General features: G+C 53.0%; 50 protein-coding genes (1 of these 50 running past the window's edge). 42 read left to right on the top strand and 8 right to left on the bottom strand.

Annotation, left to right across the window (positions count from 1 at the left end; translation table 11 throughout):
- The first annotated feature begins 466 nt into the window (after positions 1-466).
- From mobQ to MUB23_RS19800, 7 genes are all read left to right on the top strand, one after another.
- Complete coding sequence (gene mobQ, locus MUB23_RS07085; protein WP_244799696.1) at positions 467-2,173, top strand: MobQ family relaxase; 1,707 nt, start codon at positions 467-469, stop codon at positions 2,171-2,173.
- Between the two features lie 58 nt (positions 2,174-2,231).
- Entirely contained in the window at positions 2,232-2,849 is a 618-nt protein-coding gene (locus MUB23_RS07090; RefSeq protein WP_244799697.1) for a recombinase family protein, read from the top strand.
- Between the two features lie 260 nt (positions 2,850-3,109).
- Positions 3,110-4,483 (top strand): O-antigen ligase family protein, encoded by a 1,374-nt coding sequence (locus MUB23_RS07095; RefSeq protein WP_244799698.1) that lies wholly within the window; start codon positions 3,110-3,112, stop codon positions 4,481-4,483.
- Between the two features lie 16 nt (positions 4,484-4,499).
- Positions 4,500-5,192, top strand: coding sequence for a peptidoglycan recognition protein family protein (locus MUB23_RS07100; RefSeq protein WP_244799699.1), 693 nt, complete (start codon positions 4,500-4,502; stop codon positions 5,190-5,192).
- A 44-nt stretch (positions 5,193-5,236) separates the two neighbouring features.
- Positions 5,237-6,898, top strand: coding sequence for a DUF7601 domain-containing protein (locus MUB23_RS07105; RefSeq protein ID WP_244799700.1), 1,662 nt, complete (start codon positions 5,237-5,239; stop codon positions 6,896-6,898).
- Between the two features lie 69 nt (positions 6,899-6,967).
- Entirely contained in the window at positions 6,968-7,759 is a 792-nt protein-coding gene (locus MUB23_RS07110) for a class B sortase (protein ID WP_244799701.1), read from the top strand.
- Positions 7,760-7,774: 15 nt separating this feature from the next.
- A complete protein-coding gene (locus MUB23_RS19800; RefSeq protein WP_330641822.1) occupies positions 7,775-9,331 on the top strand; it encodes a recombinase family protein in 1,557 nt (518 codons plus the stop codon).
- 117 nt (positions 9,332-9,448) lie between these two features.
- On the opposite strand, the gene MUB23_RS07120 is transcribed toward MUB23_RS19800, so the two are convergent.
- Positions 9,449-10,159: a TetR/AcrR family transcriptional regulator gene (locus MUB23_RS07120; RefSeq protein ID WP_244799702.1), complete on the bottom strand. Its 711-nt coding sequence runs from the start codon at positions 10,157-10,159 to the stop codon at positions 9,449-9,451.
- A 282-nt stretch (positions 10,160-10,441) separates the two neighbouring features.
- Here MUB23_RS07120 and MUB23_RS07125 point away from each other — a divergent pair, with 282 nt between their 5' ends.
- From MUB23_RS07125 to MUB23_RS07155, 7 genes are all read left to right on the top strand, one after another.
- Positions 10,442-12,388: an oxidoreductase gene (locus tag MUB23_RS07125; protein WP_244799703.1), complete on the top strand. Its 1,947-nt coding sequence runs from the start codon at positions 10,442-10,444 to the stop codon at positions 12,386-12,388.
- A 326-nt stretch (positions 12,389-12,714) separates the two neighbouring features.
- Entirely contained in the window at positions 12,715-13,236 is a 522-nt protein-coding gene (locus tag MUB23_RS07130) for a TRAP transporter small permease (protein ID WP_244799704.1), read from the top strand.
- Positions 13,233-14,522, top strand: a complete 1,290-nt coding sequence (locus MUB23_RS07135; protein WP_244799705.1) for a TRAP transporter large permease — start codon at positions 13,233-13,235, stop codon at positions 14,520-14,522. Before MUB23_RS07130 ends, MUB23_RS07135 begins: the two co-directional genes overlap by 4 nt.
- Positions 14,523-14,584: 62 nt before the next feature.
- Positions 14,585-15,739 carry a TRAP transporter substrate-binding protein gene (locus MUB23_RS07140; protein WP_244799706.1) on the top strand — a complete coding sequence of 385 codons (1,155 nt, stop codon included), beginning with the start codon at positions 14,585-14,587 and terminating at the stop codon, positions 15,737-15,739.
- 131 nt (positions 15,740-15,870) lie between these two features.
- Positions 15,871-16,812, top strand: a complete 942-nt coding sequence (locus tag MUB23_RS07145) for an alpha/beta hydrolase (RefSeq protein ID WP_244799707.1) — start codon at positions 15,871-15,873, stop codon at positions 16,810-16,812.
- Between the two features lie 92 nt (positions 16,813-16,904).
- Positions 16,905-20,186, top strand: coding sequence for a response regulator (locus MUB23_RS07150; RefSeq protein ID WP_244799746.1), 3,282 nt, complete (start codon positions 16,905-16,907; stop codon positions 20,184-20,186).
- 106 nt (positions 20,187-20,292) lie between these two features.
- Positions 20,293-21,738 (top strand): GntR family transcriptional regulator, encoded by a 1,446-nt coding sequence (locus tag MUB23_RS07155; protein WP_244799708.1) that lies wholly within the window; start codon positions 20,293-20,295, stop codon positions 21,736-21,738.
- Here the strand turns inward: MUB23_RS07155 and MUB23_RS07160 are convergent.
- The gene (locus MUB23_RS07160) at positions 21,665-23,491 is read right to left on the bottom strand and encodes a glycerophosphoryl diester phosphodiesterase membrane domain-containing protein (RefSeq protein WP_244799709.1); all 1,827 of its coding nucleotides are present in this window, start codon (positions 23,489-23,491) and stop codon (positions 21,665-21,667) included. The two genes, MUB23_RS07155 and MUB23_RS07160, sit on opposite strands and share 74 nt — an antisense overlap.
- A gap of 531 nt (positions 23,492-24,022) precedes the next feature.
- On the opposite strand from MUB23_RS07160, the gene MUB23_RS07165 reads away from it, so the two are divergent.
- Genes MUB23_RS07165 through MUB23_RS07175 form a run of 3 tightly spaced genes read left to right on the top strand, consistent with a single transcriptional unit; the run spans position 24,023 to position 28,688 of the window.
- On the top strand, positions 24,023-26,317 hold the full coding sequence (locus MUB23_RS07165) for a helix-turn-helix transcriptional regulator (protein ID WP_244799710.1): 2,295 nt from the start codon (positions 24,023-24,025) through the stop codon (positions 26,315-26,317).
- On the top strand, positions 26,314-27,372 hold the full coding sequence (locus MUB23_RS07170; protein ID WP_244799711.1) for a TRAP transporter substrate-binding protein: 1,059 nt from the start codon (positions 26,314-26,316) through the stop codon (positions 27,370-27,372). The genes MUB23_RS07165 and MUB23_RS07170 overlap by 4 nt, the downstream gene beginning before the upstream one ends.
- 41 nt (positions 27,373-27,413) lie before the next feature.
- On the top strand, positions 27,414-28,688 hold the full coding sequence (locus MUB23_RS07175; protein ID WP_244799712.1) for an amidohydrolase: 1,275 nt from the start codon (positions 27,414-27,416) through the stop codon (positions 28,686-28,688).
- Here MUB23_RS07175 and MUB23_RS07180 read toward each other — a convergent pair.
- Positions 28,669-29,556 (bottom strand): LysR family transcriptional regulator, encoded by an 888-nt coding sequence (locus MUB23_RS07180; protein ID WP_244799713.1) that lies wholly within the window; start codon positions 29,554-29,556, stop codon positions 28,669-28,671. The genes MUB23_RS07175 and MUB23_RS07180 overlap by 20 nt on opposite strands.
- 199 nt (positions 29,557-29,755) lie before the next feature.
- On the opposite strand from MUB23_RS07180, the gene MUB23_RS07185 reads away from it, so the two are divergent.
- Positions 29,756-31,003: an adenosylhomocysteinase gene (locus tag MUB23_RS07185; RefSeq protein ID WP_244799714.1), complete on the top strand. Its 1,248-nt coding sequence runs from the start codon at positions 29,756-29,758 to the stop codon at positions 31,001-31,003.
- A gap of 150 nt (positions 31,004-31,153) precedes the next feature.
- Here MUB23_RS07185 and MUB23_RS07190 read toward each other — a convergent pair whose 3' ends face one another.
- From MUB23_RS07190 to MUB23_RS07205, 4 genes are all read right to left on the bottom strand, one after another.
- The gene (locus MUB23_RS07190) at positions 31,154-31,579 is read right to left on the bottom strand and encodes a hypothetical protein (protein WP_244799715.1); all 426 of its coding nucleotides are present in this window, start codon (positions 31,577-31,579) and stop codon (positions 31,154-31,156) included.
- Between the two features lie 66 nt (positions 31,580-31,645).
- Positions 31,646-32,035: a 4Fe-4S binding protein gene (locus MUB23_RS07195; protein WP_244799716.1), complete on the bottom strand. Its 390-nt coding sequence runs from the start codon at positions 32,033-32,035 to the stop codon at positions 31,646-31,648.
- A 64-nt stretch (positions 32,036-32,099) separates the two neighbouring features.
- Positions 32,100-33,011, bottom strand: a complete 912-nt coding sequence (locus MUB23_RS07200; protein WP_244799717.1) for a phosphatase PAP2 family protein — start codon at positions 33,009-33,011, stop codon at positions 32,100-32,102.
- Positions 33,008-34,336, bottom strand: coding sequence for an MATE family efflux transporter (locus MUB23_RS07205; RefSeq protein ID WP_244799718.1), 1,329 nt, complete (start codon positions 34,334-34,336; stop codon positions 33,008-33,010). Before MUB23_RS07205 ends, MUB23_RS07200 begins: the two co-directional genes overlap by 4 nt.
- A gap of 245 nt (positions 34,337-34,581) precedes the next feature.
- Between MUB23_RS07205 and MUB23_RS07210 the strand changes: the two genes are divergently transcribed.
- The 21 genes from MUB23_RS07210 (at position 34,582) to MUB23_RS07310 (ending at position 54,673) form a co-directional block, all read left to right on the top strand.
- A complete protein-coding gene (locus tag MUB23_RS07210) occupies positions 34,582-35,904 on the top strand; it encodes an MATE family efflux transporter (RefSeq protein ID WP_244799719.1) in 1,323 nt (440 codons plus the stop codon).
- Positions 35,905-35,928: 24 nt separating this feature from the next.
- The gene (locus MUB23_RS07215; RefSeq protein WP_244799720.1) at positions 35,929-37,029 is read left to right on the top strand and encodes a prephenate dehydrogenase; all 1,101 of its coding nucleotides are present in this window, start codon (positions 35,929-35,931) and stop codon (positions 37,027-37,029) included.
- A gap of 19 nt (positions 37,030-37,048) precedes the next feature.
- Entirely contained in the window at positions 37,049-37,912 is an 864-nt protein-coding gene (locus tag MUB23_RS07220) for a DegV family protein (protein WP_244799721.1), read from the top strand.
- Between the two features lie 14 nt (positions 37,913-37,926).
- Complete coding sequence (locus MUB23_RS07225; RefSeq protein ID WP_244799722.1) at positions 37,927-38,616, top strand: alpha/beta fold hydrolase; 690 nt, start codon at positions 37,927-37,929, stop codon at positions 38,614-38,616.
- Between the two features lie 81 nt (positions 38,617-38,697).
- Positions 38,698-39,591 (top strand): DegV family protein, encoded by an 894-nt coding sequence (locus tag MUB23_RS07230; protein ID WP_244799723.1) that lies wholly within the window; start codon positions 38,698-38,700, stop codon positions 39,589-39,591.
- Between the two features lie 69 nt (positions 39,592-39,660).
- The gene (locus tag MUB23_RS07235) at positions 39,661-40,299 is read left to right on the top strand and encodes a ferritin-like domain-containing protein (protein ID WP_244799724.1); all 639 of its coding nucleotides are present in this window, start codon (positions 39,661-39,663) and stop codon (positions 40,297-40,299) included.
- A gap of 373 nt (positions 40,300-40,672) precedes the next feature.
- Positions 40,673-40,888, top strand: coding sequence for a hypothetical protein (locus tag MUB23_RS07240; RefSeq protein WP_244799725.1), 216 nt, complete (start codon positions 40,673-40,675; stop codon positions 40,886-40,888).
- A gap of 372 nt (positions 40,889-41,260) precedes the next feature.
- Positions 41,261-41,959, top strand: a complete 699-nt coding sequence (locus tag MUB23_RS07245) for a flavodoxin (RefSeq protein ID WP_244799726.1) — start codon at positions 41,261-41,263, stop codon at positions 41,957-41,959.
- Between the two features lie 223 nt (positions 41,960-42,182).
- Positions 42,183-43,145 carry a beta-ketoacyl-ACP synthase III gene (locus tag MUB23_RS07250; RefSeq protein ID WP_244799727.1) on the top strand — a complete coding sequence of 321 codons (963 nt, stop codon included), beginning with the start codon at positions 42,183-42,185 and terminating at the stop codon, positions 43,143-43,145.
- Between the two features lie 125 nt (positions 43,146-43,270).
- On the top strand, positions 43,271-43,504 hold the full coding sequence (gene acpP, locus MUB23_RS07255; protein ID WP_244799728.1) for an acyl carrier protein: 234 nt from the start codon (positions 43,271-43,273) through the stop codon (positions 43,502-43,504).
- Between the two features lie 14 nt (positions 43,505-43,518).
- Positions 43,519-44,460 carry an enoyl-[acyl-carrier-protein] reductase FabK gene (gene fabK, locus MUB23_RS07260; protein WP_244799729.1) on the top strand — a complete coding sequence of 314 codons (942 nt, stop codon included), beginning with the start codon at positions 43,519-43,521 and terminating at the stop codon, positions 44,458-44,460.
- Positions 44,448-45,359 (top strand): ACP S-malonyltransferase, encoded by a 912-nt coding sequence (gene fabD / locus MUB23_RS07265; RefSeq protein WP_244799730.1) that lies wholly within the window; start codon positions 44,448-44,450, stop codon positions 45,357-45,359. The genes fabK and fabD overlap by 13 nt, the downstream gene beginning before the upstream one ends.
- Before the next feature lie 38 nt (positions 45,360-45,397).
- Positions 45,398-46,138: a 3-oxoacyl-[acyl-carrier-protein] reductase gene (gene fabG, locus MUB23_RS07270; RefSeq protein ID WP_244799731.1), complete on the top strand. Its 741-nt coding sequence runs from the start codon at positions 45,398-45,400 to the stop codon at positions 46,136-46,138.
- Positions 46,139-46,150: 12 nt separating this feature from the next.
- Positions 46,151-47,383: a beta-ketoacyl-ACP synthase II gene (gene fabF, locus MUB23_RS07275; RefSeq protein ID WP_330641821.1), complete on the top strand. Its 1,233-nt coding sequence runs from the start codon at positions 46,151-46,153 to the stop codon at positions 47,381-47,383.
- A 10-nt stretch (positions 47,384-47,393) separates the two neighbouring features.
- Entirely contained in the window at positions 47,394-47,843 is a 450-nt protein-coding gene (accB, locus tag MUB23_RS07280; RefSeq protein ID WP_244799733.1) for an acetyl-CoA carboxylase biotin carboxyl carrier protein, read from the top strand.
- A 9-nt stretch (positions 47,844-47,852) separates the two neighbouring features.
- Positions 47,853-48,278: a 3-hydroxyacyl-ACP dehydratase FabZ gene (fabZ, locus tag MUB23_RS07285; RefSeq protein WP_244799734.1), complete on the top strand. Its 426-nt coding sequence runs from the start codon at positions 47,853-47,855 to the stop codon at positions 48,276-48,278.
- A gap of 25 nt (positions 48,279-48,303) precedes the next feature.
- Positions 48,304-49,659 (top strand): acetyl-CoA carboxylase biotin carboxylase subunit, encoded by a 1,356-nt coding sequence (locus MUB23_RS07290; RefSeq protein ID WP_244799735.1) that lies wholly within the window; start codon positions 48,304-48,306, stop codon positions 49,657-49,659.
- Positions 49,653-51,344 (top strand): acetyl-CoA carboxylase, carboxyltransferase subunit beta, encoded by a 1,692-nt coding sequence (gene accD, locus MUB23_RS07295; RefSeq protein ID WP_244799736.1) that lies wholly within the window; start codon positions 49,653-49,655, stop codon positions 51,342-51,344. Before MUB23_RS07290 ends, accD begins: the two co-directional genes overlap by 7 nt.
- A 15-nt stretch (positions 51,345-51,359) precedes the next feature.
- On the top strand, positions 51,360-52,421 hold the full coding sequence (locus MUB23_RS07300; protein ID WP_244799737.1) for an NAD(P)H-dependent flavin oxidoreductase: 1,062 nt from the start codon (positions 51,360-51,362) through the stop codon (positions 52,419-52,421).
- A 79-nt stretch (positions 52,422-52,500) separates the two neighbouring features.
- Entirely contained in the window at positions 52,501-52,959 is a 459-nt protein-coding gene (locus MUB23_RS07305) for a MarR family winged helix-turn-helix transcriptional regulator (protein WP_244799738.1), read from the top strand.
- A gap of 196 nt (positions 52,960-53,155) precedes the next feature.
- Entirely contained in the window at positions 53,156-54,673 is a 1,518-nt protein-coding gene (locus MUB23_RS07310; RefSeq protein ID WP_244799739.1) for a carboxylesterase/lipase family protein, read from the top strand.
- A 67-nt stretch (positions 54,674-54,740) separates the two neighbouring features.
- On the opposite strand, the gene MUB23_RS07315 is transcribed toward MUB23_RS07310, so the two are convergent.
- Complete coding sequence (locus MUB23_RS07315; protein ID WP_244799740.1) at positions 54,741-55,073, bottom strand: hypothetical protein; 333 nt, start codon at positions 55,071-55,073, stop codon at positions 54,741-54,743.
- 328 nt (positions 55,074-55,401) lie between these two features.
- Here MUB23_RS07315 and larA point away from each other — a divergent pair, with 328 nt between their 5' ends.
- From larA to MUB23_RS07330, 3 genes are all read left to right on the top strand, one after another.
- Positions 55,402-56,673, top strand: a complete 1,272-nt coding sequence (gene larA, locus MUB23_RS07320) for a nickel-dependent lactate racemase (RefSeq protein ID WP_244799741.1) — start codon at positions 55,402-55,404, stop codon at positions 56,671-56,673.
- Between the two features lie 68 nt (positions 56,674-56,741).
- Complete coding sequence (locus MUB23_RS07325) at positions 56,742-57,050, top strand: UxaA family hydrolase (protein ID WP_244799742.1); 309 nt, start codon at positions 56,742-56,744, stop codon at positions 57,048-57,050.
- On the top strand, positions 57,037-57,671 hold the 5' portion of the coding sequence (locus MUB23_RS07330) for a UxaA family hydrolase (RefSeq protein WP_244799743.1). 577 nt of this gene lie beyond the right edge of the window; the window shows 635 of its 1,212 coding nt (coding positions 1-635); its start codon is at positions 57,037-57,039; the stop codon falls past the right edge of the window. Before MUB23_RS07325 ends, MUB23_RS07330 begins: the two co-directional genes overlap by 14 nt.

Below are 57,671 nucleotides of genomic sequence, written 5' to 3' on the forward strand. Positions count from 1 at the left end.
TGGCTTTAACTGTACCATGTAGGTAAAATATTATCCGAGGAAATCTTCTTGAAAGCCTTTACGGATGGTGCTTTTTAAGAATTTCCTCGGATAATTGAATATCTGGGATAATGCGCCCTATCCCAGAACTCGGATAGGGCGCACTTACTCACCACCTGCAAAGCAGGCGGTGGTATCCCTCCCGTTGGTCAGGCTCATGCGCTCCTCACGAACTGTCTTCCAGACAGTTCTCCAGAGGGGGCAGGCAATGCCGCAAGCGGACATCGCCTGTGCAGTCAGCTCTATATTTTGATCTGTCAGCAAAACGATGTGGCGGCATATTGCCGCCCCATCCCGCCGTCTGCCTGCGAAAACCTGCCACTGGCAGATTTATCTCAGTTATGTGTGTGCCGAATAACACGACACACCCATTTTCTCTTTAAAAAGAGAAACAGAAAAAATAAAAATGAAAGGACGATGAAAACGAATGGCTATTTATCACTTGGAAGCAAAGATTATCAGCCGAGGTGCAGGACGATCTGCTGTTGCGGCTTCTGCATATCTGAGTTGCTCCAATATTCTGAACGATTACGATGGAGTGCGGCACGACTACACCCGAAAGAAAGGACTTGTATGGAGAGAGGTATTTCTGCCTGAATATGCTCCTGCAGAGTGGCAAGACAGAGCCGCCCTGTGGAATGCCGTTGAAGAAAATGAAAAAACGAAAGACAGCCGCCTTGCCCGTGAGTTTGTTCCGGCACTTCCTGTTGAGCTAACCAAAGAACAATGGCAAGAGCTTCTCTCTGATTTCATCAACGAGCATTTTGTCACCGAGGGGATGTGCGCAGATGTGGCGATTCATGATCCAGACCCGCCCGGTCACAATCCCCATGCTCATATTATGCTGACTGTGCGCCCGTTAGACGAAAACGGCAAATGGCAGTATAAGACTGAGAAAGAATATCTCTGCATCAAGGATGGCCAGGAACGGGGCTTTACTGCCGCCGAGTTCAAAGCGGCACAGGCTGACGGATGGCAGAAACAATATCAGTATAAAATTGGCAAGAAAAAGGGTTATATGACACCCTCTGCCGCCGAAGCACAAGGCTATGAGCGTGTGAATAAATATCCCAAAAGCACTAAGTTCGGTAGGCAGAATCCCATCACCGAGCGCTGGAACAGTGAGGAACAGCTTGTACAATGGCGCAAGGCGTGGGCAGAAGTAACAAATCGCTATTTGCAGCAGTACGGTCACGATGCCCGCATTGACCACCGAGGCCATGCGGAGCGAGGTCTGGACGAGCAGCCAACCATTCACGAGGGTGCAGTTGCTCGTGCGCTGGAGAAAAAAGGTATTATATCCGACAGGTGTGAAATCAACCGTCAAATCAAGGTTGACAACGCCCTGCTTCGTGAATTGACGATAACGGTCAAAAAACTGATGCAGGCGGTCAAGAACACGCTGCCCGCTATCGCAGATGCAATGGAAAGGTTGCGGAGCAACATGATAATTTTCAAATACCAACTTTTGCATATTAGCAGTGGCAAACACCGCATTAAGCAATCTCTGAATCTGTATCGTGAAGATATGAATGAATATATTGTCCTTGCAGATAAGATTAAGGCGAAGTCCAAGGAGCGAAAAATAGCACTGACGGAGAAAAAGAAAACGCCGATTATTCATGTCCTGAAGCATCGTGACTTTGCCAGACGGATTGCCGAGCTGACAGAGGATTTGGAAGAACTGCGTTCTGAAAAAGCTGTTCTGCTTCAGCAGATGCAATTTCCAGAGGATGCTACTGCCGACAGTTTCCGTAAGGAAATCCGCACATTGGAGACTGGTTTGAAAAAGTTGGAAACAAGCGAAGCAAGGTATACCGTAGAACTGGACGATGCCCTCAAACAGTATGCCGGGTTTCAAGAGCAGGCGGCAGAGTTTGACCCTGCGAAGCTGTATGAAGCAAGGCTGGCGATACGCTCCGGCCATGAACGAAATTCCATACAGCGTGTGCAGGAAGCCTATGGCGATAAATATAATCTGCTGATGATGTTTGACAGCAGGCGGGAGGTAGGCGCATTGCTGAATGAAGAAGTAGAAGCCCGCTCTCTTCGTGAACGCCTGCGTCAGAAACAGCAGCGGCGACAAAAAACAGATCAACAAAGAAAGCCCAAACACCATGAGCAGGAACGGTAAATAGCTGTTCCTGCTCGCTTTTTTTATAATGATTTTGAAAAATGGAGGAAACAAAAATATGAATATATACGGATATGTAAGGGTATCCAGCACTGACCAGAATGAAGAACGGCAGATGATTGCCCTGCGGGAGGCAGCTGTACCTGCAAAAAACATTTTTATGGACAAGCAGTCCGGCAAGGATTTTGACCGTCCTAATTATAAGAAGCTGGTAAAAAAGTTAAAAGCCGGGGATTTGCTGTATATTTTAAGCATTGACCGACTGGGACGTAATTATGAGGAAATTCAGAAACAATGGCGTATTCTCACGAAAGAAATCGGCATTGATATTTGTGTGTTGGATATGCCGCTTTTGGATACTCGAAACGGTAAAGACCTAATGGGAACTTTTATCGCTGATCTTGTGCTGCAAATCCTATCCTTTGTAGCACAGAGCGAGCGTGAAAACATTAAGAAACGGCAGGCCGAGGGAATTGCCGAAGCGAAAGCAAGAGGGGTAAAGTTTGGCAGACCTGAAAAGAAAGTGCCTGAAAATTTTGCAAAAATCGTCCACGCATGGGAACAAAAAAGACTTCCTTTTGAAGAAGTCCTTAATCAATGCAATATGAGCGAAGCCACGTTTTACCGCAAATTGCGGGAATATGGGCTTCTCAAAGGCGAAAAACTGAAGCGATAACAGTAATAAAGCTGTCAAAAGGTGTACCTTTTGACAGTAGCCCTCCGACAGAATTCCTGCACTTCAGAGGCAAGAAAAACTCCTCTGATACACACTCAAAATCCTCAAATGCTCTTGAATTTCAGGCTGTTTTGTTGTATAACTTGAAATGAGAAAGGCTGTCAAAAAGTACACCTTTTGATTATAGTCCCAATGTAGAATATCGCTGTTAGACACTTTCTCACTGCGTACAATCAGAAGGGGGATAAAACAATAGAACAATGAAGAAAAATAAGTTTTTCCATAAAGGCATAAAAGCGCCGCCAGGCGATTTCAAGAATTTTCACATTGTTATGATGTTGTTTCTTGCGTTCTTCATATTCACTTTTGTTGGTGCGGGAAGCTTTATCATCGTATCGCTTGTGGGACTGCTCCTGTGTATCGTGGGGCTTTTACAGACCTCTGTAAAAGTGGATCTGTGGGTTCTTCTGCCGTTGATCTTCTATAATATAATCAGTTTTCTCTCCGGATACAGAGTTTTCGGAAACACACTGGAAGGATTGGCTTCTACCCAGTCGGTCTTTCCGATAGTCTATCTGCTGGCGGCATATCTTGATGGCAGGGAGCGGATGCTTCTGAAAAGACTGTGTGCAATATGGGTTGGCGTGATGGCCGCCATAGGGCTCGGTCAGTTTACACTGGCGGCATTTTCCGGAACCGCCTCAAGGCTTTCTGGCTTCATGGGAAATCCAAACGCCATGGGCATGATGCTGGTTCTTGGCTGGTTTGCGCTACAAAGCTGTCTTTTCGAACTGGAAGGAAAAAATCCCCTTCTAAAAAGACTTTTTCATGGGGTGGAATTTATTACACTGGCGGCGCTGGCGCTGACGCTGTCCATAGGAGCGTTTGGGGCGCTGGGCGTTGGGGTCATTGCAATGCATATTCATGGAAAAGAACGGGTTTCGGCTTTGATTTGCAGAGGGTCGGAGATTATTTTTGCCGGAGGCTGCGGCATTCTCCTTTATGTAGCCGGAGATTACACGGATTGGCCATGGCTCTGCCTTATTATTTGCGGTTATATTTTGATTAGCGCATGGTACGGGGAGATGTTCAAAGGGTATTTGGCGAAGCGCAAATGGCTCAGAGGATTGATTTGTCTGGCAGGGGTCTGCGGGGCGGGCATACTGGTTTTTCTAAGGCCAAACGCCGCTGCGACTTTCTTAGAGCGCCTGGCCATGATAAAAAATGGTTTGGGATATATTTGTGAAAGTCCCTTTTTGGGCGTGGGTCCTTATCAGTGGCGCTGGCTGAACATGCTGGATACAGACCCATACTTTAATACCTGGCACATTCACAATGTTTTTGTCCATGTGGGAGTGGAATTGGGGCTGCCGGCTTTAGCGATGCTGATCGTCGCTATGGTCCGTCATCTTTGCAAGAAAGAAGATAAGGCACAGCGGGGTGCGTTTTTCGCCGTTCTTGCCCACAACCTGATGGACACCAGCTTCTTTTACATCGCAACTGTACCGTTTATGATTATGATCTCGGCACAGGATGAAGGGAAGACCCGCCTGCTTGGCGGAGCCGTTGTGAAGTGCATTTTCAGCGTGTTTTCCGTATTGTTTGCATGGAACACACTGCAATGTCTGCAATGAGGAGGTGAGCATATTCTTGAATACGCAAAAGAACCACACAAAAGGAAATTCTCCTCCCAACATCGCAGCCGTACTTCTCGTGCTTTTTTTTGTCTTATCCGCTGTCACTCTGACGGGAGGCTATCAGACGTGGAGAAGGCTTCCGCTCTATGTGGGCAAACAGTTGACCGAAACTGAAATGGAGGAAGTTATCGCAAGAAACAGCCCTCTTACTGCCTATGTGCACCTTTCTCCCAATGCGAGCTTCCCCAGAGAAACGGAAATCAAAAAGATCACCATTCACCACATGGCGGCGAATCTTACCTTGGAAGAATTGGGAGACTCTTTCGGTAAAAGGGATCGGAACGCTTCTTCCAATTATGGGATCGACAGCCACGGCAATGTGGCTCTCTATGTGGAGGAAGAAAATCGGTCATGGGCCAGTTCCAGCGCTGAAAATGACAATATGGCAGTGACCATTGAGGTTGCCAATGAAGCTATAGGGGGCGACTGGCGGGTCAGCGATGAAGCTTATGAAACGCTCATTGAATTGTGTACAGATATATGCAGGCGCAATGGCATAGAGGAGTTGGTTTATACAGGCGACGCCGGCGGTAATTTGACCATTCACAGCATGTTCCGGAACGACACAGAGTGCCCCGGTCCCTGGCTGGAAAGCAGAATGTCCGAGATCGCCGATGCAGTCAACAAAAATTTAGATGATTTTTAGAAGTGATTTTTCTATGAAAAAACATCAGAAAGGATAGAATATTTATGGAAACAGCAAAAAAACATATTTCTTATTGCATCGTATTCCTGATGCTTTGCCTGGCGGGTATGGTTTTGTTTGGGCACAACGTAATTGCAGAAGCCGCCGGTGCGAATGACACTTATGTGGGGTGGAAGGGGTGTGACCTGATCTTTCAGAAAGTATGGGAGGATGACGGTGATGAAAGCAAGCGTCCAAATGAAATTACCTTCACAGTTGACTTGGCAGATACATTAGACAGTAAGCATGATAAGCCTAATGTACCTATTACGCTGAAAGCAAGTGAGAACTGGACTTATACCGTTCCATCACTTTATGGTAAAACCTCATACGGGTATTACGAGGGGACCTTGAAAGAGCTGAACGTTGACGGTTATAAGCTTGATGGAGTAACAGTAACGGAGAGTGTCGAGGATAACAAGGTCATAGTAACGCTGAAGAACAAACTAGAACAGGTAAAGGCAACTGGCAGTTTGACTGTATCAAAAACGGTGGCAGGAAACGCGGGAGATAAAGATAAGGCGTTCCATTTCACGGTAACACTGAGCGATCAGACGATCAGTGGAACGTATGGAGATATGGAATTTACGGATGGTGCGGCGACCTTCGCATTGAAACATGGTGAGAGTAAGACCGCAGCAGGACTTCCGGCGGGGGTTACATATGAAGTAACGGAGACGGAAGCGGATCAGGACGGCTATGCGACAGCCAAAACAGGAGATACCGGAACGATTGAGAAAGATGTGATATCGACCGCGGCGTTTACCAATACGAAAGATGAATTTGGCAGCCTGACTGTCTCCAAAACCGTAGCAGGCAACGCTGGCGATCAGCAGAAGGCCTTCAACTTCACCGTGCGCCTCAGCGACACGAGCATCAACGGCACCTTCGGGGATATGACCTTTACCGATGGTGTGGCAACCTTCACCCTGAAGCACGGCGAGAGCAAGACGGCGACTGGGCTTCCGGCTGGTATCACCTACACGGTGGCTGAGGATGATTATTCTGATGACGGCTATGTGACAACCAAGACTGGCGATATGGGAACGATTGCAAAAGATGGTACATCTACAGCAGTGTTTACAAACACCAAGGATGTAACGCCGATTGACCCGGATCCTGATGATTCCAGCCTCACAGTGAAAAAAGAGTGGATACTGGATGATGGGGGCAAGGCGACGGATTCTGTAACGGTTGTCCTGTTGAGAGATGGCAAAGAATATGAGAAAGTCGAACTAAGCGACCGAAATAACTGGACATTCACTTGGACTGGACTCAGCGATGGGTATACTTGGACAGTGGACGAAGTGAATGTGCCGGACGGTTTCACAGCGAAAGTAGATCAGAACGGGATGATATTTACTATAACAAACGATGATAAACCCACTGATCCGGGCGACCCCACCGATCCGGGCGACCCCACCGATCCGGATGACCGCACCGATCCGGATGACCGCACCGATCCGGGCGACCCCACCGATCCGGATGACCGCACCGATCCGGATGACCCCACCGATCCGGATAAGCCAACTGATGATGTTCCCAAGACAGGGGATGAAACAAATTTGACTCTGTGGTTGGTGCTTTTAGGAATTTCCGGCATGGGTACAATTATTACATTGCTGGGGAGCAAACGTAAATATAAAGGCAAACACTGTAAGAGATAATGAAACTGGCGGCGAGACGGGGTATGAAAGACACCTGTCTCGCCGCTTTTCTTGTGAAAGGGAAGCGCCATGAAAAGAAAAAACAAACTGCGTTCTATATTGCTCCTTGTGTTCAGTGTCTTGTTCTTCGTCTCCGCATATATGGTTTATGGGATCATATCGCAGGCTCACCGAGAGCAGGATAACTTTGAGCAACTGAAAGAAATCGTAAAACAGCCCTTTTTGGCTTTTGACCCATCACAGACGCAGGAGCCACCGGAAACCGACGATGCCTCCTCTCCTTATGCTGCGTTGAAAGAGATAAACCAAGATTTTTGGGGCTGGATTTGTATAGAGGGAACGGAGCTGGACTATCCGGTTATGCACACGCCGAAGAACGGGGAATACTATCTACGGCGGGACTTTGACGGAAAGGATTCCCAGAGCGGTGTTCCTTTCCTGTCGGCCTCCTGCTATGAGGGCTGTGGCAACTACCTCATATACGGGCACAACATGAAAAACGGCTCTATGTTTGCCACGCTTCTCTCCTATGCCGACCGGGCGTACTGGGAGGAACACCCCATCATTCGATTTGATACCCTTGCTGCCTCCGGAGAATACAAGGTACTGGCTGCCTTTTATTCAGAAACCTATCCGCAGGATGCCGAAGGCGTATTCCGCTACTATCAATATACGGATGTGAGCGATGCTTCCGTTTTTGAGGACTATGTGGATCAGGTACAGAAGGCCGCTCTGTACGACACGGGGGTCATTGCTGTATACGGAGATGAACTGCTGACCCTGTCTACTTGCAGCTACCACACAAAAAACGGGCGGTTTGTTGTAGTTGCACGAAAAGAAGAATCACCGCAACTTGGGTGAAAATACCCTTGACAAATCTCATCTCAGAAAAAAATCCTGGAAAAGTATGCCCGTGAGCATGGATATAGCAATTTCAAATTCTATGTTGATGACGGCATCTCAGGTACGACCTTCAACCGCCCAGGCTTTCAGCAGATGATTGCAGATATTGAGGCAGGTCTTGTCAAGCGTGTTATCATTAAGGATATGTCGCGTTTCGGACGTGATTATCTGCAAGTCGGCATGTATACGGAGATCATGTTTCCCGAACATGATATTCACTTTATTGCGGTGAATGATGGTGTAGACAGTACCCAGGGCGACAACGAGTTTACGCCCTTCCGCAATATCATCAATGAATGGTACGCCAAAGACACCAGCAAAAAAATCCGTGCCGTTATGAAAGTGAAAGGCAATGCAGGGGAACATTTGACTGTCTTGCCTCCGTATGGATACATAAAATCGTCTGATGACAAAAAGCAATGGGTGAAGGATGAAGAAGCCGCCCAGGTAGTTTATGAAATTGGTCTCTATATCATGGACGGTTTGGGACCCTCGCAGATCGCAAGAAAACTGACGGAAAGAAAAATCCTTACTCCGGCTGCTTACTATGCGAGTAAAGGCAGGACAACCAATGTCACAAAGAAAGGTTCTCCTTACGCTTGGGATTCTTCTACGATTGCCGACATCATGGATCGCTGGCGTGAATACCTGGGGCACACGGTTAATTTCAAAACCCGCAAAAAATCCTACAAGAGCAAAAAGACCCTTCTCAATCCAGAAACCGAGTGGAAGATTTTTGAGAATACCCATGAAGCCATCTGGACGGAGGCGATTGCCGATGCAGCAAGGCTTGCAAGGCAGACGCGGCGCCGACCCACAAAGATGGGAGAAATGGGGATGTTCTCCGGCATGATGTTCTGCGCCGACTGCGGCTCCATCATGTATCAATGCAGGGCAACCAATTTCCGGCGCGATCAGGAATATTACCTGTGTTCGGGCTATCGGAAAAGCCGTGACGTATGCGGGCAGACACATTCCATACGAACTGTTATCCTGGAGGAATTGGTTCTGCAAAATCTGCGTGAGATCGTTTCCTTTGCATCACAGCGCAAAGACGATTTTGTAAAGATGGTTATGGATGCGGATATGCGCCAACGTAACCGAGGTTTGTCAAAGCGGAAGAAAACATTAGCTGATGCTGAAAAGCGGATCGCAGAACTGGACACCATTTTCAAGCGGCTCTATGAAGATACCATTTCGGGAAAACTTTCTGACGAGCGTTTTCAAAAGCTCTCTACCGACTATGAGAAAGAGCAGCATCAGCTTCAAGATGTAGCGATTGCCCTTCGGGATGAAATCGAGGTAGACGAACGCAAAAGCGCCAATGTGGAAAGGTTTCTCTCCGTTGTAGAACGGTATACGGAAATCCCCGAATTGACCCCATGTATCTTGCATGAATTTATCGAGAAGATTGTTGTTCATGCAGCCAGCGATCCGAAGGGCAAGAACCGCACCCAGGAAATTGACATCTACTATAAGGGCATTGGAGCCCTGGAAGTATCCAAAGTCACTTCATCAAGGCAAGAATGAGAAAAACGGCATAGCCGAAGCTATACCGTTCTCTCTTGCCCCATGATGTTTTCTTATCGGGAGGCACCTTCGGCGGTTCCTTTTTTGTTCCTCTCATATGGATTGATCCAAGTCCTGCTAGTCGTAGGAGGCCAGCTCCGGTTTTTCTTCCAGCAGGCGGCGGACAATCTCTCGTCCGTGGGCGCAGGTGGCGTCTACCTCTTCGGTGGGAACGCAGATCAGTCCCATGAGAGCGCGGAAGGGGATGTCCAGTTTTTCATCGCCGGGTACTCCGGTATCCGCGGAGAGCCACAGGGCCATCTCCACACTGGGAATAATATAATGGGTGTAGAAGTTGGCAATGTCCGGAGGAAGTTTCACATTGCGCTTGGAAAGAATCAGCATGCTGGCATTAATCCCGTCGTTGCTGGAAAAGAAGAATTCCCGAAACAGCCCTTCCTCAATCATATCATGGTAAAAACGGCACAGCGCCGGGGAAGACATGATAGTCTGAAACAGGCGGACAAAGGTGCAGCAGAATAGTTCCGGTTCCGTACGGATGTCCACCAGTTGCAGCAGTTCGCTGCGGAGTTCCTGCATTTTGGCTTTTAGGAAGGCCTGGGCAATCGCCTGTTTGGAGCCAAAGTGATAGATAATTAAACTGGGGCTGGTATCCGTGGCCTGGGCAATCTGGCGTACCGTCGTGTTTGAGTAGCCCTGTTCCAGGAACAGATGAATGGAGGCGCGCATGATGGCGTCCCTGCGGCTGGCGGAAGTGTGGAGGAGCTGTTGGGAGGGTTTGTCAAATTCCTTCTCCAATATGGCTTCTTCGCGCGGTTGCTTTGTCATTAGAACCCTCCGTGATTGTATTTTGTCTATTAAATCCTAACATAAAAATAAAAAAAAGTAAATATGGCGGAAGCATTGACATGATTCTGCTCCCGCGGTAAAATAACAATAAGCGACTAAACATATTCAGTTCTAATAGAACGCGTTCAGTAAATCCTCTTTGCTAAGCCTTAGCCGACAGGTCTTTTTCCTGCGCATTTCCAAAAGCCGGATATCCGCCGGCCTTTGGATGTGGTTTGTATTCCCGGTAAACACATTGGAAAAGTAAGGAGGAATCTTTTTATGCACAGTCAATATCCCCATTTGTTCAGCCCGATCAAAATTGGAAATGTGGTCATCAAAAACCGCATCGAATCTTCCCCGATCGCTATCCCCAACGACTCCCCGGAGTTTGCTTCCATGGAGAATATGATATCCTATGAGCTGCGGGCGAAAAGCGGAGCCGGTCTGATCGTCCACGAGGAGACCGCGGTCACAAAACTCTCGGATGACAGCAGCGGACCGACCTTCAGCGACACGGCGCTGGCACTTCAGGATATTATGAAGGAGAGCGAGGCGGTTCACCGCTACGGAGCGATTTCTTCCGTGTCCATGGTTCATCACGGCGGATGGAACACCTTGGCGGTAGCTCCGGACGGTAAGCTGTACGCCCCCAGCGCGATGAAGAATCCCTACGGCATTATGACGACAGAGATGCCGGAGGATATTATGTTTCAGATTGTGGAAGCCTACGCGAGGGCTGCTGCTATGGCTCAGTATGGAGGGCACGATATGGTTCAGATCCACGGCGCCCACGGCTGGCTGCTGAGCCAGTTTATGTCTCCTTTGTATAATCACAGGAAAGATCAGTACGGCGGTAGCCTGGAAAACCGCGCCCGCTTTCCTTTGATGATTGTGGATGCCATCAAAAAGCGCTGCCCCCGCCTGCCGGTGGAATACCGCTTTTCCGCTGACGATCACATGGAAGGCGGCTTTGAACCGGAGGAGGCCGTAGAGTTTGCCCGGATGCTGGACGGGAAAGTGGATCTGATTCACATTACCTCCTCGTCGTTCTGGGATCCCAGCTGCGGCCTTTTATTCCCCAGCATGTTTGCGGAGCGGGGCTGTAACCTTCCCTTGGCGGCAAAAATCAAAGAAGCGGTCAAAACACCGGTGGTCACGGTTGGACGGATCAGCGATCTGAAGCAGGCGGACCAGGCGATTGCAGACGGCATGGTGGATATGGTGGCGGCCGGCCGGGCTTTCCTGGCGGATCCGGAGTGGGTCAGCAAGGTATATCATGGCCATGAGGAGGATGTGGCCCCTTGCCTTCGCTGCGGGACTTGCATTCCCGGCGCCTACGGCCCGGCGGAATATGTCCCGTTCCACGCCCATCTGCGCCGCTGCTCCGTGAATCCAGAAATCGGAAGGGAGTGGCAGAAGAACATCATTAAGCCCGGTTCCCGGAAGAAAGTTTTGATTATCGGCGGAGGCCCCGGCGGGATGCAGGCGGCGATCACGGCGGCGGACCGGGGGCACGAAGTGATTTTGTGCGAAAAATCGGACCGCCTGGGAGGCCTGGTGAATGTCATTGCGAAAGCGCCCTTTAAAGAAGAATACCGCCGGTATATTGACCGGCAGATCCGCTGGGTGAAACAGCGGGATATCGATCTGAGGATGAATACGAAAGTGACCCCTGAGATGGCGAAAGAGCTTCATCCCGACGTTATTATCGCAGCGGTGGGAGCCGGGCCGATCCGTCCGCCGTTCCCCGGTGTGGATCTGCCCCACGTGTATACGGTGGACCAGGCGGATCAAGTGAAAATCGGGGAACATGTGGTGATCATCGGAGGGGGGCCTTTGGGAGCAGAAGAAGGACTGCATTTAAGCTCCAAGGGCCACGCGGTGACCGTGGTGGAGATGCGGGATAAGCTATGCCTCGGCGCGCCGTATCTGCACTATATGGCCGTGAATAAAGAATATCAAAAACCGGGAGCGCCCAAGGTCATTCTGAACCACCGGTGTGTTTCCATTACAGAGGAGGGGGTATGGGTGGAAAACGCAGAGGGGGAGAAAACCCTTTGTCCGGCGGACACGGTACTTCTGGCGGTCGGGATGCGGGCCGACGAGGAGGCGGTGGAAGCCTTCCGGGAGTGTGCCATGGAGTTTCGGAAGATTGGGGACTGCAATAAGCCTGCCACGATGACGGAGGCGGTCCGTCTGGGGTATGATGTGGCGTTTGGACTGTAAATAGGGGAGAGCGGCAGGAAGGAAAAGCATTCCTGCCGTTCTTTTTACTGCGCTCCTACGTCGCGCCATAAAAAGGACGGACAAAAATATCTGCTTCGCAGCTATTTTTTACCCTTTCTTTAACAAAATTTAAAATCGTTAACCAAATCTTCACATATGTACAATCCCGGTTTGTCTGTCGAAATTTTCCCATCTATACGAGTTTTCCCCTTTATGCTATTCTGTGGCTATCATCTCATAGGGGGAAAATATGAATCGGATCCATTCAGATTCCCCCAGGAATGCACCTTGTTAACAATAATAAGGAAATGAGGAGGAGAATTGAAGTGAAAGTACCGAAGTTTCTCAAATGGCTGGATCGGTACCTGGAGGAGGCCATCCTGGTTATCTTCCTAATATTGATCGCCTGTATCATGATGTTCCAAGTCATCGTCCGGTATGCGTTTAAGAATCCGCTGCCCTGGCCGGAAGAGTTCTGCCGCTACTGCTTTGTATGGTCGGCAATGCTGGCAACCGGTTACTGTATCCGCAAAGGAAGTATGCTGCGGGTCGATGTTGTCATTAAACTGTTCCCTCGTCCGGTAACGGCTGTTCTGGACATCGTAGGAAAGATTTTGGCAGTGGCCTTCTGCTGTATTATGTTCCTTCCTTCCTGGGAAGTGATGCAGAACGCATTGAAGATTGGCCAGTTAAGCCCGGCAATGCAGATGCCGACCTGGCTCTTGTATCTTTCCGCTCCGCTGGGATTCTTTTCCGGAATCATCCGCGGAATCCAGAGCGTAATTTTAACCTTAATGGAACTGAAAAAAGGAGATAAGAAAACAATCGAAGGAGGAGAAAACGCATGATCGGAATAATTTTTGGTGTATTCTTCCTCTGCCTGGTGCTGGGTATCCCGATTGCCATGGCCATGGGCTTCGGCACGATCTTCCCGGCTCTGCTGGATCCGAACTTCCAGGGAGACTTGCAGTTTGTAGTCCGCAGTATGATCAAGGGCGTGGATACAACCTCGATTCTGGCAATTCCGCTGTTTATGCTGTCCGGCGCCATTATGGCCACCGGCGGACTGTCAAAAAAACTGTTTGATGTATTTGCCGTATTTATTGGAAAGCTTCGCGGCGGTATGCCTTGCGCGGTTATCGTTACCTGCCTGTTCTACGGTGCGATTTCCGGTTCCGGTCCCGCCACCTGTGCGGCGGTCGGCGCAATGTGTATTCCGTTCCTGACGGATCTCGGATATGAGAAGACCTTCTCGGCTGCTCTGGTAGCCACCGCAGGCGGTCTGGGCGTTATCATCCCGCCGAGTATCCCGTTTATCGCTTACGGCCTGGTTACCAACACTTCGGTGGGCGACCTGTTTACCGCCGGAATCCTTCCGGGCTGCCTGATCGCCCTGACCCTGATGATCTACACCGTGTTCTACTGTGCGAGAAAGGGCGAGGACCGGCAGAGAATCGAGTCGCATTACAATGAGCTTCGCTCCAAAGGAATTCTTCATGTAATTAAAGACGGTTTCTGGGCTCTGCTGACTCCGGTCATCATCCTGGGCGGTATTTATTCCGGTATCGTGACGCCCACCGAAGCTGCCTGCATATCCGTGTTCTACGCGATTATCGTTTGTTTGTTCATTTATAAAAGCGTTCGTTTCCGCGACCTTTTGACCTTCTTCCAGGAGGGCGTAAAAACTTATGCTCCTCTGGGCATGATGCTGGCTCTGGCCCAGGCGTTCATGAAGATCCTGGTTCTGGTGGATGCTCCCCAGTCCCTGGCCAACTTCCTGTCCGCCACCATCAGCAGTAAAGTCGTGTTCTTGCTGCTGCTGAACCTGATCCTGTTCCTGATGGGCATGGTATTGGATGTAGGCCCTGCCATCATGATCTTAGCTCCGATGCTGCTGCCGTTTGCCACGAAACTGGGTGTGGACCCGATTCATCTGGGAATCATCATGACCGTCAACCTGGCAGCCGGATTCGTTACCCCGCCTTTCGGCATGAACTTGTTTGTGGCCGCGCCAATGGTGCAGGCAGACGCGATGACAATAGGAAAGAGGGCCCTGCCCCTGATTGGAACTTACTGCATCGCGCTGCTGTTAATTACCTTTATCCCTGCGATCAGCCTGGTTCTGGTTGGTTAAAAAAACGATGGTATTTCCGGCCGAAGGCCGGCACCAATATATTCACAATTTAGGAGGAAAAAATGAAAGCAAAGAAAATTTTAGTAGGAGCGCTTTCGATGGCAATGGTCCTGTCCATGGCTGCCTGCGGCTCCGGAAATGATTCTACGACGGCGGCTGCCACCACGGCAGGCTCCACTACGGCTGCTGCGACGACGGCTGCGGAAGGAACCACGGCTGCGGAAGGCACCACTGCGGCAGAGGGAACCACGGCTGCCGGCAGCACAGGCTCCGGAATTGAGGCGATTGACGCCAGCAATCTGGATCCGGTAGAAATCGTAATCGCATCTTCCGCATCTTCCACCAACGAGATGTATGGAATTCAGCAGGCTCTGGCCGACGAAGTCAAGGAAAAGACCGGCGGCAAGCTGACGATCAAACTGTCCTGGGACGGCGTTCTGGGCGGCGACGGCGAGCTGGCGGAGAGCTGCATGGCCGGAAGCATCGGCATGATCTCCATGGCGACTTCCCCTCTGCTTTCCTATATGCCGGAAATTGCAGTGTTCGATATGCCCGCTGTATTTGACAGCGCCGAATCTGCCTATGAAGGAGTGAAGGCGTTCAAGGATACGTTCCAGTCGATTTTTAACGACAAGCAGATGCAGCTGCTGGGTCTTGGCTTTACCAACTTCCGCGGCCTGTCTACCAATGTAAAGATTGAAAAGCCGGAAGATTTCCAGGGCATGACCATCCGCGTCATGGAGAATAAGTATCACACTGCGTTCTGGGAGAACCTGGGCGCAAAGCCTACCCCTCTGGCATTCAGCGATCTGTACATGGCCCTGCAGCAGGGACTGGTTCAGGCGCAGGACAACCCGATTACGGCCGTCTACGCCAGCAAGTTCTATGAGGTACAGGATTATTACATGCCGGTTACCGCATTCCCGTTTATCAGCGTGATCGCGATCAACAAGGAAACCTATGACAGCCTGCCCGCTGAGTACCAGCAGATTCTAAACCAGTTCTCCGAAGAGTTTATGAAACAGGTTTATGAGGCGACTGCTCAGATCGATCAGAATGCTTATGACGCCATCGGCGACGGCATCACCACGCTGGAGTTTACCGACGATCTCTTTAAGGCTATGCAGGAAGCGGCTAAGCCCGTGTGGGAGACGATTAAGACCGATATCGGCGCTGATTTGGCCGAGGCCTATCTGAAGGCCGGCGGAGTTCAGTAACTTCATTCTATCCCATCAACATTCCGGGGGGCTCTGCATAGACAGAGCCTCCCATCCATTTACCTACCATATAGAGGGAACATCATGCCGAAAAGCCGGCATGGAGTGTAAAAAAGGAGGATATCCGTATCATGGAAAGAAAAGCGTATCCCGGTTTTGAATATCATCTGAATCTCTACGATATTCTGGCCCATGGAACCAAAGAGGAACAGGACAAAGCAAACGAAGCGCAGCAGAAGTATATCAAAGGATATACGCTTCCGGAAGGCATGACCATGGAAGACCGGATGATTCCCGGAACCGAAGAGGGTACGGAACTGCGCATCCGCGTGTACACGCCTGCCGGTCTTCCGGAGAAGGCTCCGGTTGTTCTGGAGATCCACGGCGGCGGCTGGGTGGCCGGAAATTTGGATATCGATAATTACCGCTGCATCTATTTGGCCGAGCACACACCCTGCATCGTAGTCGGCGTGGAGTACCGTCTGACCAACAAAGAGGTTCACTTCCCAGCGCCTTTGCTGGACTGCTATACCGCCCTCTGCTGGGTTCACGACCATGCCGCAGAGCTGGGCGCGGATCCGGAGAAAATCGGCTTGCACGGAACCAGTGCCGGAGGAAATCTGGTCGGCGGCCTGGCGCTTTATGTCCGCGACCACGGCGGCCCGGAGATTTCGCTTGCCGTCATGAACTGCCCGGCTGTAACCGGAAAGGTTTATACCTCCACCTTCCAGAATGAGAAGTTTGCCCTGCGCAAAGAGGGAGACAAGAAGGACTCCGTGGAGCACATGTACATGGGCGGCATGAACGGCGGGAATCCTTCCTACTACGCAATGCCCGGATACTGTGAGGACCTGGACGGCCTCTGCCCGATTTATCTGGTGATTGCGGAATACGATCCGCTCCGCGATGAGGGATTGGAGTTTGCCGCCCGCCTTCTGCAGGCAGGCGTTCCCTGCGAACTGAATCTGGCTCCCCGCGTCGGCCATGGATTCTGTGTGGTGGATCATCCGCTGACCCGCTGGGTTCATGACGGAGTATGCGCCTCCTTCCGCCGGGAATTTGGAATGCTGTAAAAATATCGGCAGGATCCGGTTTCTCGTTAACAATATTTAAACTGTTTAACCGCATCTTAACAACCGTATAGTTTTGGTTTGTCTGTTGGAATATTTCCATTATCCAGGACGTGCAGAAGCAACTGTGGGAGCAATCGGTCCAGACAATTCTGGAAAGCACGCAGCAGGGCTGTAATACCCTTCAAATCCAACTGCGGGATGATTTTGAGTCTCTGGGCGTTATGTCGAAGGATTTGAAAAAATTCACGGCTGGACAGAAAGAGGAGCTGGAGGCGTTTCTTTCCAGCTATGGGCAGTTGGAAGAGGAAACCAGCTTGTATTTGCCGGACGGGACCAGTATCCCGGAGGCTTCCCCGATGGATGAAAGGGTCCGGGAGGCGCTGGCAGGGAATGAGGATCAAAACGGGATGATTGATCCGCATATCAGCAGTGCGACCGGCGTAAATGTTTTTAATTTGTTTGTGAAGGCGACGATGCAGGACGGAACGTCCGGTTTTCTCGTGAAGGAATATGAAGTGGGCGATATTGTGGACACCTTCACCTTATCCTTCTATCAGGACGCCGGTTTTTCCTATGTGATCAATCAGACCGGGGATGTCCTGATCCGTTCCCCTCACCCTAAGAGCAATAAAACCGTACAGAACTTATTTGACATGCTGCCGGAATCACAGAATGATCCGGCCAGCCTGAACCAGTTCGCTCAATCTTTGGGGGAGTCGGACACCGGCTGGGCGGTTTTCAACTATCAGGGAGAACAGACGGTTTTTTGTTACACCCCTCTAAAGCTGCAGTCGGATTGGCTGCTGATTTCGATCATCCCACAGGATGTAGTGAACGCTCAGACCAATGAAATTTTGATGCGTTCGTTTGTTTTAATCGGGTGTATCATCCTGGGGATCGCCATCCTGGCGGCCTTCTACCTGCGGCATGCCTGGCAGACCAATAAAAAGCTGAGAAATCAGGCGGTGTATATCGAGCACTTGTACAATGCGGTACCGGAGGGAATTGCGTTAATATCCGTCGAAGTTCCGCATCGGATCCTTCAATTGAACCAGGAGGGGCTTCGGCTGCTGGATTACCCGAAAGGAACTTCCGATCAGTCGCCGGGCGGATTGGAACTGAGAGAGGTGATTCACCCGGATGATTACGGGGAGATTGAGGCGCTTTTTCAGGATACAGTGGAAAATGGACACAAAAATGTTTTTGAGTTCCGGTTTCAGCAGGCGAGCGGAAGCTTTTTCTGGGCGGACGGGATTGTAGAAAAGACCTTGGATCAAAACGGAAATCCGATCCTGATCTCCGCGATCCACGATGTCACCGAGGAGAAATTGGCGGAAGAAGCAGCGGAAAGGGAAAAACTGCAGGAACGGCTGACGCTGGTCGGGGCTATTTCCAACGCATATCCCGTCATTATCCGGCTGAATTTTACGCAGGATCTGCTTCATTTTGTTTATGTCAAGCCCGGATTAAAAATGAAATTGGGCGGGCAGCAGTCTTATGAGGAACTGTTTCAAGACATGCTTCCCACCGTGCACCCCGATAGTTTAGAAGAGTTCCGGCGCCGTCTGGCGCCAGATTCTGTGCGGAATGACCTGGGACAGAAAAAGGAAGAAATTTTCCTGGAGGCAAAGCAGAGATTCTCGGACGGAGAATACCACTGGGTTTCCACGCAGATCATCTCTGTGGATAATCCATATTCCAAAGACAGGCTGGCGATTCTGATTTCCCGGCCCATCGATGAACAGCGGCATGAGGAGGAGCAGCGGCGCGAGGCGCTTCAAAGCGCTCTGGACAATGCCAAGGCGGCTAGTGTTGCGAAGAGCCAATTCCTGTCCAATATGAGCCACGATATCCGAACGCCGATGAATGCGATCGTGGGGATGACGGCTATTGCGACGGCACACCTGGAGGAGCGAGACCGCGTGCTGGAATGTCTGAAAAAGATTCATCTCTCCAGCAATCATTTGCTCAGCCTGATCAACGATGTGCTGGATATGTCGAAAATAGAAAGCGGAAAGCTTTCCATCCGGGAAGAACCCTTTAACTTTGCCGAATTGCTGGCCGATTCGGTGGAGTTGGTGCGGCCGCAGGCGGAGGCAAACCAGATTCAGATGGATGTTCATCTGGAACGGCTGAAAAACGAGGCTGTCATCGGGGATCCCCTGCGCGTTCGCCAGGTGTGCATTAATATTTTCAGCAATGCCGTAAAATACACGCAGCCGGGAGGATGGGTCCGGATTGAGGCGAGCCAGGAAGAGAGCGCGCGGAGGGGCTACCAGCGTTATCTTTTCCGCTGCGTGGATACCGGCGTCGGAATGAGCAAAGAATTTTTGGAAAAACTGTTTCAGCCTTTTGAGCGGGCGCGGGATTCCACGAGCAGCAAGGTTGCCGGGACCGGCCTGGGAATGGCAATCACAAAAAATGTGGTGGATCTGATGAACGGCCAAATCCTGGTGGAGAGCAAACCAGGGGAAGGCTCGGCATTTACGGTGATTCTCCCGCTGAAACTTCAAGACAGCCCCCCGGACGAGGAGATCGAAGAGTGGAAGGATGTCCGCAGCCTGATTGTGGATGATGATCTTCAGACCTGTGAGAATGCCGGCGAACTTCTGGAAGAGATGGGGCTTCGCGCGCAGTTTGTCACGGAAGGGGCGAAGGCCGTGGAGTATGTAATCCGGGAAAAGGATACGGCTGATCCGTTCCGGCTGGTGATTGTGGACTGGAAGATGCCTGGAATGAACGGGGTGGAGGTAGCGCGAAAGATCCGCGCAGAGGTTGGGCCGGACCTCCCTGTGATTGTGCTGACGGCTTACGATTGGTCCGAGATTGAGAGCGAGGCCAGGAAAGCCGGTGTGACAGCGTTCTTATCCAAACCGTTCTATCGCTCCAAAGTCAGCTACCTGCTCCGCGAGCTGAGCGGTGAACGGGAACCGGAGGAACTGCCTTCGCTGGACCCGGCCCCGGATTACGCCGGAAGAAGAGTCCTGCTCGTGGAGGACAATGAGATGAACAGAGAGATTGCCCGGACCTTGATCGAGGAGATGGGGATCCAGGTGGAGGAAGCCTGCGACGGGGAAGAAGCGGTCCGCCGGGTTGACAGATCTGCGGAAGGCTATTATGATATTATACTCATGGACATCCAGATGCCAAAGCTGAATGGGTATGAAGCTACGAAAAAAATCCGGCGGTTAAAACGCAGGGATGCGGAGACGGTTCCGATCATTGCCATGACGGCGGATGCTTTTGAGGAGGATGTCCAGAACGCGATTCATGCCGGAATGACTGCCCATTTTGCTAAGCCGATTGAGGTGGACCTGCTGGAACAGATTTTGAGGAAATACATGAAGGGGGATTCTGCAGGCGGGAGTGACTAAGGCGGTGTTTGGGGAGAGCGAAGCCGAGCGCCGGATGGGAGGAACCGGCGGATGATAGCACTGTTATGGCACAAAATGAGGAAAGAGGAATGGCTGCAGGGAGAAGATGAAGACAGACAGTGGATTACACAGACTAGTGTATGAATATTATGAAGCCAGAATCCAGTACGGATTCTATTCTTACAGGGAACGGCTGCCGTCCATCCCGCAGATTTGCGGGATTTTCCAAATGGCTCCCGCCACGGTCCGGTCCGCCCTGGCCTTGCTGGAGAAGGAAGGGTATATTCAGGTGGACGCCCGCAGAGCGGCGCAGGTGATCTATCAGGCTTCGCCATCCCGGTTTCGGGAAAATGCGGCAAAGTATTTTGTTCCGCGGGAAGCCGGGATTTTAGATCTTGCCCAATCCGGCCTGCTTTTGTTTGAACCTCTCTGGGAGGAAGGACTTCGGAGATGGGGGGAGAAGGAATGGAAAATGCTTCGGGACGGCATCCAAAAACCATCCCAGGGGGCGGTCTCCATGCCGGTCTTGTTCTACCTTTTGGCCCTCGGTACCTTTCGTAACCGGCTGCTTCTGAATCTTTACTGGGAAACCATCCGCTATATCCGCTTTCCGTATTTGGCGGACGAAGAAAAGGAGAAGGCCGCCGGTCTCATCCTAAAAGAGGGTTCGAAGGACGAAATCATTTCCATGCTGAGGGAAAAGTTTGAGCTGTCTTATGGCGAGGCCGCCGGTTCCCTATTCCGCTTTATCCGGAAGGCTCGCTCGGAATTCTCTTTGGAGACGGAAAAGCCGGTCCCATTCCGCTGGAATATTTATCGCCGGAGACCTCAATTACGCGATAACCTGGCCGCCCGGATCGTTCGTGAGATCATCGACGGGAAATATTCTTTGATCGGTTATCTTCCCTCCCTGCCGAAGATGGCGGAGCAGTATGGGGTTGCCGTGAATACCGTACGGCGGACCATGAACGTTTTGGAGGGGCTGGGACTGGTGGAGGCCCGGCAGGGAAAAGGGTACCGAATCTGCGGCGGAACGCTTCGGATTGATTTCTCGAAAACGGAGATCAAAGAAGGGCTGCGCCTGTACCAGGAGGCTTTGCAGCTCTCGGCGCTGACCATCCGGCCGGTGATTCTGCATACATTGGAGCACAGCGGGGAGAAGGAAAGAGAAAAACTAACCCAAGATTTTATCCGGCTTCGGGAGGACGGAAAAAGCTATTTGGGGTTTGACGTGGTCCTTGCGTATATCGAGGAACATTGCCCCCTGGCGCTGGTCCGGGAATGCTATGGCAGAATCCGGGAACTGCTTTGCTGGGGATATCCTTTTGTCCGGATCCGCTTCCGCCAAAGCGATCTGCATGAGGCTTACCGGGAGAAAATGGCCCAGGCGGAACACCATCTGAAAGCCTGGGAAGCGGCCGCGTTCGCGGACGACTGGAAACTGCTGATGGAGCAGGAGGAACGGCAGATCCAACCTCTCATGGACGGTCTGAAGGAGGAAAAAAGAGATCGCACAGCCAATCCATCAGCGGGGTTTCATTGGCCTGACTGATGCAGTACTGCGCCAGCAGGGGATTATCGGTGATCAGGCCGTCCGCCTCACAGCGGAGAATTTTGTTTATCGTGTCCTCAGAATTTGCGGTCCAGGCGTAGACCTGTTTTCCCTGAAGATGGGCTTGGACCACCAGGCCGTAGGTGAGGGAGGTGGTTTCCACGCTGTAAGCGTCCAGATCCTTTAAGTCGTAATCCTCTGTAAAAAGAAGGAAAGAGATATAAACGGTCGGAATATCCGGATTCAGCCGTTTGGATTCTTTTAAAAGTTCCATGTCCATGGAGGCTACCATACATTGATCTTCCATCTCATATTTTTGGATGAGAGACAAGGTTTGCTCCACCAGGTGATCCTCATGGCCGGCGGCCTTTAATTCGATCATCAGAAAAATCCGGTCTTTGGCGGCGAGGAGCATGTCCTCCAGTCTGGGGACCGGCTCACCGGCAAAGGCTTCCGAAAAGGAAGCGCTGGCGTCCAGCTGCTTTACCGTCTCATAACCAGCGTCCCAGACATTTAGATCCACGCCGGTCGTACGCTTGAAATTGGTGTCGTGGAGAACCGCCAGGGTGCCGTCCGCCAGCTGCTGAACGTCGATTTCCGCCATATATGCCCCATCTTCGGCAGCCTGATGTAAGGCTGCCACTGTATTTTCCGGGGCAAAGGCAGCGCCGGCCCGGTGCGCGACAATTTGAGTCGGAATGTCCTCCAGGTATTCGGTGTCTCCGCCGATTTCGGATTCGCTGAAAAGAATCAGGAGGACCAGCGTGCCGGACACCGCCGCTGTCCGGATCACGGCATGGCGGAGCGTCCGTGGTTTTTTGCTCTCCGCCGGCCGGTCTTCGCCGCGCATCCGGTGGTAAAAGGTCACGATGACGGAGCAGAAAAATACCGAGGTCAGCGCGCCGGAGACGATCCCCCAAATGCTTTGGAGGGAGAGATAGTAGAATTCAAATTGCGCACGGGCGTCTTGCGGCGGAGTGAAGAGACGGATTCCTCCGGCCAGAATCAAGATTCCAGCCGCGGTTAAAAAGGCCATTGCCAGATAAAACCAGAGCACGTAAGCGGCCATTTTTCCTGCAGTTCTTAGTTTTCTCTTTTTTAAGAGCTCCCGGCTTTCCCGCCAGGAACCAAGAAAGGATTGATTCCGAAACAGGAGGGACGGAAAACCGAACATGTAGAGAAACAGAAGATAGTGGAAAAATAGAACCAGCACGATAAAAAGAGCGAAGAGCCAGAGATTGCTCTCCATAAACTCCATGACGAATTCCGGAATCTGTATGTTTTGCAGATATCCGCTGATCATGGAAAAGACGGATAGAATCATGACAGGCAAAAATAAAAAGGCGGGCAGGCATTTCGGACTCAGCAGCCGCACAGCTTTGCTCCCGGTTTCTTTCCAAAGCTTCCGTGTGGTGATCTGTTCCCGCCGCCAGCTTTTCTCGCTGTAGAGAAACAGCGCGGCTATTTCAAAATAGATGAAGAGTCCTGCGGTCAAAAGGATCCCGGTCAACAGCAAGACAGCGGCCGGGTGATGAAAAATCAAGAAAATGTTCCTTTGCCCTAGATAAGCTTCTCCGGTCAGGCGCGGAAGCAGACTGAGGAGATAGCGGAGGAAGGGAAACAGAAACAGGAAGCCGAACCCTCGGTAGAACATTTCAAAGCAGAGCAGGGCGCTCCAGTTTTTCCATATGGTGCTGAATATGGTTTTTACGCCTTGGTATTTTTGAGAGGAATCTTCCCTGTTCATCATCATTGATCCACCTTTTTCTGCGGGAGCCCGAACTCCGCGTCGCTCCGTTTGGGCAAAAATATCTGCTTCGCAGCTATTTTTTATTGCGCTCCTCCGTCGCTCCATAAAAAGGACGGGGAGCCCGAACTCCGCGTTGCTCCGTTTGGGCAAAAATATCTGCTTCGCAGCTATTTTTTATTATACTACTGTTTCTATGATTTTTACCCTTGAAATCATTTATATTTTTTCCTTTTCCGATTTCATATTTTTATGAGTTATTTTTGCGGATTTTTTTGCGGTTTTCCTGACGGATTTCTTATCTGTTTTTTTCTGCTTTTATTCATTAACCCAAAAGGATAAAAAGCGGCTGAGGAAGAGAAGCTAAAAGAAGAAAAGAAAATGGCCGGAGCAAAGAGGGAGAAAATCGTTGCCGGACGGCCGCAGAAACGATGAAGATAGGAGATACTGCACCGCTTTACTTAACTAAGCAGATGAATTGACGCTGGGCCAAAAATGGTTTAAGATAAGTCATGAAAAAGGGAAAAGGAGGTGCGTATGGAAAGAGGGGTACGAAAGAAATTAATCGGGCTTTTTCAGAAGAAAAGCATATTTTACCAAACTTTCTTTGTGCTGGTTTTATTGACGGGAGTTACGATCCTGTTTTTTGGATATACCATAAATTCGATTTTTGGAGAGCGGCAGAGGGAACAGATTGCGGATCTGAACCTGAGACAGATGCGCCGGATCAGCGACGAGGTGGATCTGGCCTGTAATCTGCTCGCCCATGATATGGTCCAGAGCCTTTGGACCGCAGATTTCCGTAAAGCCATGATTGATCCGGAAGGGACGGATACATCCTGCCAGTCGCGGATTGTCAGCACACTGAAAAGCCATCGGGACAACAATGGACTGATCAAGGACGCTTTTTTGTTTACCTCGTTCTCTGAGCTTGTTTATTCCTCATCGGGCACGTTTCTGCCGCTTGAGTATTCCAATTCGGCCAAAGTGATCCATGCTTATCTGGAGCGCTACACGCCGGGCGATACCTATTTGGAAGCTCCCTGGCGGGTGATGGTCCAGGGGGGAAGCGTCTATCTGTTTGAAGAAATGCACACGCCGGTGTTTGTCGGGCTGATGATTATGGAGCTGGACAACGACGGCCTTCTTTCGATTATCCAGTCCTCCCAGGAGGAACAGTTGGATTTTTCCGTGTTTTCCGAGGGCGGGGAACTGATCGTTGGGGATCCGGAGTCGGATTCCGGCCTCCTTTCTTGGTATCAGGGACACCCGGATCTGGTGGTCAGCGAAGAAAATCCAGGATACGACGGAGATCAGGAATATTATCTGGTTCAATCGGAGCAAACCGGATGGAGCTACCTCTGCCAGGTGGACAAGGAAGGAATGAGTGCCAGCTTCCGCTCTACAGCAAGGCTGATGGTGCCGGCGATTCTGATCTATGCTTTGTTTAGTATTTTCTTCTCTTTTTATCTGACGAAACGGGTTTACCAGCCGATCAGCCATCTGATGAAGCTGATGCTTCCCGAAGGATCCAAGGAACCCCACAAGGGAAATGAGGTCGATTTTTTGGAGCTGGCTTATTCGGATTCGATCAGCAGGAACGAGCAATATCAGGATCTGATGCGGAATATTTCGCAGGATGTGATAAGACAGCAGTTGAGAGAGATTTTGTTCGGGCAGAGCCAGGGGACGGAACATATCCGGGAGACATTTCAGGGAATCGGGGCACCGGAGCTTTTGACCGGACGCTACCAGGTGGTTGCGCTGCGGCTTCTGCCGCCGGAAGAGCGCAAGCCCAACTCCATTGAGATGACGCTCTACCAGAAAAGTATCATCAAACTGGCGAAGGAGACCGATGCCGGTGAGATTCGTGTTTTCCCGGTCCTTGTCGACCGCTTGACCGTGGCGCTGGTGCTCTGGGGATCCGAGGAAACAGCGGCGGTCCGCACAAAGCGATTTTTGACCCGGCTAAAGCAAGTGCTGGATTCTCAAATGAAGTCCCTGCCCTTTGACTTGATTCTGGGAAAAGGAAAAATGTACACAGGGATTGAAGGGGCGGCGGCGTCCTATCAGGAAGCGCTGGACGATATCCAGTATCAGCAGTACTATGCCGGCGGGCAGGAGGAGGAGGACGGTCCTGCGCAAGGGTATGACCGGTATTATCTGAAAGAAAAGGTTCAGGTTATGCTGAAATTGGCTTTTGACGGCAAGCGGGCCGAAGCCGAGGAGGCATCCGGGCTGATGCTGCAGGAATTTTTATGGCAGGACCGGGAGCCGGGACAGCTTTCCACTTACTGCGGCCTGGTTATGGACGAAGTGATGGAGTGGCTGATTGAGAGCGGTGTTTCAGAGGAGGACCTGAACCGGCTGAAAAGCTTTCAGGCAAAGCTGGGAGCGGGAACTGCGGTTTCGGTGGACAGCTGTAAGGAAGCGATGACGGCCTTTTGCCTGGATGCGATTCGTCTGGCCGGAAGCAGCAGCCGGAAAAACCGCTATAAATATGTGGAAGAAGCCAAGTCCTATATCTCGGCCCACTATATGGACAGCAACCTGTCGCTCAATGAGATCAGCGATTATATCGGGATTACGGCTTCCTATCTCAGTTCCCTGTTTGTGGAAGTGACCGGACAGTACTTCTCCAGTTATTTAAACGGCTTCCGGATTGAGCAGGCAAAACTACTTTTGCGGACCACCGGCCGGACTATCACGGAAATCGGTTATAAATGCGGCTTTAATTCCGTGCAGAGTTTTTGCCGTTCCTTTAAAAAGGTAGAGAACGTGACGCCGAACGGTTACCGGGAGAGCCAGAAAGAGCAGGGAGGCGCGCAATGAGAAGATATAGAAAAGGTATGATAGGAATTTTGACGGCTGCATTGGTTCTTTCGTCTTGCTCCGGACCGGCGGTACAAGATACAAAGGCGGAGACTCCGGTGGAATCTACCGAGGAGGTGGCGGACGGCGCCCTTCATCTGACGATTGCCACATCCGCTACCTGGGAGGATTCGATCAGCGGCCGGATCCTGGAAAAATACCAAAAGGAGCTGGCAGAATGGTCCGGCGGACAAATGACAATCACCATGTATGAGGGAAGCGCCCTGGGCGGCGACGACGAGCTGCTGCCCGGCGCGGTTCAAGGGACCCTGTCCATCGTCAATTCCGTCGGCGCGGTCCAGGCCGGCGTGGTGCCGGAGATGGCCCTTTTGGGGATTCCCGGTTTTTTCCAGGACTATGATACGTACAACAGACTGATGGAGAGCAGCTATTTCGATGTGCTCCATGGATATTATGAGGAGCGGGGATTGGAACTTATGACTTCTTTTGCCAACTCCTACCGGGATCTGACCAGCGACCGGCCGATCCACTCCGTCCAGGATATCGCGGGGATGAAGATTCGAACTTTGAATAATCCCTATCATATGCTTTTTTGGAAAGCCCTTGGATTTGATGCCGCTTACCTGCCTTTTGGGGACCTCTATATGGCGTTGAGGCGGGAGGAGTTCAACGCCCAGGAAAATCCTTTATCCGCCATCGAGAGAAACCATTTCAATGAGGTTCAGAAATATATCATTTTTACCCACCATGTGGTGGTGGACTATGTGTTTGTGATGAACAAGAAACAGTATGACGCTTTGACGGAAGAGCAAAAAGGATGGTTGGACCGGTTTTTTGCAGGGATCAAAAATGATTTATTGGCGGAGACTCCATCGGATGATGAGAAGTTAAAGCGCTTGCTGGAGGAGGCCAGCGGTATGGAGATGATTTATCCGGACGAGGCATTTTTAGCGGAGCTGAGAAAAGGCTCGGAGCTGGTGATTGAAGAACTCCGGAAAGATTTGGGGTCGGAAAAAGTAGATCTCTTTTTGCAGGCTGTGGACGCGATCTCTTAATGCAGGGATCGAGGATGCTGATCGCAAAAGAAAGGAATAACATGAATCTTCGTATTAAAAACTGTCAGGCACTGCTTCCCTTGGGGGATGGCTTTGCGGTGGAACAAAAGGATATCTTTATCTCCGGCAGCCGGATTTTGGCTCTCGGCAGCGCGCCGGGTGGCTTTTTGGCGGAGAAGACCATCGATGCCGCGGACCGGCTGGTGATTCCGGGCCTGATCAACTGCCATACCCATAATTATATGAGCCTATTCCGCAATTCCGCCGACGACGTGCCCTTTGACGAATGGCTGTTTCAGCGGGTCATGCCCAGGGAGGACCGGATGGTTCCGGAAGACGCTTACTGGGGCGCGATGCTCGGCATCATGGAGATGCTCCGCACCGGCACCACCTGCTTCAATGATATGCAGATGCACATCCATCAGACCGCCCAGGCGGCGGCTGACGCCGGGATCCGTGCCGTAATCGGACGCGGACTTTCCGGGACGGGGGACGATGAGGGCGGAGCGCGAAGGCTTAGGGAAGCGGAGGAGGAGATTGAGCGCTGGAAGGAGCATCCTCGCCTGACGTTTACGATTGCCCCCCATGCGCCTTACACCTGCGGCCGGGATTATCTGATCCAGGCGCTTCAGACGGCGAAAAAGCGGGATCTGCCCCTCCACATTCATCTCTCCGAGAGTGCCTTTGAAGTGGAGAACATGAAAAAGGAGACCGGCCTTTCTCCGATCGCCTATGCGGAATCCCTCGGCCTTTTGGACGTGCCCATTCTCATTGCCCACTGCGTGCACGTGGATGAAGAAGATATCCGGCTGCTCGCCCGGCCGAATGTCAGCGTGGTCACCAACCCGGCCAGCAACATGAAACTGGGGAATGGTTTTGCCCCGGTGCCGGAGATGCTTGCCTCCGGAGTCCGGGTCTGCCTTGGCACCGACGGAGCGGCCAGCAACAACAGCCTGAACCTGTTCCATGAGATGGGGCTTGTGACCTTGATCCACAAGGGCAATAAAAAAAATGCCGTCGCAGTCAGCGCCGCGGAGGCATTTCAGATGGCTACCCGAAAAGGCGCGGAGGCCTTGGGGCTTGCGCAGGAAATTGGAAGCATCGAGGTGGGGAAGAAGGCCGATCTGGCCATCTTAAATCTGAGGGAGCCGCAGATGATGCCGCAGCATGATCTGGTGGCCGCTCTCAGCTATTCCGCCAATGGATCGGAAGTCGAGACGGTTCTCGTGGACGGGGAGATTGTGATGGAAAACCGCCGTTTCCCGACCATTGACGAAGAGCGTGTGTATTATGAGGTTACTCGAAGAGCTGAGTAAACTGCTTGACAATATTGGCGATGTGTTTATCCGTGTTCCAGACTAAGAAGGATTTGGTGCTGATGGTCGGCTGAACGATCTTCTTGATGATCACCTTGTCGTTCATGGTCTGGACCGCGCTTTTATAGGAGACGATGGCCACGCCGATCCCCGCTTCCGCCCAGCTGATCGAGGAGGATATCTCCGTGTTCTGACAGATGATATTCGGTGAGAAGCCGCGCTGGCGGCAGGCGTTCATGATCACGTCGTTGTAACGGCGGTGAATGATCAGCGGTTTGCCCTTCAGGGCTTCTAAGGAAATCGCATCGCTCGGCACATCCTCAAAGAAGGACGGTGTGCCCACAGCGGCAAAGTAGTCGGACTCATCGTCATCGGTCGCTTCGTCGCGGATTAGAAGAGCATGGTACAGGCTGGTGTTAAAGGGTTCGCGGATGATACCGATATCCACGGTGCCGTCTTCCAGCAGGTCCATAACGTGGTTGCTGTTGCCTTCGAAGATCTGGAAATCCACATGGGGATGGGTCTCATTGAAGGATTTGATTTTTTCCGGGAGTAATGTGTTGCAGACCGAAGGGATGGTTCCGATGTGAATGGTTCCTCTGGCCTCGGCTCCCAGATTTTGCAGATCGCGGACGGTTTCGTTGACCAGGTTGATAATGGCCTTGGCCCGTTCCTGTAAAATCAGCCCTTCATGGGTGATGGTCAGATTGCGCTTGTCGCGTTCAAAGAGCTGGACGCCGAATTCATCCTCCAGAGCCTTGAGCTGCAGGCTGAGAGGCGGTTGGGAAATGTTCAGATTCTTGGCCGCGGCCGTGATATGGCCCGCTTCTGCGATCGCTAAGAAATATTCCAGTTGTTTCAGGGTCATAATTTCAGTCCTTTCTGCTTGACTTATCGATAACCATATGTAAAATAAAAGATGCAGTGATAAAAACAAAAGAAAGAGGAAGTTGTCATACAAAACTGATATGACTAACCGTAAACTTTTGCTATTATTATAATCATATTTTTTTGAAATTACAAGATGTAAATACGGATTTTAACAAAGAAATAATAAGGAGAACACTATGAAGAGTGAGATTCGGGATTTGAGCCTGGCGCCGTCGGGCCATCGGAAAATTGAATGGGTCAGGAGAAATATGCCGCTGCTGCGGATGTTAGAGGAAGAATTCCGCCGGGATCAGCCCTTTGCCGGGATCCGGGTGGCCCTGTCCATCCATCTGGAGGCAAAAACCGCTTATCTGTGCAAGGTTTTGGCCGCCGGAGGAGCGGAAATGCACATCACCGGGAGCAATCCTTTGTCCACTCAGGATGATGTGGCCGCGGCCCTGGTGGAGGACGGCCTTAACGTGCACGCCTGGCACGGTGTGACGCAAAAGGAGTACGAGACCCATATCGCCCATGTTCTGGAGAACAACTGCCAGATTATCATCGACGACGGCGGCGACCTGGTAAATATGCTTCACAGCCGGTTCCCGGAAAAGATTCCCTATGTGATCGGCGGCTGCGAGGAGACCACCACAGGCATCATCCGCCTGAGAGCCATGGCAAAAGCCGGGGATCTGAAATTCCCGATGGTTCTGGTCAACGACGCCGACTGCAAGCATCTCTTTGACAACCGGTACGGCACCGGCCAGTCGGTGATGGACGGGATCAACCGGACGACGAACCTGATCGTGGCCGGGAAAAATGTGGTGGTGGCCGGTTACGGCTGGTGCGGAAAAGGCGTATCCATGCGGGCCAAAGGGATGGGAGCCCGCGTGATCGTCACCGAGATCGATCCGGTCCGGGCCATCGAAGCGGTGATGGACGGCTTTGACGTGATGCCGATGAAGGAAGCGGCCAAGGTGGGAGATTTGTTTATCACGGTGACCGGGTGCAGCGGTGTGATCGACAAGGAGGATTTCGCCGTGATGAAAGACGGGGCGATCCTGTGCAACGCGGGTCATTTCGATGTGGAGGTCGACGTCGCCTACTTGGAGCGGACGGCTTTGGAGAAGGCAGAGCAGCGCCAGAATATCATGGGTTACCGCCTGGACGGCGACCGCTGGGTCTACGTGCTGGCCGAGGGACGCCTGGTCAACCTGGCGGCCGGGGACGGACATCCGGCGGAAATTATGGATATGAGCTTTGCGATTCAGGCTCTGTCCGCCAAGTACCTGGTAGAGAATGCGAAAACCCTGGGAAGCGTGCTGATTGCGGTGCCGCGGGAGGTGGATCAGGATGTGGCCGCCCGGAAACTGAAATTCCTGGGCAAGGAAATCGACGTGCTGACCGAGGAACAAGACCGGTATTTGAACAGTTATTCTCTGTAATGGCGAGAGGCCGGGGGAGCGCCGCCGTTGTAATTGCGAAATAATAAGGGGCTGCCGTCTTTAGGCGGCAGCCCTTTTCAGCAGGGATATTTGGTTCCTGGTATCTATGTTCCCGTTCTTTTACCGGATGTCCGGCGCTTTTCGGGGAGATTACAGGAACTTTTGCAGCTCTTTCACGTTGGTTTCCGTGGTCTTCAGCAGTTGATGAGCCAGAGCCTTAACTTCCGCATCGGGAGCTTTGGTCTCGTGCAGCGCACGGGTAATCTGAGTAACGCCCATGGTATTGCCCTGGATCACCATCTCCGCCAGATGAGAGGTGGAGCGGTCCATCAGGGTCTTCATGTTGGTCATGACCGTGGCGGACATCTTCGCCATGGAAGGAACATCCTTCGGGGTGATATGCTTCTTCTTCATCAGATTTTGAGCCCTTTGATTCAACTGCTTATACTCGCGGTACTGATGATCAATCGCACGCTGAAAAGTGTTGTCCTGGGATTTGGATTTGAGGAGCGGCAGGCTTTCGATGCCCATCTGGGTGTTCTGGTAAACGTGGTTTAATAAACTTAATTTTTTCATAAAAAGAGCGCCTCCTTTTTTGTATTAGGATGCGCTCTTCGTTCGGTTTTATGTAAAGGTTTTGGCTCATTCGGATTCCTGAATTTCCAAAATCTGCATCGGACATGCCTTCACGCAGATGCCGCAGGCAATGCACTTGGACGGCGCCAACGCGCCTTCCTGCATGACCATCACATGGAACGGACATGCTTCCACGCACTGACCGCAGCCGGTGCAGAGCTTTTTGTTGATCATATAGACTCCGTTCGGTTTCTGGGTGATGGCGCCGGCTTCGCAGACCTTTGCACATTTTCCGCACTGACTGCAAACCGTGGCCTTCGGCGCTCCCTTTTTCTCTACGATCTGGATACAGGAAAGATCCGGATCAAATTTTTTGTAGAAAGCGTTGGAGCAGGCGATCACGCATTGCAGACAGGCTTTACAGTTTTGGGGAATCGCTACATGCAGTTTTTTCATAGGACGGCCTCCTGATTGTTATTCCAAATTTGTTCTTCTATTATACTGTTTTTCGACGGAAATCTCAAGAAGATCTTCGTCTTGCAGCTGCTTTTATCAGAATTGGATACAGAATCATCACCCAGATCACCAGGAGAAAATAGCGGAGCATGTCGGAGGGGATGCTTTCGCCCAGCAGGCTTTTGAGTCCGCTCTTGATCAAAAGCGCTCCGGCTGCGCCGAGGAGAAGTTTACCCGCCTGGAACAGGAGCGTTCCCTCCGTTGGAAAACGGATATAATTTTTTTCGATCAGCCAGCCGATTGAAAATCCCATCCCGGCCGCGCCTGCCTTACAGCAGTCGGAGGCCAGAACGGCTTCGGTCACGCCAAGATGAATCAAGACGACGGCTGTGAGGGAGACCGCAGCGGAGATCAAAAACAGCGCGGCTGCCAGGATCGGGGAGGCTTTTTCTTTTTCCGGATGCCCGGCAAAATACCAGGTCACGGGCAGAGCCACGGCAAGGGAGATCAGGTAGCCGGTCAGGACGTCCTTCGGCGTGTGTACGCCGAGGTAGATGCGGGACAGGCCGACCAGAGCCGGAAGCAGCAGGCCCGCGGCAAGAACCAGGCCGCGGCGCGGCCCTTTTTGCCGCCAGTAAACCAGGCCAAGCGTTCCGTAGAGAGCCGTGGAGCCCTGGGTGTGTCCGCTGGGAAAGGAGTAGCCGGTCGCAGTGGGCACGGCCGTATCCACCGGGTGGAAATTCGAATCCAGCACCCAGGGGCGCGGGATCCGGCAGACCACTTTTAAAAATTGAGCGCCGAGCCCGGCCAAAAAATAGGTAAAGCAAAGCTGATAGGCAAGCCTTTTGTTCAGGCACCAGTACAGCATACAGATGATGGCAAGGATCAGGATTTCTTCCCCGAAAAAGGTCAGAGCCGAGAAAAGGCGGTCCAAAAAACCATTGCGGATGGATTCAAAAAAGTATAAGACGCTCATGAAGAAGCCTCCTGTCGAATGATAGTGGATTTGGTCCAGCGGCCGGAGAAAAAGTATCCGAAGCCGACGAGGGAAGCGGCGAGGGACGCGCAGGGCGCGCCGAGACCATAGCCTCCGAGCCCCAAACCGCAGATAGCGCCAAAGAAATAGCAGGCCGGGATCCGGACCAGGATGGCGGCCATGGAGCCGTTGATCAATGAGAAGGTCGTATGGCCGGAACCGTTGAACAGGCCGTTTAGGTTAAAGAAAAACGGCACCACGAGATAATCCAGGCCAAAATAAGTCAGGTATACCTTTCCGGCAGCCACGAGATCCGCATCATCGGCAAAGATGGAGAGGATCTCTTCCGGGAAGATCCGGCTTAAAGTAAAAATGATGGTGCTGAAAGAAAAAGAGAGCGCAAGGCCGATGAAAAACGTTTTTTTCGCCCGGTCCAGTTTTCCTGCGCCTATGTTCTGAGCGCTCATGGCCGCCACCGAGTTGGAGATGGCCACGGCAGGCAGGATGGCAAAGCCATTGAACTTTCCGACCGCGCCGACCGCAGCCGATGCGGTTACGCCGAGACCATTGACCATGGTGGTCAGAAACAAGAAGGAAAGGCTGGAGGCAAAGCTTTGGACGGAGGTGGGGATTCCGATCTTTAAAAGCATTTTCAGCCGTTCTTTATGGAAGCCAAAGGCGCTCAGGCGAAAGGAGAAGACAAAGTCGTTCACCTTTAAATATAGGATGCAGAGGATCATGCTGGCTGCCTGGGAAATCACGGTGGCCAGGGCGGCGCCGCTTGCGCCCATGCCCCACTGCTTTACCATCAGAAGGTCCAGTCCCACATTGACGGCGCAGGCGACTCCCACGAAATACAGCGGGCGTTTGCTGTCCCCCATTCCCCGCATGACCGCGCTCAGCGCATTGTAGCCGAAGATGAAAATGGTTCCGGCCATAGTGATGGTCAGATATCGGTTGGCCTCATCAAAGGATTCCGCCGGGGTCTGAATTAGCCGGAGAATCGGGACCCGGAGGACGATCATCAGGGCGGAAAAAAGGACGGCCGCCAGAATCAGGACGGTAAACAATGTGCCAATGGTCTCCTCCAGCTCTTTTTGCTGACCGGCTCCCAGATACTGGGCAATCAGCACCGTTGCGCCGGCGGCAAGGCCGATGACCAGATTGGTGATAATAAAGGTGATCTGTCCGCCGATATTCACGCCGGACATGCTGACGGTACCGCTGAACTGGCCGACGATAATCATATCCGCCACATTGTAGAGCGACTGAATCAGGTTGGACAAAATGAAGGGAACGGCAAAAAAAATAAGTTGTTTTGCCACATTTCCTTCTGAAAGATTTCGTTGAAATTGACTCATGGCGATCCTGCTTTCATTAAGAAAAAGAAAAGGGAGATTTTCCCTTTCCGATGGTAGATTTTTTAGCAAGCGGACTTGCTTTTCCTCCAGTATACTTCAAACTTCATCGTTTGGCTATGGCTTTTTGGGAGGCCCGTCTATTTTTTTGCTTGCCTTCTGCCGTAATCTGGTAGTACAATGAAGAAAGATTCCGATGAAGGGAAAGAAACATGTTATTTTCAAAAAAACAAATCTATCAGCTGATGATTCCGCTGATGGTAGAGCAGCTCCTGACGATTACGGTCGGGATAGCGGACAGCATGATGGTGTCCGTGGCCGGTGAGGCAGCTGTATCCGGGGTGTCCCTGGTGGACGCTTTGAACAATCTGATTTTAAGTATATTAACCGCCCTGGCCACAGGCGGCGCGGTTGTCAGTTCCCAGTACATAGGCAGGAAAGATGAATCGTCCGCCTGCCAGGCCGCGAATCAGCTGTTATTTGCGACGGTGATATTGGCCGTCGGGGTTTCACTGCTGATGCTGGCCGGTAACGAGAGACTGCTCCGGCTGATATTTGGCAAGACCGAAGAACTCGTGATGAGCCAGGCAGTGACCTATTTTATGATCATCGTCCTGACCTATCCATTTATGGCAATCTATAATTCTGCGGCCGCTCTGTTTCGTTCGATGGGAAATTCCAAAATTTCCATGCAGGTTTCTCTGGTGATGAATCTGATCAATATCGGCGGCAATGCGATTTTGATTTTTGGCTTGAAGTGGGGGGTGGCCGGGGCGGCCATCGCTACTTTATTTTCCCGGATCGTGGGCTCCCTGTTTTTGCTGGTCCGGATCCACAATCCGATTTATCCGGTCCACGTCTCGAATCTCCACCGCCTGCGCCCCCAGGGAAAGATGATTCGGAGGATTCTTTCGATCGGGATTCCCGGCGGCCTGGAAAACGGCATGTTCCAGCTGGGAAAAATATTGGTGCTGAGCCTGGTGTCCTCCTACGGGACGGCTTCGATCATGGCGAATTCGGTGTCCAGCAATCTAAGTATGTTTATGATTATTCCCGGCAACGCGGTCAGTCTCGCGCTGATCACCGTGGTCGGCCAGTGTATCGGCGCCGGCGAGGTAAAGCAGGCGCGCGCCTACACCAGGAAACTGATCACGGCTTCGACGGTTATGATGGGATTGGTTTCTACGTTTATCATTGTTCTGCGGCCGTTTCTGCTCGGCATTTACAATATGTCGGATGCGGCCTACGAAATGTCCTGGCAGCTTTTGATGTGGCACGCGGTGGTCGGCACGCTTTTGTGGCCCTTATCCTTTAACCTTCCGAATACGCTCAGGGCCGGAAACGACGCGGCCTTTACTATGGGGATCTCGATGTTTTCCATGTGGGTGTTCCGGGTGGGCTGTTCGTATCTGCTGGGACGTTACTTCCAGCTTTACGGCGTCTGGATCGCAATGTTTATCGACTGGGGCGTGCGGGTGATTCTCTTTATGATCCGATACCGCGGAGAAAAATGGCATTCCAAGGCATTGATTTAACGCAGAAGAAAGAGGAGGAAATAGATGGCGATTCAAACGGTTGGTTTTATTGGTCTCGGCCTGATCGGAGGCTCTTTGGCGAAGGGGCTGCGCCGGGTTTGCCCGGATATGAAAATTATCGCATATAACCGGAGCCGGGAGAGCCTGGTGGCCGCGCTTGACGACGGCGTGCTGAACCAGGCCCAGGACAGTATCGACGACAATTTTGCTGCCTGCGACATGATTTTCTTGTGCGCGCCGGTCAGCGTTAATATTGAGTGCATGAAAAAGCTGAAAGGGATCATCCGGCCCGACTGCCTGCTGACGGATGTCGGCAGCGTGAAGACGACGATTCATGAGGCGGTGGAGGAGTTGGAGCTGGCCGGACAGTTTATCGGCGGCCATCCTATGGCAGGCTCTGAGCTGACCAGCTATGCCAACGCCAGCGACCGGCTGTTGGAGAACGCGTATTACATCTTGACGCCGACCAAGAAGAACCGGCCGGAGCAGATGGTGGAGTACCAGGCCATTGTCAAAGCGGTGGGAGCGATCCCTCTGATTCTGGATTACCGGGATCACGACCGGGCCACGGCCTATATCAGCCACCTGCCGCATATCATAGCGTATACATTGGTAAATTTGGTGAAAAAGTCGGATAACCGGGCCGGCCTGATGAAGATGCTGGCCGCGGGCGGCTTTAAGGATATCACCCGAATCGCATCCTCTTCGCCGGAAATGTGGCAGCAGATTTGCGAGGAGAATAAAGCGGCGCTGCTGGATGCGCTGGAGCACTATCAGGAGGCGCTTTCCCGCGTGGGGGAAGCGGTGAAACGGGATAAGGGAAGCTATTTGCTGGAATATTTCGATTCCGCCAGACAGTACCGCGCGGACATGAAAGCCCAGTACCGGGCCGGTGTGGAACCTCTCTATGAAATTTACCTGGAAATTGCGGATGAACCCGGAGCCATTGCGATAGTCTCGACAATACTGGGCAGCGCCCGTCTCAGCATTAAAAATCTGGAGATCCGGAACAAGCGGGAGGTTCAGTCCGGCGCGCTCCGGATTGAGTTCTATGATGGAGAGACGGCGAAAAAAGCGGCGGAAACCTTGCGCCGGTATCATTATACGGTGTATGAACGCCAATGAGAAAGGATGGTGCAAAAGGATGAGAGAGTTTGTGATTACGTCGGACAGCACAACGGATCTGCCGGCGGAGTACTTAAAGGAGAACGGTATTTTGATCGCCTCCCTGTCCTATGTCCTGGAGGGGATTACCTATGAGGATAATAAAGGATTAACCAGCAAAGAATTTTACGATAAGGTGAGAAACGGCGCTATGCCGACGACCTCCCAGATCAATGTGGCGGAGGGACGCGCGCTGTTTGAGCCGATTATCAAGGAAGGGAAAGACATCCTCCACATTGCCTTTTCTTCCGGCCTCAGCGGAAGCTGCAACAGCTGCCAGATCGCGGCAAAGATGTTGATGGAGGAGTACCCCGGCTGCCAGATTGAGGTGGTGGACTCCCTCTGCGCTTCCCTGGGAGAAGGGCTTTTGGTTCATAAGGCGGTGGAGCAGAAAAAGAAGGGCATGGGGCTGACGGAGCTGGCCGCATGGGCCAGGGAGCTGGCGCCCCATATCTGCCACAACTTTACCGTGGACGATTTAAATCACCTGCACCGCGGTGGCAGAGTCTCGAAGGCCACGGCAGTGCTGGGTACTTTGGCTGGGATCAAGCCGGTGCTCCATGTGGATGACGAGGGGCATCTGGTTCCGATTGATAAGGTACGGGGCAGAAAAAAATCTCTGATCGCTTTGGTGGACCGGATGGAGAAGCAGATGCAGGGATTTGAGAACGATGCGGTGTTCATCAGCCACGGCGATTGCCTGGCCGATGCAGAGTTTGTCAAGGATACCGTGCGCAAGCGGTTTGGGATTGAGAGCTTTTTGATCAACCCGGTGGGAGCGGTCATCGGGTCCCATTCCGGGCCGGGTACCATCGCGCTGTTCTTTGTTGGAAGTCCAAGATAAATAAGGAAGCGAAAATGGAATTTATCACGAAGGCGAAGGTTCGGATTCATTATGAAGTGTTGGGGCAGGGGCGGCCGCTGGTGTTTTTCCACGGCAACGGGGAGGATCACCATATTTTTGAAGAGACGGCCCGTCTGCTGGCGGAGGAGTACACAGTGTATCTGCCGGACAGCCGGTGCCATGGGGAGAGCGAGAGGACGGAGACTGTTGGTTACCGGGAAATCGCGGCGGATTTTCTCTCTCTGATCCAGGGACTTCATCTGGAGAAGCCGGTCCTCTGTGGTTTCAGCGACGGAGGCATCGTGGCGCTTTTGATTGCCATCGCCAAACCGGCGCTGCCGTCCGCCCTGATTGTCTGCGGTGCAAACAGCACGCCGGGCGGATTAAAACGCCGGTTTCGGGCATTTTTCCGGCTCCAGTGGAAGCTGACGAAGAATCCTCTGCTGGGGATGATGCTGAAAGAACCCCGCATCTCACCGGCTGCGCTGGCAAAAATCCAGGCCCCCACATTGGTGCTGGCAGGAAGCCGGGACATAATCCGGCAGAGCCACACGGAAAAATTGGCCGCGGCGATCCCAGGCAGCCGCCTGGGGATTTTGTTTGGCGAAACCCATGCCAGCTATGTGGTTCATACGGAGAAGTTATATGGTCTGCTGAAAAATTTTTTGGATGAGCTGTCCGCTCTTGACAATCCTGAGGCTTAATGTTAACATATTGTGTACAATAGTGAAAACATGTACCGACGACCAGCGTTTCATTCGGCAGAAGGAAAGGAAGACGGACTTATGGCATTTCAAATCGTCTGTGACGGTTCCATCGATTTAGGAAATGAGATCACAAGAGAGAAAGGCATCCGGGTGGTGCCTTTTTATGTCAGCTTTGACGGAGAACATTACGAAAAAGAAGGAGAGGAATTAGGCGTTCACAATTTTTACCGGAGAATGGAGGAGGAACCTCAAGTCTATCCCCGCACCTCCTTGCCATCGGTGCAGGACTATGCAGATGCGTTTCAGCCCATCCTGGAAGAAGGGCAGGACGCGCTTTGCATTTGCCTGGCCTCCGAGCTGAGCGGCTCTTATAACTCTGCCATGACAGCGGCGGATCTGATGAAGGAAGAATATCCGAACCAGCAGATCCGTGTGGTGGACAGTACCTTGGTGACGGTGCTTGAGGGAATGCTGGCGCTGGAAGCCGTCCGGATGCGGGATGCCGGTCTCAGTCTTGAACAGGCTGTGCCGCAGTTGGAAAAACTGAAAAAAAGCGGCCGGATCTTTTTTACCATCGGAACCATGGACTATCTGGTTCACGGCGGGAGAGTCGGCAAGCTGATCGGCTTGGCGGCATCCACGCTGCGCCTGCGTCCGCTGATTCTCTGGAAGGACAATGAATTGTCTTCCTACGGGGTTTCCCGGAGCCGGGCCGGTTCGATGAAAAAGGTCATGGAGGCGGCTAAGGGGTATCTGCAGAAGCTGGGAGGGCCTCTGAGCCGCTACCAGATCGTGGTTGGCTATGGGGTTGACCCGGAGGAAGGGGTTTCCTTCCGCGACCGCTTGGCCGGGATGCTGAAAGACTTGGGGGAGGCGGCGGAGATCCGGGTTTACCAGATCGGGGCCACGATCGGCGTACATACCGGCCCCCGCCCGATTGGGATCGGTATCTTGGAGAAATTCGAAGCTTAGGGCCTGGACTCTGGTCTGGAAACAAGCGTTTCCTGCATAGGATGAAAAAAATGATCGGCAGGAAAAGAAATGAATCAAGAATTACCAGGATTGCAGGGCAATTGCGGGGTCCATCCGGCAGGGAATCAGGGACTTGCCGGAGGCAGACCGGCAGAACAAGAATTCCAATATTTTGCCCCGCCGCCGTACCCAGCCGTGCGCGTAACCGCGTGCAACCGGGCTTATGCAGATGCGATGTTAGTGAATCTGGGAAGCTGCGACTCGGAGATGACTGCGGTCAGCCGGTACTTATATGACGATTTAATCCTAAAAGAGCAGTGGCCCCGGGCCTCCGAATGCTTCCGCAAGATCAGTATGGTTGAGATGCACCATCTCCATATTTTTGGAGAATTGGCCTACCAGCTGGGGGCGGATCCGAGACTGTGGTGTGCGGCGGGCCGGAGAATGAACTATTGGTCTCCCCGCTGCAATCCATATCCGCGGGATCCATGGGAGATTTTAACGGTAGCCCTGGCGGGGGAGGAGCAGACCATCCGTCAATACCGGCAGCAGGCGGGCTGGATTAGGGACACCTGTGTTGTAGAAAATCTGGAACGGATCATACTGGATGAAGAATGTCATGTGCGGATTTTTCAGTCGTTGATCCAGGAATTGGAAGGATCTGCGGCGGACTCCGGGGTGAATCAGAGACCGCAGTCCAGGCGGTGAGATCCGCGAAAAGCAATAATCGGAAGAGAACGGATGTTTCTTTCTATTTCATTCCATGGAAAAACTCCGGGGACGGGAATTGACCTGTCCCCGGAGTTTTTGTTGTCCGCCGGCGCCGTTTTTTTCGGTTAAAAGGAAGGGGAAGAGAGGAGGAAATCAGCATCTGATGCTCCATGGATTGCCTCAGGAGTCCAGTGTAGAGCATAACGTCCGATTTAAAAAAAGAAAATAACTACATCTGCATACTCTTCTGAAATTAATGCAAAAAACCATACCAAAATGTGTTGATTTAGGTATAATGAAAAAAGCAAACGTAGTTGTATGGATTTGGAGCGGTTCGTTATTTTGCATGACAGGAAAAGGAGAATGAGCCATGTTGTGGGATTTTTTGTACAGAAAAGAAATCAAGTATCCCTATACGAAAGAAGAGCTTGCGGCGATTCGCAGAAAGACCTCGCGGGAGCTGATGGAGATTATGAAAAAGGAATATGAGACCGAGGATGATTTCTTCGACGCGATTCTCAAATATATGGCGGAAAACCGGGAAGCCTGCGGGATAACCTATCCTCATGGAAAGGGATTCTTATAGGGGGTAATGCGTTTATTAGTAGAAGGATTCCGACAAGGATGCGGTAAACATGCCGTGTATTTCGATACTGGTATACCATGGCGCAGACTGCAAGAATGTGCATTTACAGTTTCAATGCTGTCTTTAGAATTTCAATCAACCTCAAAAGAAGCTAAACTTTTTCCATAACTTTAAATTATACAAAAGGATTTAATATAGGTATAGAAAATCTGTTGACTTCGTGTCAACAGATCAATATACTGGGAGTATAACACGGGCCAAGGCTGATGATGTGTATGGGAGCATTAATGAAATTTCGTTTCCCAAAGGAAAGAAACGACTGGCGCTTAGAAGAAAAATGGATGGAGAAACAAGGAAGAAAGGATTTGGAGCATGAAAAGATTTTTGTCGATCATAATGACTTGCGTACTTGTGTACGGTTTGATTGGCTGCGGCAGTGCCAAAACTGCCGGCGAAGATCCCTCCTCTGATTCAGAACGGACGGCCGCTTCTTCGGCGGAATCCCGGCAGCCCGGAGAAAGAAAATCTCAAGAGGCCAGCGGAGCGGAAGATGTGGGAGCTGACAATTCAGAGCCGGAGAAAATCGGAACAAAAGCGCTGGTCGTGTATTTTTCCACAACTGGAAACACCAAGTCCGTTGCGGAAGCGCTTGCGAAAATGCAGGATGCTGATCTGTATGAGATTGTGCCGGAGCAGCCTTACACCGACGAAGATTTGAATTACAATGACAGCTCCAGCCGCGCCACCGCCGAGCAGAACGACGAGAATGCCCGCCCGGCGATTTCCGGCGGCATCGATCATATGGACGACTATGATGTCGTGTATGTGGGCTTCCCCATCTGGTGGGGAGATATGCCGCGCATCCTCCTCACCTTTTTTGACACCTATGATTTTTCAGGCAAGATGATTGTACCGTTTTGCACCAGTGGGAGCAGCGGTATTTCCCAAGCCGTCTCGTCCATCGGCGAGCTGGAGCCTTCGGCAACAGTCGCTGAGGGTTTGAGGGCAAGTACGTCAAATCCGGAGGAGGAGCTTACGAAATGGCTGACGGAGATCGGACTGGCCAAATAGAAGCGTTGATTTTTTGATGGTGATGGCTGCGAACAGAAGGATGTTCCGCAGCCATTTTTCTATTCCTGAAATATTTCCTTTTTCAAAACCTTGACACGGATGAAATTCATGATATAATACTTTTGTGTTAAAATAGTTTGATATCAAAAATATTAGGTTATAAAAACATACGAATATCAAAAGATATGAAATTCAAATAATTGGAGATCGGATAAGGGATGCGATGAAGGCAAGGATATTAGGGACCGGCAGCTATCTGCCGGAGCGGTGTTTGACCAATGATGACCTGGCGCAGTGGCTGGATACCAGCGACGCCTGGATCCGTGAACGGACCGGCATCGGCAGGCGGTATGTCAGCGAGGCCGGGACGGCGGAGATGGCGGTAAGGGCAGCAAAAGCCGCGCTGGAAAACGGAGGGATCTCCGCGGAGGAAGTGGACCTGATTCTGGTGGGAACCATGACGCCGGATTACTTTTGCCCCAGCGTCTCCTGTCAGGTTCAATGCGCCCTGGGAGCGGACCGCGCGGCTTGCCTGGATATCAGTGCGGCCTGTTCCGGATTCCTCTTTGCCCTCTCCACCGCCCAGGCCTATATTTCCTCCGGCATGGCGGAGACAGTGCTGGTGATCGGCGCGGAAACCATGTCCAGGGTGGTGGACTGGGAGGATCGGGGAACCTGCGTACTCTTCGGGGACGGCGCGGGCGCTGCGGCCCTGCAGGCCGGCGAGACCGGAATCCTGGCGGTGGACATGGGCTGCCGGGGCAGCAAAGGCATGGCTCTATCTTGTCCTGCGGTCCCGCTCCAAAATCCCACGGAGAGGGCCCGGTATGAGGAAAACAGTTTTATCCGGATGGATGGACAGGAGATCTTCAAATTTGCGGTCCGGACCGTGCCGGATACGGTGCGGCGCGTGCTTCAGGCAGCGGGAATCCCGGCCGAAGAAATTTCCCACTTTGTCTTCCACCAGGCCAACCGGAGGATTTTGCTCTCTGTGGCAAAAAATTTGGGGATTCCCATGGAAAAAGTTCCGATGAACATCGAACGGACCGGAAATATGTCTGCGGCCAGCGTGCCGGTCCTGCTGGATGAGCTGAACCGGAAAGGGGAGCTGGTCCGCGGGGAGAAACTGGTGCTGTCCGGCTTCGGAGCGGGGCTGAGCTGGGGCTCCCTTGTTTTGGAGTGGTAAGGGATTGACCGGAGACAAACCAACAAATTGGATTTCGGCGTTTACGCTTGAATCATAGATCCGCTCCTAAGACCGGCTTTTTTGCACGGCGGGAGCAAATTTCACGAAAAAAAGGAGAACTTGTGATGTTAGAGAAAATGAAAGAACTGATTGCGGACCAGCTTGGTGTGGACGAGGAGGCCGTGACGGCGGAGAAATCCTTGAAGGATGATTTGAACGCGGATTCTCTGGATCTGTTTGAGCTGGTGACCCGCCTGGAAGACACCTATCAGATTGAGATCCCCACCGAAGACCTGGAAAAAATGGTGACGGTGCAGGATGTGATCGATTACCTGGCGGCTAAAGGCATTACGGAATAAGAAAGGCGGGAGCCATGAAGACAAGAGTGACTGAAATTCTGGGAACCGAATACCCGATTATCCAGGGCGGTATGGCCTGGGTGGCGGAGCATCATCTGGCCTCCGCCGTATCCGAGGCCGGAGGTCTCGGTCTGATCGGCGCCGCCAATGCACCGGCCGAGGTGGTGCGTCAGGAAATCCGCAAGGTCAGAGAGCGGACCGAAAAGCCCTTCGGCGTCAATATCATGCTTCTCAGCCCTTATGCGGAGGAAGTCGCGCAGGTGGTCCTGGAAGAGAAGGTTCCGGTGGTGACCACCGGAGCTGGAAACCCGGAGAAGTACATGGAAGCCTGGAAAGCGGCTGGAATCAAGGTGATTCCTGTGGTGGCTTCGGTGGCCCTGGCGCGCCGCATGGAGCGGTACGGGGCCGACGCCCTGGTGGCGGAAGGCTGTGAGGCAGGTGGACATATCGGCGAGCAGACGACGATGACGCTGCTGCCGCAGGTGGTGGATTCCGTTGATATTCCCGTGATCGGGGCCGGAGGCGTCGGCGACGGCCGGGGAATGGCCGCCATGTTTCTGCTTGGGGCCGAGGGGGTTCAGATTGGAACTCGCTTTGTGGTCTCCGATGAGGCCCAGGTTCATGAGAATTATAAAAACCGGATCGTGGAGGCCAAGGACATCGACAGCGTCGTGACCGGCCGCAGCCACGGCCATCCAGTCCGCACGCTGCGCAACCAGAGCACAAGGGAATACTTGAAGCTGGAAGCGGAGGGCGCATCCTTTGAGGAATTGGAAAAACTGACGCTGGGTTCCCTGCGCCGCGCGGTGCAGGAAGGCAATGTGAAAAACGGCAGCGTGATGGCCGGACAGATTGCCGGAATGATCCGGAAACGCCAATCCTGCCGGGAGATCATCCTGGAATTGGTGGAGGAGACGGAGACGCTGCTGAAGGGAGCAGAGAAATGGGAAAAATAGCCTTTCTCTTTCCGGGGCAGGGCGCTCAGAAAACTGGGATGGACCAGGATTTTTACGAAAATTCCCCGCTGGCGAGGGAAACCTTTGAGACCGCCAGCCGTCTGATGGGATTCTCCATGGAGGAGCTTTGTTTTACGCCGAATGAGAGGCTGGATTTGACCGAATATACCCAGGCCGCTCTTCTCACGGCCTGCACCGCCATCTGGCGGGAGATGGACGCGAGGGGGATGCGGGCGGATGTGACCGCAGGCCTCAGCCTCGGCGAATATGGCGCATTGATTGCCTGCGGAGCCATGACGTTTTCCGACGCACTTCCCGTGGTGCGCCGCCGCGGCATCCTGATGCAGGAGGCCGTGCCGGTGGGGCAGGGCGGCATGGCCGCGGTGATGGGGCTGGCAAACGAGGCGATTGAAGCAGTCCTCGCCGGGCTTAGAGACGTACAGATCGCCAATTATAACTGTCCAGGCCAGACCGTGATCTCCGGGAAGGCGGAGGCGGTGGAGGAAGCCTGCACCGCCTTGAAGGAGGCGGGGGCCAAGAGGTGCCTGCCGTTAAAGGTCAGCGGGCCGTTCCACTCCTCTTTGCTGAAGGAGGCTGGGAGCAAACTGGCCGAAGTGCTGGCGCCGGTGGCATTGGAAAGGCCCGTCATTCCTTATATTACCAATGTGACGGCAGAATATGTGACCGACAGCGCGCCGGTCAAAAGTCTGTTGGAGCGCCAGGTCAGCCATTCGGTGCTCTGGCAGCAGACCATGGAGCGGATGCTTTCGGACGGCGTGGACACTTTTGTGGAGATCGGCCCCGGCCGGACGCTGACCGGTTTCCTTAGAAAAATGACCAAGGAGGCCCGTCTGATCAACGTGGAGACCTTAGAGCAGCTGGAAGGACTTCACCTGTAGGGAACTTGACGCATTTTTGACTGTTTAGGAGGTATATTATGTTGGAAAATAAGGTAGCTGTTGTGACCGGCGCAGCCAAGGGGATCGGCCGGGCCATCGCGTTTGCCCTGGCTTCGGAAGGGGCGATGGTCATTGTCAATTACAGAGGGTCCCACTCCCAGGCCGAGGAGACGGTAAAAGAGATCGAAGCGGCCGGAGGAAAAGCGGAGGCTTATCCCTGCGACGTGGCCGGCGGTCCGGCGGTGGAAGCCTTTTTTTCGGACATCCTGAACCGCTATGGCCGGGTGGATATCCTGGTGAACAATGCGGGAGTGACGCGGGACGGCCTGCTGATGCGGATGAGCGACGAGGACTGGGACCAGGTTTTAGATGCAAATTTAAAGGGCGCGTTCCACTGCTGCAAATGGGCCGCCAAAGCCATGTTGAAGCAAAAAAGCGGCCGTATCGTCAATATCGCGTCGGTTTCCGGCGTGATGGGAAATGCCGGTCAAGCCAATTACAGCGCCTCCAAGGCCGGGCTGATCGGCCTGACCAAGTCGGCGGCGCGGGAGCTCTCCTCCCGCGGGATCACGGTGAACGCCGTGGCGCCTGGCTTCATTGAAACCGATATGACGGCAAAACTTTCTGACCGGGTGAAGGAGGCCGCAACCGGACAGATTCCTCTGGGGCGCTTTGGAAATCCGGAGGATATTGCGGCGGCCGTGGCGTTTCTCGCCTCGGATCAGGCCGGTTATATTACGGGACAGGTCCTTTGTGTGGACGGCGGCATGGCGATGTAAAGGAGAATGACGATGAGACGAGTGGCAGTGACCGGGCTGGGGGCGATTACCCCGGTCGGAAACAATGTAAAAGATTTTTGGGAGTCCTTAAAAAAGGGATTTGTTGGGATCGGCGAGATCACCAAATTCGATACGAGCGAATATAAAGTCAAACTGGCGGCGGAAGTGAAGAACTTTGACGCCGGGGACTATATGGATAAAAAAATGGCGCGGCGCATGGAGGCGTTCTGCCAGTACGCCGTGGCTGCGTCAAGAGAAGCGCTGGAGGATTCCGGCTTACAGATGGAACAGGAGGATCCCTTTCGGGTCGGAGTCAGCATTGGTTCCGGAATCGGCAGCCTCCAGGCCATCGAGAGGGAGTACCAGCGGCTGCTCTCCGGAGGGCCGCGCCGCGTGAACCCGATGTTGGTTCCCATGATGATCAGCAATATGGCGGCCGGAAACGTCAGCATCCAATTCGGGCTGAAGGGAAAGTGCATCAATGTGGTCACTGCCTGCGCCACCGGAACTCACTCCATCGGGGAGGCGTTCCGCAGTATCCAGTGCGGGGATGCCGACGTGATGCTGGCCGGAGGCACCGAGAGCGCCATCACGCCCATCGGCGTGGCAGGTTTTACCGCCCTGACGGCTTTGACCGACAGCACGGACCCGCTGCGGGCTTCCATTCCGTTTGACAAAGAGCGGAACGGCTTTGTGATGGGAGAGGGAGCCGGCGTGGTGGTTCTGGAAGAACTGGAACACGCGCGGGCCAGAGGCGCGAAAATCTATGCGGAACTTTCCGGTTACGGGGCCACCAGCGACGCGTACCACATTACCTCCCCGGCTGAGGACGGCGGCGGAGCGGCCAAAGCAATGGAACTGGCCATGGCGGAGGCGGGGATCACGCCGGAACAGGTGGACTACATCAATGCCCACGGCACCAGCACCCACCACAACGACCTGTTTGAGACCCGCGCCATCCATCTGGCCTTTGGGGAAGCGGCCGGGCATTTGCTGGTCAGTTCGACCAAGTCCATGGTCGGCCATCTGCTGGGAGCGGCCGGAGGCGTGGAGTTTATTGCCTGTGTGAAAACCATGGAGGACGGCTTCGTCCATCCGACCGCGGGCTACCAGGTTCCGGATGAAGAATGCGATCTGGACTATGTGAAGGAAGGCGTCCGCAAAGAGGTGAACTGCTGCCTGACCAATTCCCTTGGTTTCGGCGGACACAATGCAACATTATGCGTGAAGAAATATCAGGAGTAGGAGGAAAGCCATGGATCAGGATCAGATGATACAGTTGATTGAAGCGGTGGCGAATTCCTCCCTCACCGAATTTTCCTACAGCGAGGGGGATGTGCGGCTGGTGTTAAAAAAGGCGCAGCCGGTTGTGATTGCGGCGGACGCGGGGAGCATTCCCGGAGTCGGTTCCGGGGTGGACACTGCGGCAGCCGGGAGCTTTCCGCCGGTGATCCCGGAGGGGATGGAGGCCGAGACCGTGGTCCATTCTCCTCTGGTAGGCACTTTTTACAGTTCTCCCAGCGAGGACACCGAAGCTTTCGTCCATGTGGGCGATTCAGTGAGAAAAGGCCAGGTGCTGGGGATTATAGAGACGATGAAACTGATGAATGAGATCGAATGCGAGAAGGACGGCGTTGTGACGGCGGTCCTGGTTGAAAACGAGCAGGTGGTGGAGTACGGCCAGCCGCTGTTCCGCATTCGGTAGGGAGAAAATATGTCATTAGGAATTAAAGAGATCGAAGAGATTATTCCTCACCGCCATCCATTTTTGCTGTTGGACCGGCTGGATGAGCTGGAACCCGGCGTGCGCGCGGTGGGGATCAAGAATGTGACCTACCGGGAGGATTTCTTTGCCGGACATTTCCCTGTGGAACCGGTGATGCCCGGCGTGCTGGTGGTGGAGGCTTTGGCCCAGGTCGGAGCCGCCATCATCCTCAGCATGGAGGAAAATAAAGGAAAGACTGCTTTCTTCGGGGGGCTGGATAAGGTGAAATTCCGCCGGAAGGTGATTCCTGGTGATACGCTGCGCCTGGAATGTGAAATTATCCGGAAGAAAGGGCCTGTCGGTGTGGGCCGGGCAACCGCCACTGTGGACGGACAACTGGCTGTCTGCGCGGAAATGACCTTTATTGTGCAATAACCAGGACTCGCAAAGGAGGGAAACCATGTTTCAGAAAATCTTGATTGCAAACCGGGGGGAAATCGCTGTGCGGATCATCCAGGCCTGCCGGGAGATGGAGATTCCGACCGTGGCCGTGTATTCGGAGGCAGACCGGGAGGCGCTTCCGGCGCTGCTGGCGGATGAAGCGGTCTGCATCGGACCGGCTCCGTCCGGGGAAAGCTACCTGAACCGGGAGCGGATTTTAAGCACCGCCGTGGCGGTGGGCGCCGATGCGATTCATCCGGGTTTTGGTTTTCTCTCCGAGAACAGCAAGTTTGCGGAAATGTGCGAAAAATGCCGGATCCGCTTTATCGGCCCCGGCAGCGAGGTGATTGCCCGTATGGGCAATAAAGCAGAAGCGCGCAATACCATGACGGCAGCGGGAGTTCCGGTGGTGCCAGGAACCAAGGAGCCGGTTTATACGGTGGAAGAGGGCCGGGCGGCCGCGGAAGACATCGGCTATCCTGTGATGATTAAGGCGGCTGCCGGAGGCGGTGGCCGCGGTATGCGTGTGGCAGAACACGCAGATGAATTCGAAGCGCAGTTTTCCACCGCCCAGAGGGAAGCAGAAAAAGGCTTTTCCGACCATACCATGTATCTGGAGCGCTTCGTCAAAAATCCCCGCCATGTGGAATTCCAGATCCTGGCCGACGCCTACGGAAATGTGATCCACCTGGGAGAGCGGGATTGCTCGGTGCAGCGCCGCCACCAGAAAATGGTGGAGGAGTCTCCGAGCCCGGCGCTGACCCCGGCGCTCCGGGAGGAGATGGGAAAGGCTGCGGTCAAGGCGGCTAAAGCCGCTGGTTATGAAAATGCGGGAACCGTGGAATTCCTCCTGGCAGAGGATGGAACCTACTATTTTATGGAGATGAACACCAGAATCCAGGTAGAGCATCCGGTGACGGAGACCGTGACCGGACTGGATTTGGTGAAAGAGCAGATCCGGATCGCAGCCGGGGAGAAGCTGCGGTTTACCCAGGAGGAAATCCATCTGTCCGGCCATTCTCTGGAATGCCGGATCAATGCCGAAAATCCGGAGAAAAATTTCCGCCCCTGTCCCGGCGTGTTGACGGATATTCATCTGCCGGGCGGCAATGGAGTACGGGTGGACACAGCAATCTACAACGGTTACCGGATCCCGCCCTATTATGACTCGATGATCGCAAAGCTCATCGTCCATGGGGAGGACCGGAGGGAAGCCATCCGGAAGATGGAGCGGGCGTTGGAGGAGCTGGTCATCGAGGGGGTGGAGACCACCCAGGAATATCAGCTGAAAATCATCGGGCATCCGGTTTTCCAGGCAGGAAAGCAGGATACCTCGTTTATCGAGAAATATTTAGAGGATGACGGCGTATGTTAAAAGATTTGTGGAGGAAAGTTCCGGCAGCATCCCGGACGAAGAAAAGCCGCCGGGAAAAGGAAGACGAGACCGAGTTTTTGCAGGGACTCTGGACGAAATGCGGGATCTGCGGCAGTCCGGTCTATAGGGATGAGGTGCGCGCAGGCGGCTACATCTGCCCGAAATGCCACGGATATTTCCGGCTGAAAGCTCACCAGCGCCTGCGGATGATCGCGGATAAGGGGAGTTTTGAACCCTGGGATGAGGAACTTCCGGAGACCGATCCTCTCCGGTTTCCCGGATACCGGGAAAAATTAGCCGAAACCCAGGAATCCACCGGGCTTTCCGAGGCGGTGATCACCGGAAAGGCCAAGATCCACGGCCAGCCAGCGGTTCTTGGAATCTGCGACGCCCGTTTCCTGATGGCAAGCATGGGATCCGTGGTGGGAGAGCGGATCACCAGGGCGGTGGAGCGGGCCACCGAGGAGAAACTGCCGGTGGTTTTGTTCTGTTGTTCCGGGGGAGCCAGGATGCAGGAGGGAATCGTCTCCCTGATGCAGATGGCGAAGACTTCCGCAGCGTTAAAACGACACAGCGACGCCGGGCTTCTCTACATCAGCGTGCTGACGGATCCGACCACCGGCGGCGTGACGGCCAGTTTCGCCATGCTAGGAGACATCATCCTGGCGGAGCCGAACGCTCTGATCGGTTTTGCCGGGCCGCGGGTCATTGAGCAGACCATCAAGCAAAAACTGCCGGAGGGCTTCCAGCGGTCGGAATTTTTGCTGGAACATGGTTTTTTGGATGCGATTGTGGAACGGCCGGATCTAAAAAATGTGCTGGGGGATCTGCTGCGCCTTCACGCAGGCGGGACATTGGCGGAGTCCGAAGAAAGAAAGCCCTCTCTGAAAAGACGGAAGGTAAAGACGACGGCCTGGGAGATCGTAGAACGGTCCCGCGATGCCGGAAGGCTGAACGCATTGGATTATATCGAGGGTGTGTTCACGGATTTTACGGAGCTTCACGGGGACCGATACGCCGGGGACGACGGAGCGATCGTCGGCGGGATTGCTCTTTTGGACGGCCTGCCGGTCACCGTGATCGGCCAGCAGAAAGGGAAGAACCTGAAAGACAACCTGGTTCGGAACTTTGGAATGCCTTCGCCGGAAGGGTATCGGAAGGCTCTGCGTTTGATGAAGCAGGCGGAGAAGTTCCGCCGCCCGGTCATCTGCCTGGTGGACACCCCCGGCGCGTTTTGTGGCCTGACGGCGGAGGAGCGCGGCCAGGGAAGGGCGATTGCAGAAAATCTGTTTGAGATGGCCGGGCTCCGGACTCCGGTGCTCTCCATCGTGATCGGAGAGGGCGGAAGCGGCGGAGCGCTGGCCATGGCGCTGGCGGACGAGGTCTGGATGATGGAAAACGCCGTCTACTCGGTTCTGTCGCCGGAAGGGTTTGCCTCCATTCTCTGGAAGGACAGCAAGCGGGCTGTCGACGCGGCCGAGGTGATGAAGATGACGGCGGCGGATCTAAAAGGGCTTGGCATCGTCGAGAAAATTTTGCCGGAGGAGATTCCGGCAAGCGAAGAAAACCGGGACATTCTCTGCGGTATGTTCCGGTCGGAAATCCGGGAGTTCTTGCGGAAATACCGGGGAATTTCGGAAGAAGAGCTGGTGGAACGCCGGTATCAGCGTTTCCGGGCCATGTAGGCCGGGAGGAGAAGAATGAAAGTGCAACCATTACAGATCGGGGAGCTGAAAGCGAAACTTCCCCTGATTCAGGGCGGTATGGGAGTGGGGATCAGCCTTTCGGGGCTGGCCGGGGCGGTCGCAAAAGCAGGGGGCGTCGGTTTGATTTCCACGGCACAGATCGGCTGGAGGGAGCCGGACTTTGACCGGGATCCTTTGGGCGCGAATCTGAGGGCTTTGGCAAAGGAGCTGAAAAAAGCGAGGAAAATTGCGCCGGACGGTGTGCTGGGCTTTAATATCATGGTGGCGACCAGGAAGTACGGGGAGTACGTAAAAGCCGCGGCTGCGGCGGGGGCGGATCTGATCGTATCCGGAGCCGGGCTTCCGGTGGATCTCCCGAAGTTTGCCGCCGGGTTCTCCACAAAGCTTGCGCCCATCGTCTCGTCCTCCAAGGCAGCCAATCTGATCTGCAAGCTCTGGGACCGGAGATATGAGACTGCGCCGGACCTGGTGGTGGTGGAAGGGCCGGAGGCCGGAGGGCATCTGGGTTTTTCCGAGGAGGACGCCAAGCATCTGCCGAAGAAAACCTTTGAGGAAGAAATCCAGAAAATTCTGGAGGCGGTCCGAGGCTATGCAGAGAAGTACCGGAAAAAGATCCCGGTGGTGGTGGCAGGAGGCATCTACAGCAGAGAGGACGTGCGTCACGCCATGGAGGATCTGGGGGCCGACGGCGTGCAGGTGGCCACCCGGTTTGTGACCACCGAGGAGTGCGATGCGCCGGAGGCTTTTAAGAAAGCTTACTTGGATGTGAAGAAGGAAGAAATCGTGATCACGAAAAGCCCGGTAGGGATGCCGGGGCGGGCGATTAAAAATCGGTTTTTAGGGCAGCCGGGAAAGAAGAACCCGGTGTCCTGCCATCAGTGCTTAGAGCATTGCCGGCCGGCGGAAATTCCTTACTGCATCACCGACGCGCTGGTAAACGCGGCGGAAGGGCGGATGGACGACGCCTTGATCTTCTGCGGTTCCAATGCCTGGCGGTCGGAGCGAATCGAGACCGTGCCGGAGGTGGCGGCGGATCTGTTTCCGGAGTATGCCTGACGAGGGAAAATGCGCCTTGCTTCCGGGGGGAAAACATGCTATCATAACCTCAGGTGCCGCAAAGGGGAGGAGGGGTTTCATGGAGAACAGCTATCAGGCGTTGAACGACATTCTGGTGGTTCTATTTAACGATATCATGGATATCGAGCAGGATGCGATCATCACCGGCGAATTTCGGGACATTACGAACAATGATATGCACATCATCGAGGCCGTCGGCATGGACGAACCTCAAAATATGTCCTCGATCGCAAAAAAGCTGTCGGTGACCATGGGAACTCTGACCATTTCCATGAATAATCTGGTGAAAAAGGGTTATGTGGTCCGTCAAAGAAGTGAGGAAGACCGGCGGGTTGTCTACATTCTGCTGACGGAAAAAGGCGTCCGGGCTTACCACCATCATGAAGCGTTCCATCACGAGATGATTGAGGCGGTGGTCAGGAACCTGGACGACGAGGAGAAGGGGATCCTGATTAAATCCCTGGTGCGGCTGAAGAAATTTTTTCTGGATTATAAGAAAAAACATGAAAGAGAATAGACAATTTTTAGCCCTGCTGTCCGGTTTGGACGGCAGGGCTTTTTCTGTCAGGGAACCGGTGATTTGCTTCAAAAGTTAAAAAATTGTGACGAAATAAAAAAACTGTTAATAGATCCTTTTTGAATAATATGATAACATCAGAGAGGAAAAAGAAATTGACTTCGATTTCGACTGCCAAAGAAATGGAGGAGTAGAAATGGCATTAATGCAAGCAAAAACCGAAAATGGTATTGTGGAAGGCCTGCCCGCCGGAAACCAATCCATTACCGTATTTAAGGGAATCCCGTTCGCCAAGCCGCCGGTGGGAGATCTCCGCTGGAAGGCTCCGCAGCCGGTGGAAAACTGGGACGGCGTGTATCAAGCCTACCGCTTCAGCGATATTTGTCCCCAGCCCCGCTTTGCGTCCGAAGGCGGCAACACGCTGGCGGCCAATGAATTTTATGTAGTAGAATATCCTCTCAATGAGGACTGCCTGTACTTAAACGTCTGGACTCCGGCCAAATCTGCGGAAGAAAAACTGCCGGTGGCCGTGTACATCCACGGAGGCGGTTTTGAGACCGGATACGGATATTTGAACGCTTACGACGGCGAAGGCTTTGCTAAACGCGGGATCGTTATGGTGACGGTCAATTACCGCCTGAACGCCTTTGGATTTTTGGCTCATCCGGACCTGGCAGCCGAGGATCCCCATGGCTCCACCGGGAACTACGGCACATTGGATCAGGTGGCAGGGCTGAAATGGGTGAAGAAAAATATTGCGGCTTTTGGCGGGGATCCGGACAACATGACGGTCTTTGGCCAGTCCGCCGGCGGATTCAGTGTCCAGAACATGTGCGCCTGCCCTCTGGTGGCGGGCGATTTCAAACGCGCCATTATGCAGAGCGGCGGAGGCCTGGAACGGGGTGGTTTGCTGGAGCACCGGCCCCTGCCGGAGGCAGAGGAGATTGGAAAGAGTTTCTTTGAGTTCCTCGGCGTCTCCACGGTGGAGGAAGCCCGCAAAGTGGATGCCCAGACCATTGTGGACAAGTATCAGGAATTTAAAACCGGCGTTTTTCATATGCCGTTCTCTCCCTGTATCGATGGCTATGCCCTGACCGAGCCGCTGGCTCAGTATTTCCTGTCCGGGAAACATCCGGAACTGGATACCATGGTCGGCTGCACGGCGGATGAGATGCGCCAGAAAGGCGCGGCCGCGCCGGCGGAGGAAGTGGTGCGCGAACTGGCGAAGACTTATCAGGAGGATCAAGAGGAGTATTTGAAGGTGGTTCGCCCGGAGGATCCGGATTACTGCGCCCAGTTCTTCGAGAACCGGATGGGGGACGATATGCTGGCCGGGGATATCGCCTGGTGCGAGAATCAGGCAAGACTGGGAAGAAAGCCTGCCTACGGCTACTATTTTACTTATGTACCGCCCGGAGCCGAGGCGACCGGTGCTCACCATTCGGTGGAACACCATTTTGTGTTCCAGACGCTGCTTCGCTCGAAACGGCCTTACACTGGTTTTGACTTCAATCTTTCCAATGAACTGGCCGATTACTGGGCCAACTTTATCAAGACCGGAAACCCGAATCCAGAAGGGGCGGAAGCCTGGAAACCATACACGTTGGAAGCTCCGGAATTCCTGGAAATCGGAGAGGAGCGGAAGATGATCCCGGCGCCGGGGAATGAGGCGGTGAAATTTATTGTAAAGCATAGCTTGAAGAAGATGGATTAACCTAAAATAGAAACGAGCTACCGCGCCGACAGGACGAATGGACTGTTGGGGGAAGAGGAAGAGATGCTTATCCCTCCTCCGTCGTGGTCTCCGAGAGGATTTCCAAAGTATTTGGATCAATGATTGCCAGCGTTTTCCGGTCCCATCTTCGATGGAAGGTGGCCAGGAGGCGCTGGTCTTTGTATTCCAGGCTTTTGTCATATTCTTTTCCGTCCAGGGGATATTCCCGGACCCGGTTCCCAGCGGCGTCGAGGGCCACCAGGCGGGTGTGCTTTTCTAGTACATAGTCGACGCAGCAAAATCCGGCGTCGTCCTCCTCCCAATATTCTTCCCAGGCGAAACGGTAGGAACCGGCGGGGGTCTTGTCGACAAGCTTCGGGTCTCTTCTATTTTCTGACATGGCGTTTTCCTTTCTCATATACGGCGGCAGAGTATTTCAGGCATCGTCCTTTGCAAACAGAACGTATTGAACGTGAAAGGCCGTAATTTCTTTCCAGTCTACTACATCCAATAGAATTCTTCAATCCATAATCCCTTTGTCTCTGTCATGGGAATTTAAATGTTTATAGAGTATTTGTACAATGCTTATGGATTTGGATACATGAAATAATGGATAATTATATATTTTACTTCATGAGAAAAGGTCGATATACTAAAGACATGAAAAATAGCTTCTATCCATTAAAAACCACAATAAAGAATAACAACCGATTACAGGAGAGACAAAAATGGAGATTTCAATACCTTACGGACATTCCGAGTGGAAAATGCAGGTGGATTCGCAGAGAATCCGGGGAATATTGACTCCATGTGACGTGAATACCACAAGTAAAAAAGAAAATGCAATCATTCAGGAAGCCATGGATTGCCCGATCGGCTCCGCGCGGCTTTCTGAGCTGGCGAAGAGAAAGAAAAACGTAGTCATCATTGCCAGTGATCACACGCGCGCGGTTCCGAGCCGCCTGTTGGCGCCGCGGATGTGCAAAGAAATCCGGGAGGGAAATCCGGATGCTGAGATCACATTTTTGGTAGCCACCGGCTTTCACCGCCAGACGACAAGGGAAGAGTTAATCCAAAAATTCGGAGAAACTGTTGTTGAAAAAGAACGAATTCTGGTACATGACGCCTCCCTCGACGCCCAGATGGTTTCCGCAGGGACTCTGCCCTCCGGCGGCGAACTGAAGATCAACCGGCTTGCCATGGAGGCGGATCTGCTGGTGGCGGAAGGATTGATCGAGCCCCATCTCTTTGCAGGGTTTTCCGGCGGAAGAAAAAGCGTCCTGCCGGGGATTGTCAGCCGGGATACGGTGATGGCAAATCACTGTGCCGAATTTATCGCCCATCCCAACGCCAGGCCCGGAGTGCTGAAGGGGAATCCCATCCATGAAGATATGATGTTTGCCGCCAAGAAGGCGGGGCTTACCTATATTGTCAATGTGATCCTGGACCGGGAAAAACGGGTGATCGACGCGGTAGCCGGGGATTGGGAGCTGGCTCACCAGGAAGGCTGTCTGAGGGCCGGCCGGCTGGCGGAAGTAAAAACACAGGAAGCGGATATTGTGATCACTGGAAACGGAGGCTATCCCCTGGATCAGAATGTCTACCAGCATGTGAAAGCGGCGACCTCCGCGGAGGCATGTGTCCGCCCCGGCGGGGTGATCATTCTTTGCGGTGAGATCGGGGACGGGCACGGCAGTGAGGCGATGTATCGTTCCATGAAAGAAGGGATTGGCCCCCTCATGGAGAAAATCCGCAATACTCCGCGGAATCAGACCCAGCCGGATCAGTGGGCGGCCCAGATTTTCGGGCGGATTTTGGAGAAGCATCCGGTTATTTTTGCCACGGCGGACGGGGATCGTGACATGCTGAGGAAAATGGGATTTCTGCCCGCAGCTTCTCTTTCGGAAGCTCTGCGGATGGCCGAGGAGTTCACCGGTAAAGAGACGGGGATCACGGTAATCCCGGACGGGGTTTCGGTGATTGTGAAGGGAGGGGCCTGAATGCTTTGTTCATGAGTCCAGCCCCGCTTAGTTTCATCGGAAAGATAGGAAAGAAAGGAAGACAAAAGATGGACGCTTTGTTGTTGAATCCGGAAGATCAGGTGGCTACGGCAGTCCGGGAATTAAGGGCCGGGCAGATCGCGCAGATTTCTAGCGGGGAAACGGTACAGGAGCTTAAGATCCTGGAAAATATTCCCTATGGACATAAGGTTGCGGTTCAGGATATTTTAAAAGGAATGGAGGTCCGCAAATACGGCGAGGTCATCGGCCGGGCCAGCTGTGAAATCCGGAGCGGAACCCATGCTCATGTACAAAATATTGAAAGCCTCCGGGGCCGGGGCGACTGGAAGAAGGAGGATCCAAATGGAACCGATTGAATACGAGCAGACGGCGGAAGAAAATAGAGCCTGCGGTGAAACGTTTCTTGGCTATGTGCGAAGCGACGGCTCCGTAGGGACGAGGAACTATGTGGGAATTTTGTCCACCGTGGTCTGCGCCAATGAAGTGGCGGAGGAAATTGCCAGACGGGTTTCCGGAACCGTGCGTTTTACCCACCATCAAGGCTGCTGCCAGACGCCGGTGGACATCCGGCGGGTGACGGAGGTGCTGGCGAATCTGGGAAAGAATCCGAACCTTTCCTCTGTCCTCCTGGTCAGCCTTGGCTGCGAGAGTACGGATGTCGATGCCGTGGAGCAGCAGATCCGCGCGTCCGGAAAACGGGTAGAGCGGGTGACGATTCAAGAGCAGGGAGGCGCAGCGAAGACCACGGCGCAGGGGATCCTTTTGGCTCAGGAAATGGTTCGGGAGGCATCCAGGCAGAAACGCAGTCCAGCGCCGGTCAGCCGCCTGATCATGGGAATGAAATGCGGCAGCTCCGACACCACCTCCGGCCTGGTGCCCAATCCGGCCATCGGGGAGGTCTCGGACTGGCTGGTCTCAAAAGGAGGGACTTCAATTCTCGGAGAAGTGACCGAGTTTATCGGCGCAGAGCACATCGT

This window comes from Cuneatibacter sp. NSJ-177 (genome assembly GCF_022867805.1).
Taxonomy (GTDB): Bacteria; Bacillota; Clostridia; order Lachnospirales; family Lachnospiraceae; genus Pseudolachnospira.

Coding starts and splice junctions, on each gene's coding strand:
- acpP (WP_244799728.1), top strand. CDS start 43,271: ATGTTAGAGAAAATGAAAGAACTGATTGCGGACCAGCTTGGTGTGGAC.
- MUB23_RS07140 (WP_244799706.1), top strand. CDS start 14,585: ATGAAAGCAAAGAAAATTTTAGTAGGAGCGCTTTCGATGGCAATGGTC.
- MUB23_RS07125 (WP_244799703.1), top strand. CDS start 10,442: ATGCACAGTCAATATCCCCATTTGTTCAGCCCGATCAAAATTGGAAAT.
- MUB23_RS07165 (WP_244799710.1), top strand. CDS start 24,023: ATGGAAAGAGGGGTACGAAAGAAATTAATCGGGCTTTTTCAGAAGAAA.
- fabK (WP_244799729.1), top strand. CDS start 43,519: ATGAAGACAAGAGTGACTGAAATTCTGGGAACCGAATACCCGATTATC.
- MUB23_RS07300 (WP_244799737.1), top strand. CDS start 51,360: ATGAAAGTGCAACCATTACAGATCGGGGAGCTGAAAGCGAAACTTCCC.
- MUB23_RS07175 (WP_244799712.1), top strand. CDS start 27,414: ATGAATCTTCGTATTAAAAACTGTCAGGCACTGCTTCCCTTGGGGGAT.
- MUB23_RS07170 (WP_244799711.1), top strand. CDS start 26,314: ATGAGAAGATATAGAAAAGGTATGATAGGAATTTTGACGGCTGCATTG.
- MUB23_RS07185 (WP_244799714.1), top strand. CDS start 29,756: ATGAAGAGTGAGATTCGGGATTTGAGCCTGGCGCCGTCGGGCCATCGG.
- MUB23_RS07190 (WP_244799715.1), bottom strand. CDS start 31,579: ATGAAAAAATTAAGTTTATTAAACCACGTTTACCAGAACACCCAGATG.
- MUB23_RS07225 (WP_244799722.1), top strand. CDS start 37,927: ATGGAATTTATCACGAAGGCGAAGGTTCGGATTCATTATGAAGTGTTG.
- MUB23_RS07215 (WP_244799720.1), top strand. CDS start 35,929: ATGGCGATTCAAACGGTTGGTTTTATTGGTCTCGGCCTGATCGGAGGC.
- fabG (WP_244799731.1), top strand. CDS start 45,398: ATGTTGGAAAATAAGGTAGCTGTTGTGACCGGCGCAGCCAAGGGGATC.
- MUB23_RS07315 (WP_244799740.1), bottom strand. CDS start 55,073: ATGTCAGAAAATAGAAGAGACCCGAAGCTTGTCGACAAGACCCCCGCC.
- fabZ (WP_244799734.1), top strand. CDS start 47,853: ATGTCATTAGGAATTAAAGAGATCGAAGAGATTATTCCTCACCGCCAT.
- MUB23_RS07155 (WP_244799708.1), top strand. CDS start 20,293: ATGAAGACAGACAGTGGATTACACAGACTAGTGTATGAATATTATGAA.
- MUB23_RS07195 (WP_244799716.1), bottom strand. CDS start 32,035: ATGAAAAAACTGCATGTAGCGATTCCCCAAAACTGTAAAGCCTGTCTG.
- MUB23_RS07090 (WP_244799697.1), top strand. CDS start 2,232: ATGAATATATACGGATATGTAAGGGTATCCAGCACTGACCAGAATGAA.
- MUB23_RS07310 (WP_244799739.1), top strand. CDS start 53,156: ATGGCATTAATGCAAGCAAAAACCGAAAATGGTATTGTGGAAGGCCTG.
- MUB23_RS07095 (WP_244799698.1), top strand. CDS start 3,110: ATGAAGAAAAATAAGTTTTTCCATAAAGGCATAAAAGCGCCGCCAGGC.
- MUB23_RS07180 (WP_244799713.1), bottom strand. CDS start 29,556: ATGACCCTGAAACAACTGGAATATTTCTTAGCGATCGCAGAAGCGGGC.
- accD (WP_244799736.1), top strand. CDS start 49,653: ATGTTAAAAGATTTGTGGAGGAAAGTTCCGGCAGCATCCCGGACGAAG.
- MUB23_RS07325 (WP_244799742.1), top strand. CDS start 56,742: ATGGACGCTTTGTTGTTGAATCCGGAAGATCAGGTGGCTACGGCAGTC.
- MUB23_RS07145 (WP_244799707.1), top strand. CDS start 15,871: ATGGAAAGAAAAGCGTATCCCGGTTTTGAATATCATCTGAATCTCTAC.
- MUB23_RS07305 (WP_244799738.1), top strand. CDS start 52,501: ATGGAGAACAGCTATCAGGCGTTGAACGACATTCTGGTGGTTCTATTT.
- MUB23_RS07235 (WP_244799724.1), top strand. CDS start 39,661: ATGAATCAAGAATTACCAGGATTGCAGGGCAATTGCGGGGTCCATCCG.
- MUB23_RS07200 (WP_244799717.1), bottom strand. CDS start 33,011: ATGAGCGTCTTATACTTTTTTGAATCCATCCGCAATGGTTTTTTGGAC.
- MUB23_RS07105 (WP_244799700.1), top strand. CDS start 5,237: ATGGAAACAGCAAAAAAACATATTTCTTATTGCATCGTATTCCTGATG.
- MUB23_RS07110 (WP_244799701.1), top strand. CDS start 6,968: ATGAAAAGAAAAAACAAACTGCGTTCTATATTGCTCCTTGTGTTCAGT.
- MUB23_RS07250 (WP_244799727.1), top strand. CDS start 42,183: ATGAAGGCAAGGATATTAGGGACCGGCAGCTATCTGCCGGAGCGGTGT.
- fabD (WP_244799730.1), top strand. CDS start 44,448: ATGGGAAAAATAGCCTTTCTCTTTCCGGGGCAGGGCGCTCAGAAAACT.
- MUB23_RS07230 (WP_244799723.1), top strand. CDS start 38,698: ATGGCATTTCAAATCGTCTGTGACGGTTCCATCGATTTAGGAAATGAG.
- larA (WP_244799741.1), top strand. CDS start 55,402: ATGGAGATTTCAATACCTTACGGACATTCCGAGTGGAAAATGCAGGTG.
- MUB23_RS07290 (WP_244799735.1), top strand. CDS start 48,304: ATGTTTCAGAAAATCTTGATTGCAAACCGGGGGGAAATCGCTGTGCGG.
- MUB23_RS07220 (WP_244799721.1), top strand. CDS start 37,049: ATGAGAGAGTTTGTGATTACGTCGGACAGCACAACGGATCTGCCGGCG.
- accB (WP_244799733.1), top strand. CDS start 47,394: ATGGATCAGGATCAGATGATACAGTTGATTGAAGCGGTGGCGAATTCC.
- MUB23_RS07135 (WP_244799705.1), top strand. CDS start 13,233: ATGATCGGAATAATTTTTGGTGTATTCTTCCTCTGCCTGGTGCTGGGT.
- MUB23_RS07160 (WP_244799709.1), bottom strand. CDS start 23,491: ATGATGATGAACAGGGAAGATTCCTCTCAAAAATACCAAGGCGTAAAA.
- MUB23_RS07240 (WP_244799725.1), top strand. CDS start 40,673: ATGTTGTGGGATTTTTTGTACAGAAAAGAAATCAAGTATCCCTATACG.
- MUB23_RS07120 (WP_244799702.1), bottom strand. CDS start 10,159: ATGACAAAGCAACCGCGCGAAGAAGCCATATTGGAGAAGGAATTTGAC.
- MUB23_RS07210 (WP_244799719.1), top strand. CDS start 34,582: ATGTTATTTTCAAAAAAACAAATCTATCAGCTGATGATTCCGCTGATG.
- MUB23_RS07245 (WP_244799726.1), top strand. CDS start 41,261: ATGAAAAGATTTTTGTCGATCATAATGACTTGCGTACTTGTGTACGGT.
- mobQ (WP_244799696.1), top strand. CDS start 467: ATGGCTATTTATCACTTGGAAGCAAAGATTATCAGCCGAGGTGCAGGA.
- fabF (WP_330641821.1), top strand. CDS start 46,151: ATGAGACGAGTGGCAGTGACCGGGCTGGGGGCGATTACCCCGGTCGGA.